54 protein-coding genes (1 of these 54 running past the window's edge) are annotated in these 57671 nt (G+C 61.2%); 20 read left to right on the top strand and 34 right to left on the bottom strand.

The window, feature by feature from the left end; translation table 11 throughout:
- Both cysQ and AAHA39_RS19085 read right to left on the bottom strand, forming a co-directional pair.
- Positions 1-624 carry the 5' portion of a 3'(2'),5'-bisphosphate nucleotidase CysQ gene (cysQ, locus tag AAHA39_RS19090; protein ID WP_208737758.1) on the bottom strand. The gene continues 132 nt to the left of window position 1, outside the view, so 624 of the gene's 756 nt are visible here — the first part of the coding sequence; it begins with the start codon at positions 622-624; the stop codon falls past the left edge of the window.
- A gap of 47 nt (positions 625-671) precedes the next feature.
- Positions 672-1532: a DeoR family transcriptional regulator gene (locus AAHA39_RS19085; protein WP_104016662.1), complete on the bottom strand. Its 861-nt coding sequence runs from the start codon at positions 1530-1532 to the stop codon at positions 672-674.
- Between the two features lie 274 nt (positions 1533-1806).
- Here AAHA39_RS19085 and kbaZ point away from each other — a divergent pair, with 274 nt between their 5' ends.
- From kbaZ to AAHA39_RS19035, 10 genes are all read left to right on the top strand, one after another.
- Complete coding sequence (gene kbaZ, locus AAHA39_RS19080) at positions 1807-3120, top strand: tagatose-bisphosphate aldolase subunit KbaZ (protein WP_320656319.1); 1314 nt, start codon at positions 1807-1809, stop codon at positions 3118-3120.
- Positions 3121-3132: 12 nt separating this feature from the next.
- Entirely contained in the window at positions 3133-4302 is a 1170-nt protein-coding gene (locus tag AAHA39_RS19075) for an SIS domain-containing protein (RefSeq protein WP_201968390.1), read from the top strand.
- Entirely contained in the window at positions 4302-4775 is a 474-nt protein-coding gene (gene agaV, locus AAHA39_RS19070) for a PTS N-acetylgalactosamine transporter subunit IIB (RefSeq protein WP_320656320.1), read from the top strand. Before AAHA39_RS19075 ends, agaV begins: the two co-directional genes overlap by 1 nt.
- A 15-nt stretch (positions 4776-4790) precedes the next feature.
- Positions 4791-5564 carry a PTS N-acetylgalactosamine transporter subunit IIC gene (gene agaW / locus AAHA39_RS19065; RefSeq protein ID WP_005354369.1) on the top strand — a complete coding sequence of 258 codons (774 nt, stop codon included), beginning with the start codon at positions 4791-4793 and terminating at the stop codon, positions 5562-5564.
- Positions 5554-6432: a PTS N-acetylgalactosamine transporter subunit IID gene (gene agaE / locus AAHA39_RS19060; RefSeq protein ID WP_005354370.1), complete on the top strand. Its 879-nt coding sequence runs from the start codon at positions 5554-5556 to the stop codon at positions 6430-6432. Before agaW ends, agaE begins: the two co-directional genes overlap by 11 nt.
- A gap of 47 nt (positions 6433-6479) precedes the next feature.
- Complete coding sequence (gene agaF / locus AAHA39_RS19055) at positions 6480-6920, top strand: PTS galactosamine/N-acetylgalactosamine transporter subunit IIA (RefSeq protein ID WP_320656321.1); 441 nt, start codon at positions 6480-6482, stop codon at positions 6918-6920.
- On the top strand, positions 6921-8120 hold the full coding sequence (gene nagA, locus AAHA39_RS19050) for an N-acetylglucosamine-6-phosphate deacetylase (RefSeq protein ID WP_320656322.1): 1200 nt from the start codon (positions 6921-6923) through the stop codon (positions 8118-8120).
- The gene (locus AAHA39_RS19045) at positions 8111-8965 is read left to right on the top strand and encodes a tagatose bisphosphate family class II aldolase (protein WP_320656323.1); all 855 of its coding nucleotides are present in this window, start codon (positions 8111-8113) and stop codon (positions 8963-8965) included. Before nagA ends, AAHA39_RS19045 begins: the two co-directional genes overlap by 10 nt.
- 104 nt (positions 8966-9069) lie before the next feature.
- Positions 9070-10539: a maltose/glucose-specific PTS transporter subunit IIBC gene (malX, locus tag AAHA39_RS19040; RefSeq protein ID WP_232354435.1), complete on the top strand. Its 1470-nt coding sequence runs from the start codon at positions 9070-9072 to the stop codon at positions 10537-10539.
- A 13-nt stretch (positions 10540-10552) separates the two neighbouring features.
- Complete coding sequence (locus AAHA39_RS19035) at positions 10553-11728, top strand: MalY/PatB family protein (protein ID WP_320656324.1); 1176 nt, start codon at positions 10553-10555, stop codon at positions 11726-11728.
- 139 nt (positions 11729-11867) lie between these two features.
- Here AAHA39_RS19035 and pdxJ read toward each other — a convergent pair whose 3' ends face one another.
- The 10 genes from pdxJ to rpoE all read right to left on the bottom strand — a co-directional run bounded on the left by pdxJ (position 11868) and on the right by rpoE (position 20735).
- Positions 11868-12605 carry a pyridoxine 5'-phosphate synthase gene (pdxJ, locus tag AAHA39_RS19030; RefSeq protein ID WP_005340919.1) on the bottom strand — a complete coding sequence of 246 codons (738 nt, stop codon included), beginning with the start codon at positions 12603-12605 and terminating at the stop codon, positions 11868-11870.
- Between the two features lie 84 nt (positions 12606-12689).
- Positions 12690-13400, bottom strand: coding sequence for a DNA repair protein RecO (gene recO / locus AAHA39_RS19025; RefSeq protein ID WP_005335391.1), 711 nt, complete (start codon positions 13398-13400; stop codon positions 12690-12692).
- Between the two features lie 158 nt (positions 13401-13558).
- Positions 13559-14458, bottom strand: coding sequence for a GTPase Era (era, locus tag AAHA39_RS19020; protein ID WP_033112795.1), 900 nt, complete (start codon positions 14456-14458; stop codon positions 13559-13561).
- Positions 14455-15126, bottom strand: coding sequence for a ribonuclease III (rnc, locus tag AAHA39_RS19015; protein WP_033112794.1), 672 nt, complete (start codon positions 15124-15126; stop codon positions 14455-14457). The genes era and rnc overlap by 4 nt, the downstream gene beginning before the upstream one ends.
- Positions 15127-16050, bottom strand: a complete 924-nt coding sequence (gene lepB / locus AAHA39_RS19010; RefSeq protein ID WP_033112793.1) for a signal peptidase I — start codon at positions 16048-16050, stop codon at positions 15127-15129.
- 3 nt (positions 16051-16053) lie between these two features.
- Entirely contained in the window at positions 16054-17847 is a 1794-nt protein-coding gene (gene lepA / locus AAHA39_RS19005) for a translation elongation factor 4 (protein WP_033112792.1), read from the bottom strand.
- A gap of 117 nt (positions 17848-17964) precedes the next feature.
- Positions 17965-18426 (bottom strand): SoxR reducing system RseC family protein, encoded by a 462-nt coding sequence (locus AAHA39_RS19000; RefSeq protein ID WP_201931364.1) that lies wholly within the window; start codon positions 18424-18426, stop codon positions 17965-17967.
- 100 nt (positions 18427-18526) lie between these two features.
- Positions 18527-19507, bottom strand: a complete 981-nt coding sequence (locus AAHA39_RS18995; RefSeq protein WP_033112790.1) for a MucB/RseB C-terminal domain-containing protein — start codon at positions 19505-19507, stop codon at positions 18527-18529.
- A gap of 21 nt (positions 19508-19528) precedes the next feature.
- A complete protein-coding gene (locus tag AAHA39_RS18990; protein WP_033112789.1) occupies positions 19529-20131 on the bottom strand; it encodes an RseA family anti-sigma factor in 603 nt (200 codons plus the stop codon).
- Positions 20132-20153: 22 nt separating this feature from the next.
- Entirely contained in the window at positions 20154-20735 is a 582-nt protein-coding gene (gene rpoE / locus AAHA39_RS18985; protein ID WP_033112788.1) for an RNA polymerase sigma factor RpoE, read from the bottom strand.
- 182 nt (positions 20736-20917) lie between these two features.
- Here rpoE and nadB point away from each other — a divergent pair, with 182 nt between their 5' ends.
- Positions 20918-22525, top strand: a complete 1608-nt coding sequence (gene nadB / locus AAHA39_RS18980) for an L-aspartate oxidase (protein WP_041210626.1) — start codon at positions 20918-20920, stop codon at positions 22523-22525.
- A 133-nt stretch (positions 22526-22658) separates the two neighbouring features.
- On the opposite strand, the gene AAHA39_RS18975 is transcribed toward nadB, so the two are convergent.
- Together AAHA39_RS18975 and AAHA39_RS18970 are read right to left on the bottom strand one after the other, a co-directional pair.
- Positions 22659-23036, bottom strand: a complete 378-nt coding sequence (locus AAHA39_RS18975) for a protein YgfX (protein ID WP_320656343.1) — start codon at positions 23034-23036, stop codon at positions 22659-22661.
- Between the two features lie 19 nt (positions 23037-23055).
- Positions 23056-23325 carry an FAD assembly factor SdhE gene (locus AAHA39_RS18970; RefSeq protein ID WP_033112786.1) on the bottom strand — a complete coding sequence of 90 codons (270 nt, stop codon included), beginning with the start codon at positions 23323-23325 and terminating at the stop codon, positions 23056-23058.
- A gap of 111 nt (positions 23326-23436) precedes the next feature.
- Here AAHA39_RS18970 and ygfZ point away from each other — a divergent pair, with 111 nt between their 5' ends.
- Entirely contained in the window at positions 23437-24345 is a 909-nt protein-coding gene (gene ygfZ, locus AAHA39_RS18965; protein WP_320656325.1) for a tRNA-modifying protein YgfZ, read from the top strand.
- Between the two features lie 6 nt (positions 24346-24351).
- On the opposite strand, the gene AAHA39_RS18960 is transcribed toward ygfZ, so the two are convergent.
- Complete coding sequence (locus AAHA39_RS18960; protein WP_182926131.1) at positions 24352-25233, bottom strand: LysR family transcriptional regulator; 882 nt, start codon at positions 25231-25233, stop codon at positions 24352-24354.
- A 135-nt stretch (positions 25234-25368) separates the two neighbouring features.
- On the opposite strand from AAHA39_RS18960, the gene AAHA39_RS18955 reads away from it, so the two are divergent.
- Positions 25369-25818, top strand: a complete 450-nt coding sequence (locus tag AAHA39_RS18955) for a PACE efflux transporter (RefSeq protein WP_320656326.1) — start codon at positions 25369-25371, stop codon at positions 25816-25818.
- Between the two features lie 106 nt (positions 25819-25924).
- Here AAHA39_RS18955 and AAHA39_RS18950 read toward each other — a convergent pair whose 3' ends face one another.
- Positions 25925-26275, bottom strand: coding sequence for a hypothetical protein (locus AAHA39_RS18950; RefSeq protein ID WP_041210630.1), 351 nt, complete (start codon positions 26273-26275; stop codon positions 25925-25927).
- Between the two features lie 218 nt (positions 26276-26493).
- On the opposite strand from AAHA39_RS18950, the gene cutA reads away from it, so the two are divergent.
- From cutA to AAHA39_RS18930, 4 genes are all read left to right on the top strand, one after another.
- Positions 26494-26811: a divalent-cation tolerance protein CutA gene (gene cutA / locus AAHA39_RS18945; protein ID WP_042029703.1), complete on the top strand. Its 318-nt coding sequence runs from the start codon at positions 26494-26496 to the stop codon at positions 26809-26811.
- The gene (locus AAHA39_RS18940) at positions 26808-28592 is read left to right on the top strand and encodes a protein-disulfide reductase DsbD (RefSeq protein ID WP_320656327.1); all 1785 of its coding nucleotides are present in this window, start codon (positions 26808-26810) and stop codon (positions 28590-28592) included. The genes cutA and AAHA39_RS18940 overlap by 4 nt, the downstream gene beginning before the upstream one ends.
- Entirely contained in the window at positions 28582-29073 is a 492-nt protein-coding gene (locus AAHA39_RS18935) for a GNAT family N-acetyltransferase (RefSeq protein WP_320656328.1), read from the top strand. The genes AAHA39_RS18940 and AAHA39_RS18935 overlap by 11 nt, the downstream gene beginning before the upstream one ends.
- Before the next feature lie 79 nt (positions 29074-29152).
- Positions 29153-29566: a hypothetical protein gene (locus tag AAHA39_RS18930; RefSeq protein WP_042029699.1), complete on the top strand. Its 414-nt coding sequence runs from the start codon at positions 29153-29155 to the stop codon at positions 29564-29566.
- A 63-nt stretch (positions 29567-29629) separates the two neighbouring features.
- Here AAHA39_RS18930 and AAHA39_RS18925 read toward each other — a convergent pair whose 3' ends face one another.
- The 11 genes from AAHA39_RS18925 to AAHA39_RS18875 form a co-directional block, all read right to left on the bottom strand.
- The gene (locus AAHA39_RS18925) at positions 29630-30220 is read right to left on the bottom strand and encodes a hypothetical protein (RefSeq protein ID WP_320656329.1); all 591 of its coding nucleotides are present in this window, start codon (positions 30218-30220) and stop codon (positions 29630-29632) included.
- Between the two features lie 194 nt (positions 30221-30414).
- Entirely contained in the window at positions 30415-31719 is a 1305-nt protein-coding gene (locus AAHA39_RS18920; RefSeq protein ID WP_320656330.1) for an NAD(P)/FAD-dependent oxidoreductase, read from the bottom strand.
- A gap of 158 nt (positions 31720-31877) precedes the next feature.
- Positions 31878-32957 (bottom strand): class II fructose-bisphosphate aldolase, encoded by a 1080-nt coding sequence (fbaA, locus tag AAHA39_RS18915; RefSeq protein ID WP_185228353.1) that lies wholly within the window; start codon positions 32955-32957, stop codon positions 31878-31880.
- Between the two features lie 115 nt (positions 32958-33072).
- The gene (locus AAHA39_RS18910; RefSeq protein WP_320656331.1) at positions 33073-34236 is read right to left on the bottom strand and encodes a phosphoglycerate kinase; all 1164 of its coding nucleotides are present in this window, start codon (positions 34234-34236) and stop codon (positions 33073-33075) included.
- 61 nt (positions 34237-34297) lie between these two features.
- Positions 34298-35308: an erythrose-4-phosphate dehydrogenase gene (gene epd / locus AAHA39_RS18905; RefSeq protein ID WP_042029692.1), complete on the bottom strand. Its 1011-nt coding sequence runs from the start codon at positions 35306-35308 to the stop codon at positions 34298-34300.
- Positions 35309-35388: 80 nt separating this feature from the next.
- Positions 35389-36318, bottom strand: coding sequence for an ROK family protein (locus tag AAHA39_RS18900; protein WP_320656332.1), 930 nt, complete (start codon positions 36316-36318; stop codon positions 35389-35391).
- 110 nt (positions 36319-36428) lie between these two features.
- Positions 36429-37496, bottom strand: a complete 1068-nt coding sequence (gene hemE, locus AAHA39_RS18895; protein WP_104016644.1) for a uroporphyrinogen decarboxylase — start codon at positions 37494-37496, stop codon at positions 36429-36431.
- A gap of 180 nt (positions 37497-37676) precedes the next feature.
- The gene (gene nudC / locus AAHA39_RS18890; protein ID WP_320656333.1) at positions 37677-38456 is read right to left on the bottom strand and encodes an NAD(+) diphosphatase; all 780 of its coding nucleotides are present in this window, start codon (positions 38454-38456) and stop codon (positions 37677-37679) included.
- A gap of 245 nt (positions 38457-38701) precedes the next feature.
- Positions 38702-41866: a bifunctional proline dehydrogenase/L-glutamate gamma-semialdehyde dehydrogenase PutA gene (gene putA / locus AAHA39_RS18885; RefSeq protein ID WP_320656334.1), complete on the bottom strand. Its 3165-nt coding sequence runs from the start codon at positions 41864-41866 to the stop codon at positions 38702-38704.
- Between the two features lie 329 nt (positions 41867-42195).
- Positions 42196-42801: a TIGR04211 family SH3 domain-containing protein gene (locus tag AAHA39_RS18880; protein WP_042029683.1), complete on the bottom strand. Its 606-nt coding sequence runs from the start codon at positions 42799-42801 to the stop codon at positions 42196-42198.
- Positions 42802-42953: 152 nt separating this feature from the next.
- On the bottom strand, positions 42954-43772 hold the full coding sequence (locus AAHA39_RS18875) for a potassium channel family protein (RefSeq protein ID WP_041210645.1): 819 nt from the start codon (positions 43770-43772) through the stop codon (positions 42954-42956).
- Positions 43773-43804: 32 nt separating this feature from the next.
- On the opposite strand from AAHA39_RS18875, the gene AAHA39_RS18870 reads away from it, so the two are divergent.
- From AAHA39_RS18870 to glnE, 3 genes are all read left to right on the top strand, one after another.
- Positions 43805-45055: a methyl-accepting chemotaxis protein gene (locus tag AAHA39_RS18870; protein WP_043849865.1), complete on the top strand. Its 1251-nt coding sequence runs from the start codon at positions 43805-43807 to the stop codon at positions 45053-45055.
- A 79-nt stretch (positions 45056-45134) separates the two neighbouring features.
- Positions 45135-45581, top strand: coding sequence for a GNAT family N-acetyltransferase (locus tag AAHA39_RS18865; RefSeq protein WP_041210647.1), 447 nt, complete (start codon positions 45135-45137; stop codon positions 45579-45581).
- A gap of 130 nt (positions 45582-45711) precedes the next feature.
- Positions 45712-48585 carry a bifunctional [glutamate--ammonia ligase]-adenylyl-L-tyrosine phosphorylase/[glutamate--ammonia-ligase] adenylyltransferase gene (glnE, locus tag AAHA39_RS18860; protein WP_320656335.1) on the top strand — a complete coding sequence of 958 codons (2874 nt, stop codon included), beginning with the start codon at positions 45712-45714 and terminating at the stop codon, positions 48583-48585.
- A gap of 76 nt (positions 48586-48661) precedes the next feature.
- On the opposite strand, the gene AAHA39_RS18855 is transcribed toward glnE, so the two are convergent.
- The 7 genes from AAHA39_RS18855 to AAHA39_RS18825 form a co-directional block, all read right to left on the bottom strand.
- Entirely contained in the window at positions 48662-49192 is a 531-nt protein-coding gene (locus AAHA39_RS18855) for a GNAT family N-acetyltransferase (RefSeq protein WP_320656336.1), read from the bottom strand.
- A 95-nt stretch (positions 49193-49287) separates the two neighbouring features.
- Positions 49288-51489, bottom strand: a complete 2202-nt coding sequence (locus AAHA39_RS18850) for a glycoside hydrolase (protein ID WP_320656337.1) — start codon at positions 51487-51489, stop codon at positions 49288-49290.
- A 238-nt stretch (positions 51490-51727) separates the two neighbouring features.
- The gene (locus AAHA39_RS18845) at positions 51728-52474 is read right to left on the bottom strand and encodes a DUF2861 family protein (protein ID WP_320656338.1); all 747 of its coding nucleotides are present in this window, start codon (positions 52472-52474) and stop codon (positions 51728-51730) included.
- A 50-nt stretch (positions 52475-52524) separates the two neighbouring features.
- On the bottom strand, positions 52525-53172 hold the full coding sequence (locus AAHA39_RS18840) for a response regulator transcription factor (protein WP_267519936.1): 648 nt from the start codon (positions 53170-53172) through the stop codon (positions 52525-52527).
- A complete protein-coding gene (locus AAHA39_RS18835) occupies positions 53169-54551 on the bottom strand; it encodes an ATP-binding protein (RefSeq protein WP_320656339.1) in 1383 nt (460 codons plus the stop codon). Before AAHA39_RS18835 ends, AAHA39_RS18840 begins: the two co-directional genes overlap by 4 nt.
- Positions 54552-54696: 145 nt before the next feature.
- The gene (locus tag AAHA39_RS18830; RefSeq protein ID WP_320656340.1) at positions 54697-56847 is read right to left on the bottom strand and encodes an AsmA family protein; all 2151 of its coding nucleotides are present in this window, start codon (positions 56845-56847) and stop codon (positions 54697-54699) included.
- A gap of 132 nt (positions 56848-56979) precedes the next feature.
- On the bottom strand, positions 56980-57486 hold the full coding sequence (locus AAHA39_RS18825) for an NUDIX domain-containing protein (RefSeq protein ID WP_320656341.1): 507 nt from the start codon (positions 57484-57486) through the stop codon (positions 56980-56982).
- Positions 57487-57671: the final 185 nt, after the last annotated feature.

Here is a 57671-nt window from a genome sequence, read left to right as displayed (position 1 = left end):
GGTGGGGGCGAGGCGCGGATAGAGCTCGGCGCCACCCTCGGCGATGATGCAGAACTTGAGCGAACTGCCCATGGAGACCAGTTCGATCTCACCAAAGGGAGCCAAGAAATCGAGGGTCTCCTGCGACAGGTGGTTGCGACTGCCCACCACTCGCCACACCTCTCCTTCACGATGAGGCTGGGTCTGGATGGACTCGCACTTACCATCGGCGATGCGCCAGGCCCCCGCGCCCTTGCCGCCATACCAAAGCTTGTCCAGCACAGGGGCATAGACCAATCCCCAGCGCGGCGTCCCCTCTTCAATCAGCGCGATATTGACGGTGAACTCGCCGTTGCGGGAGACAAACTCCTTGGTGCCATCGAGGGGATCCACCAGCCAGTAGCGTGACCAGCCGTGGCGCGCCGCCATCACCTCGGGCCCCGACTCCTCGGACAATACAGGGATGCCGGGTGTCAGCCGTGCCAACGCCTGAACGATCACCTCATGAGCCCCCTTGTCAGCCGCGGTCAGCGGACTCTCGTCGCTCTTGTACTCCACCGCGAAGGGCTGGCTGTAGATGGCCATGATGGCCGCCCCCGCCGCTCGGGCGACAGGTTCAAGTTCGGTGATATCGGGGTGGTACATAACAGGCTCGATCAGTGAGTGAGAAACCCAGTCTATCGCGTTTGTCATCAACCGCTTATAGCTGATTGCACTGGATTATATTGCCCCCGCTTCTCTTGTCCCGTGCTGCCATCGGCCGGTACCAGCAGCACTTCGATACCGGCATTGCGCAGGCCGGAAAGGATATCGGCAGGCACGGCATCGTCGGTGATCAGGGTGTGAATACGCAGGGTATCGATGATCTTGTGCAGGCTGCGCCGGCCAAACTTGCTGGAGTCGGTGACCACCACAATCCGCTCGGCCACCTGACACATGCAGCGGTTGAGGCGTGCCTCATCCTCATGATGGGTGCTGACGCCGCGCTCCAGATCGATGCCATCCACCCCGAGAAACAGCATGTCAAAGTGGTAGTTTTGCAGGGACTGCTCCGCTTGCGCACCGTAGAAGGAGAGCGACTTGCGGCGCAGATGTCCGCCTGTCATCAGCAGCTCCACCCCTTCTGCTTCGAGCAGTTCATTCGCCACGTTCATGCCGTTGGTCATCACCAGGATCTCCTGATGTCCCTTCAGATGTCGCGCCACCTCCAGTGTTGTCGTCCCCGAATCGAGGATAAGGCGGCAACCTGAGGGCACCAGGGTCGCCGCCAGCGCGCCGATCCGCTGTTTCACGGGAGTATTGAGCACACTCTTGTCGGCAATGGTGCGCTCCGGCACCGTCTGGCCCGGCTCGCACAACAGGGCGCCGCCGTAGGCGCGCACGGCCACCCCCTGCTTCTCCAGAAAGGCCAGATCGTTGCGGATAGTCACGGTAGAGACCTGATAGTGACTCGCCAGCTCGTTGACCTGAACGCTGCCATTGCTGCGCAGCTGCTGAATAATCCGCTCCCGCCGCTCGCTGGTTCCGAGCGCACCTTTTTCGCTTGTTTGCATAGTTCTTCTGCCGGAATGCTGTAGTGAAAGATCGCTTTCACTTCGTTACGTTTGCATATTAACGCTCAGCGAAGGTGCCAAATCAAGCCTTCATTACGCTTTACCACCACTCTCATCATCTTTCCCTACTATTCAAATACTTTCGATACCTTTCTTTTTGTGATCCCTTTCAAGATCTGACGACTCTTTTGTTTCGTTTTCTTTTCCTCCCCACTACCGTAAAGAAAAGAAATCGAAAGAGCATTTCCATCCGCAGCAACCAAGGGACATCAAAATGAAATCCATGCTGGCACTGGTCGAAAGACACAAACAGGGAGAACAGACCGGGATCTACGCCGTCTGCTCCGCTCACCCGCTGGTGCTGGAGGCCGCGCTGCGGCTGGCCGCCGAAGGGGATGAGCTGCTGCTGGTCGAGGCCACATCCAATCAGGTGGATCAGTTTGGCGGCTATACCGGCATGACCCCCGCTGACTTTCGCGATCGCCTCTACGAGCTGGCGGCACAGTGTCACTTTCCGGTGCAGCGCCTCATTCTGGGGGGCGACCATCTGGGCCCCAACCGCTGGCAGGGGGAACCGGCCGAGCAGGCCATGGCACATGCCGAAGATCTCATCGCCAGCTATGTCGCTGCCGGGTTCAAGAAGATCCACCTCGACTGCAGCATGTCCTGTCAGGGCGATCCCGTTCCCCTGACCGACGAGCTGGTCGCTGAAAGGGCGGCACGGCTGGCGCAGATCGCCGAGCAAACCTGTCTGGCCACTTTTGGCGAGAGCGATCTGGTCTATGTGATTGGCACCGAGGTGCCGGTGCCGGGCGGTGCCCATGAAGATCTTGCCGAGCTGGCGGTCACCACGCCGGAGGCGGCGCGCCACACCCTCGAGGCCCATCAAGAGGCCTTCAACAAGGCGGGGCTGGCCCATATCTGGCCGAGGGTGATCGGTCTGGTGGTGCAACCCGGCGTCGAGTTTGACCATACCCGCGTCATCGATTACCGGCCCGAAAAAGCGGCCCCTCTTAGCCGGATGATCGAAGCCTATCCCCACATGGTATTCGAGGCCCACTCCACCGATTACCAGACTCCCGAGGCTTACCGCCAGCTGGTACGCGACCACTTTGCCATTCTCAAGGTCGGCCCTGCCCTCACCTTCGCCCTGCGCGAAGCGCTGTTTGCCCTTGCCGCCATCGAGGAGGAACTGGTGGTTGCCAAGGCCTGTTCAGGTCTGCGCAAGGTGATGGAAGAGACCATGCTGGAGCGCCCCGACTTCTGGCGCAGCCACTATCAGGGCAGTGCCAACGAGTGCCGGCTGGCCCGTGGCTACAGCTACTCGGATCGCATTCGCTACTACTGGCCCGATAGCCGGGTCGATGAGTGCTACGCCAGATTGCTGACCAATCTGGCGGCGGAGCCCATCCCGCTCCCCCTGCTGAGCCAGCATCTGCCGCTGCAGTATCGCAAGGTGCGTCAGGGCACGCTCTCGGCCAATCCCCATGACCTCATTCTCGATCAGGTGCAGGAGGTGCTGCGGCACTACGCCAGCGCCTGCACTGCGGCCTCTCGCCGCCATTCCCAGCTCGACCCCGTTGTATAAGGAGTTGCAGACATGATCCTTGGTTATTCAGAAGAGATGTTGCGCAGTGCCAATGGCCTGGCGACTGCCCGTGAAATTCGCCAGCAACCCGCCACCTGGCGCGAGACCCTCGCCATGGTCGAGGAGTGCCGTCCTGCACTGACCCGTTTTCTGACCCCCCTGCTCGCCCGGCAAGAGCTGCGCATCATCCTGACCGGGGCTGGCACCTCCGCCTTTGCCGGTCGGGCGCTCGCCCCCTATCTCTCGGCCCACCTGCATGCCCGGGTCGAGGCGATCGCCACCACGGATATCGTCACCGACCCGGCCGAGTATCTGGCCGAAGATTGCCCGACCCTGCTTATCTCCTTTGCCCGCTCCGGCAACAGCCCCGAGAGCGTGGCGGCGGTCGAACTGGCCAGTCAGCTGCTCAGCCACTGCCACCATCTGGTGCTGACCTGCAACGGTGAAGGGGCGCTCTATCGCCGCTGCCAGCAAGATGCCCACTCTTTGGCCCTGCTGATGCCACCCCAGACCAATGATCGCAGCTTCGCCATGACCAGCAGCCTGACCAGCATGATGCTGAGCTGTCTGGCTCTCTTTCTGCCAGAGCGGTTTAACCGCCAGCGCTGCGAGCAGCTGGTCGCTACCAGTGACGCCATTCTGGAGCAGGTCGTACAGCGCGTACCGGCCTGGAACGAGCCGTTGCCCGAACGGGTCATCTATCTTGGCAGCGGCAGTCTGCAAGGGGTGGCGCAGGAGGCGGCACTCAAGCTGCTGGAGCTGACCGCCGGCCGTCTGGTCGCCATGTTCGACTCCCCCACCGGCTTTCGCCACGGCCCGAAATCGGTCGTCAACGAACAGACGCTCATCGTGCTGCTCATCTCCAACGACCCTTACACCCGGCAATACGATCTGGATCTGCTGCGCGAGCTGCGAAGCGATGGCAAGGCCGCCCGGGTGGTCGCCATCGCTGACCAGCGCCATCCCGCCATCGAGGAGGGGGAGCACATCTACCTGCCCCACACCCTGCATGGCGACGATGCCCAGCTCGCCTTCTGCTACCTGCTCTATGCCCAGTACTACGCCTTCCATACCTCGCTGGGACTGGGGATCAGCCCGGACAATCCCTGCCCCACCGGTCAGGTCAACCGGGTCGTACAGGGGGTCAATATCTATCCGTTCCACCAAGAAGGAGTGCTGTGATGCCCAATATCGTATTGAGCCGGATCGATGAGCGTCTGATCCACGGTCAGGTCGGTGTCCAGTGGGTCGGCTTTGCCGGTGCCAATCTGGTGCTGGTCGCCAACGACGAGGTGGCAGAGGACCCCATCCAGCAGAACCTGATGGAGATGGTGCTGGCCGAAGGCATTGCGGTGCGGTTCTGGCCGCTCCAGAAGGTGATCGACAACATCCACAAGGCGGCGGATCGCCAGAAGATCCTGCTGGTCTGCAAAAACCCTAACGATTTCAACATCTTGGTTCAGGGAGGTGTCCCCATCTCCCGGATCAACGTCGGCAACATGCATTACGCCGACGGCAAGCGTCAAATCCACAAGACCGTATCCGTGGACGAACAGGACATCACCGCATTTCGCGCCCTGCGGGACGCCTGTGTCGAGTGCTATGTCCAGGGCGTGCCGACCGAACCGGCACAGGACATTTTCAATTTGCTCTGATTAAGGACAATTGTGATGGAAATCAGTTTGTTACAAGGTCTGCTGCTTGGCATCCTGGCGTTTTTCGCCGGACTCGACCTGTTCAACGGTCTGACCCACTTCCACCGTCCCGTGGTGCTGGGGCCGCTGGTTGGCCTCATCCTCGGCGACCTGCCCACCGGTATTCTGGTGGGCGGTACCCTGGAGCTGGTCTGGATGGGACTGGCCCCGCTAGCGGGGGCGCAACCGCCCAACGTCATTATCGGCACCATAGTCGGCGCCACCTTCGCCATCACCACCGGGGTCAAGCCGGATGTGGCGGTCGGGGTTGCCGTTCCCTTCGCCGTGGCCGTGCAGATGGGGATCACCTTCCTCTTCTCGGTGATGTCGGGGGTGATGTCCCGCTGCGATCGCATGGCCGAAGCGGCTGACGTGCGCGGTATCGAGCGGGTCAACTACCTGGCGCTGCTGGCGCTGGGCACCTTCTACTTCCTCTGTGCCTTCCTGCCCACCTACTTCGGGGCCGAACATGCCAAGGCGGCCATCGACGTGCTGCCTGCCCGCCTCATCGACGGCCTCGGCGTTGCTGGCGGCATCATGCCCGCCATCGGTTTTGCCGTGCTGCTCAAGATCATGATGAAGAACGTCTATATCCCCTACTTCATCCTCGGTTTCGTCGCTGCCGCCTGGCTCCAGTTGCCGGTGCTGGCCATCGCCGCCGCCGCGCTGGCCATGGCCCTGATCGACTTCATGCGCACCACCACCCCGCAAGCTCGTCCTGTTCAGGAGGAAACCGAAGATGGCATCTAACAACACAGCTGCGCGGATCATCTCCAGCGCCGAACCGCACAATACTCGGCCACAATCCGACGACACCTATGAAGATCAGCAGCTTGGCGCCGAGCTGACCAAGCAGGATATCAACCGCTTTGCCTGGCGCTCCCTGCTGCTGCAGGCCTCCTTCAACTATGAACGGATGCAGGCCTCCGGCTGGCTCTATGGATTGCTGCCGGCACTGCAGAAGATCCACACCAATCCGCGGGATCTCTCCCGGGCCATGAAAGGGCACATGGGCTTCTTCAACACCCACCCCTTCCTGGTCACCTTCGTGATGGGGATCGTGCTGGCGATGGAGCGCTCCAAGCAGAACGTCAACAGCATCCAGAGCACCAAGATTGCCGTAGGCGCACCGCTCGGCGGGATCGGCGATGCCATGTTCTGGCTCACCCTGCTCCCCATCTGCGGCGGCATAGGGGCAGATCTGGCGCTGCAAGGTTCCATCATGGGTGCAGTGGTCTTCTTCCTGCTGTTCAACGTGGTCCACTTCGGCCTGCGTTTTGGTCTGGCGCACTACGCCTACCGCATGGGGGTGGCGGCCATTCCGGTCATCAAGGCCAATACCCGCAAGGTGGGCCATGCTGCCTCCATCGTCGGTATGACGGTGATCGGCGCACTGGTCGCCACCTATGTGCGTCTTGGCACCACGCTGGAGATCACTGCCGGTGATGCGGTCGTCAAACTGCAGGCGGATGTGCTCGACAAGCTGATGCCCGCCTTCCTGCCGCTGCTCTACACCCTGGCGATGTACGCCCTGATCCGCAAAGGCTGGAGCCCGCTGCGCCTCATCGTCATCACGGTGGTACTCGGTATCGTCGGCAAGTTCGCCGGTTTCCTCTAATCCGGAGCCGGCAGCAAGCCGGCCCCTTTGCAGTAAAGGAACAGACTATGTTGGGCATCATCATTTGTGGTCATGGCGGTTTCGCCAGCGGTCTGGAGCGCGCCATGCTGCAGATCCTCGGCGAACAGGACGCGGTTATCGCCATCGACTTTCCCGAGAGCTCCACCACCGCCCTGCTGCAGGCGCAGTGCGAAGCGGCACTGACTGAGGTCGACAAGGGGGATGGCGTGGTTTTCCTGACCGACCTGCTCGGCGGCACCCCGTTTCGGGTCGCCTCAACCCTCTCACTGCACCAGCCAGAGCGGGAGGTTATTACCGGTACCAACCTGCAACTGCTGCTGGAGATGGCGCTGGAACGCGATGGCCTCAGCGCCCGTGAATTCCGCCAGCAGGCCCTTGATTGCGGCCACCGGGGTCTCACCTCGCTGGCAGATGAGATGGGTAAAGAGCGTCAGGCAGATGCCGCTCTCGTCGAGGAGGGTATTTAAATGACCTCACGGATCCGTGCCCGTCGCCTGCTGACCGAACAGGGTTGGCTGGAACATCAGGAGCTCACCCATGAAGGCGGCATCATCACCGCCATCGCCCCCATCACGGATGGCGATCAGGCACGGGATGTCGAGCTGCTGGTGCCCGCGCTGATCGACGGTCATGTCCACGGCGGTGCCGGCGTCGATGTCATGGATAACGATGAGGGTGCGCTGGCAACCTTGTCGATGGCCAAGGCGGCAGAAGGGGTCGGCGCCTTTCTTGCCACCACGGTCACCGCCCCACTCCCCGAGATAGAGCAAGCCCTTGCCCGCATTGCCGATGGTGTTGCCCGCGGCATGCCGGGCGCCGAGCTGCTCGGCTGCTATCTGGAAGGGCCCTACTTCACGCCGGACAACAAGGGCGCCCACGATCAGGCGCTGTTTCGGGAGCTGGATATTGCCGAACTGAACCATCTGCAACAGCTGGCGCGTGGCAGCCTGAAGGTGGTCGCACTGGCACCGGAAAAGCCGAATGCCATCGCGGCCATTCACCATCTTGCCGCAAACGGCGTGCGGGTGATGCTGGGCCACTCGGCGGCGGATCACGACACCACCATGGCGGCGCTGGCAGCGGGCGCCTCCGGGCTGGTGCACTGCTTTAACGGCATGCGCGGCCTGCACCACCGCGAACCCGGCATGGTCGGTGCAGGTCTTGTCCATCCCGCAGCCTGGCTGGAGCTGATCGCCGATGGCCATCATCTCCACCCCAGCGTGCTCAAGCTCTGTCACTGCTGCGCCGGCCAGCGCCTGCTCTTGGTTACCGATGCGATGCGCGCCGCAGGCATGCCCGACGGTCACTATCTGCTTGGCAACTATCGGGTCGAGATGAAAAACGGCGTGGTACGCACCGACACCGGCGGCCTGGCGGGCAGCACCCTCACCCTGCTTGGCGCCGTACGCAACATGGTGCAGCTGGCGAATGTACCGCTTGATGCAGCAATCGCAATGGCCTCGCTGGCACCAGCAAAGATGCTCGGCATTGCCGATCGCCTCGGTTCACTGGCAGTTGGCAAACAGGCCAACCTGCTCGCCCTCACCACTGAACTCAATCAACAACACATCTGGGTGGCTGGCCGGGAGATAAACCCGACCCAGCTCTCCTCCCTTTTCTCAGGATCTCGCGTCAATCAGGACGCTCAGGAGTCACTATGTATCTGATCTCTTCCCATGAAATGCTCAAAGATGCCCAGCGCCGCGGTTATGCCGTACCGGCTTTCAACATCCACAACCTGGAAACCGTGCAGGTGGTGGCTCGCACCGCCGCTCGCATGCGCTCTCCGGTGATTTTGGCTGGCACCCCGGGCACCTATCGCCATGCAGGGGTCGAGTATCTGGTCTCCATCTGTCAGGCCGCCGCCCATGAGTACCGTATCCCGCTGGTGCTGCATCTGGATCACCACGAAGACGAGCAAGACATCCACTACAAGGTCGAAGCGGGTATTCGCTCCGCCATGATCGATGCCTCGCACTTTCCGTTTGAAGAGAACATCGAGAAGGTGCGCAGCGTGGTGACCTTCTGCCACCGCATGGGGGCCAGCGTCGAAGCCGAGCTGGGTCAGCTGGGCGGTCAGGAGGATGACCTCATCGTCGATGCCGCTCACGCCAAATTTACCGACCCGCTCAAGGCGGCCGAGTTTGTCCGCCGCACCGGCATCGACTCGCTGGCGGTGGCCATCGGCACCGCCCACGGCCTCTACAAGGAGGAGCCCCGCCTCGACTTCACCCGCCTCGCCGCCATTCGCGAGCAGGTGGATATTCCGCTGGTGCTGCACGGTGCCTCAGGCGTACCGGAAGCCGATGTGCGCCGCTGCATCGAACTCGGGATCTGCAAGGTCAACGTTGCGACCGAACTGAAGATAGCCTTCGCCGATGCGATGAAAGCCTTCCTTGGCTCTCATCCGGATGCCAGCGACCCGCGCCAGTATCTGGTGCCCGCCATGGCCGCCATGGAGGAAGTCGTCGAGGCGAAAATCCGTATGTGCATGAGTAATAACAAAATTTGATAACAATAAAATTACGATAACAGGTCTGGGAGATAATAATGATGGCTCGCGCATCCTTGCGAAATAAGGTATGGGAATTTGCCCAGAGTTTGGGGAAAACATTCATGTTTCCCGTCTCTCTGATGGCATTCATGGGATTACTGCTGGGGGTGGGATCATCCATAACCAGCCCCTCCACCATAGATAATTTTCCTTTTCTTGGTGGGGAATATACCCAGCTCGTCTTCAATCTGGTGGCAACCGTAGGCAGCTTCGGCTTTACCTATCTGCCCATCATGTTTGCCATCGGTATTCCGATGGGATTGACCGAAAAGAACAAGGGTGTCGCGGCCTATTCCGGTTTCGTCGGCTATATGGCGATGAATATCGGGATCAACTTCTATCTCGCCAGTACCAGCCAACTGGCTTCGCCGGAAAATATCAAACTGGCGGGGCAAGCCATGGTGATGGGGGTTCAGACCCTCTCCATGGGCGTGCTGGGTGGCATAGTGTCGGGGATCGTGACCTATTTCATCCATCGCCGTTTCTATAACCTCAAACTGCACGACGCCTTCTCGTTCTTCAGCGGCTTGCGCTCCGTGCCCATTATCACTGTGCTGGTCATGTCGCTGATCGGTCTCGCCATGCCGCTCTTCTGGCACTATGTGGCGCTCGGCATTACTGCGGTCGGCAACATGATCATCTCTGCCGGCTCTTTTGGTGCCTTCCTCTACGGCGTGGCCATCAACCTGCTCAAACCGCTAGGTCTGCACCACATCATGCTGGCCATGGTGCGCTTCACCCCGGCAGGCGGTACCGAGCTGGTCAATGGCGAAACCATTTCCGGCGCTCTCAATATCTTCTTCGCCCAGTTGAAAGCGGGTGAACCCATCAGCCCGGCAGCAACCGCCTTCCTGTCGCAAGGGTTTATGCCGACCTTTATATTCGGTCTGCCTGCTGCAGCGTTGGCCATGTATATGGCAGCCACGCCCGGCAATCGAACCAGAATCAAGAGCCTGATTATCTCCGGGGTACTGGTCTCTATCGTGACCGGTATTTCCGAGCCCATCGAATTCCTGTTCCTGTTTGTCGCGCCGGTACTCTACCTGTTCCATGTCTTTATGACCGGCGCCGCGCTCTTTGTGGTGGCCATGTGTGGCGTCACCATCGGCAATACCGATGGCAGTGCACTCGACCTGCTTATTTTCGGCATCATGCAGGGCTGGCAAACCAAGTGGTATCTGATAATTCCCATTGGCCTTATCTGGTCTGCCATCTATTTCACCGTCTTCTACTGGTACATCAAGAAATATGACATCAAGACCCCCGGCAGGGATGAGGTCGATGATATCCAGATTGCGAAACACGACCCGGCCGTGATCCTGAGTGCCCTCGGTGGCAAGGAGAATATCGTCAGCCTGGACAACTGCGTCACCCGGCTGAGACTGGTGGTACACGATATGGGCAAGCTGCAGGAGAAGATCCTGAAACAGGCTGGCGCACTCTCCGTCGTCAAGATCGACGAGCACAGCGTGCAGGTCATCATTGGCGCTCAGGTTCAAACCGTGAAGGATAATCTCGATGCTCTCCTGTAAAGATCGGGAGGCCATGCGCCTCCCAACCCCCTCTGCCGACTTGCAATCCTCCCGTTTCGACGAGCTGGCAGATCGCATCAGCGACAAATGCCGCAAGTGGGATATGAAAGTGATCGAGAGCCGCTTTGGCCCCGTTCCCGCCGACAGCATTCCCATGTGGATTGCCGATATGGATTTCAAATCACCGCCGGCTGTGGCTCGCAAGTTCAGCGAAATCATCAGCTGGGGCACCTTCAGCTACACCCACTGCATCGATGATTTCTACGAGGCGGTCATCAACTTCCAGGCCCGCCACCACAAGGTCGCGGTGGAGCGGGAGTGGATCACCCTCTCCTATGGCACCGTCTCTACCCTGCACTACACGGTGCAGGCATTCTGCCAGCCGGGTGACAGCATCATCATGAACACCCCTGTCTATGATCCCTTTGCCAAGGCGGCCGAAAGGCAGGGGGTCAAGGTTGTAGCCAACCCGTTAGCCCTGAGCAAGGGGCGATACCGGATCGATCTGGCGAAGCTGGAGGAGCAAATCATTGGCCACAAGCCCAAAATCTATTTTCTCTGCTCACCCCACAACCCGTCGGGCAGGATCTGGAGTCAGGCCGAACTGGAAGCCGTTGCCGACATCTGCCTGCGCCATCAGGTGTTGATGATGGTCGATGAAGTGCATGCCGAGCACATCATCCATGGCGAATTCATCTCATTTCTGGCGCTGGAGGAGCGTTACCGCAACAACATGATGCTGATGAGCTCGCCCAACAAGGCATTCAATCTGGGCGGATTGAAAACCTCCTACAGCATCATTCCAAATCCGCAGATCAGAAGTCGGTTCAGAGTTCGCCTTGAGCAGAACTCCATCACCTCTCCCAACGTATTCGGGCTCTGGGGAATTATCACCGCCTATAACGAGTGCGATGAATGGCTGGCCGACTTGAATCTCTATCTGAGAGAGAACTACGCCCTGCTGGCGTGCTACTTCAGGGAGAACCTGCCCGACTTCCAAGTCATGCCGATGGATGCCTCCTATCTGGTCTGGGTCAGCACCAAAGGGAGCGGTATGAGCGCAAGTGAGGTGACCCGCAGGTGGGCAGTCGAAGCGGGTGTCATCATCGAAGATGGCTCCCACTACGTCAGCGATGGCGAAGAGTATGTGCGGATCAACATAGGCACCTCCCGCCAGCTGCTTGGTTAGGCGCTGCAGCGTCTGGGAAAATGGACACAGCAGCAGGCCTGACGGCTGTCGATATTCCCATCGGCAGAAACAACAAAAGGGACGCCATGGCGTCCCTTTTGTTTCATATGGCCACTGTGCGTTGCCAGTGCCCGAAGCATCAGATCCCCTGACGGGCTTCCTGCATCAGCAGGCGCATATCGCTGACCGCCTTGGCCAGACCGTCGAAGGCGGCGCGGCCGATGATGGCGTGGCCGATGTTGAGCTCATAGAGCTCGGGGATGGCGGCGATGGCCTTGACGTTGTGGTAGTGCAGACCATGGCCGGCATTGACCTTGAGCCCCTTGCCAGCGGCATAGGAGGCACCGGCGGCGATGCGCTTGAACTCGGCGTTGCGCTCGGCATCTGTGGTGGCATCGGCATAACGGCCGGTGTGGATCTCGATAAAGGGGGCGCCACTCTCGGCCGCCGCATCGATCTGGATTGGGTCGGCATCGATAAAGAGGGATACCTGAGCCCCCACCGCGGAGAGACGGGCAACGGCATCAGTCACCTTGGCCAGCTGACCGGCCACGTCCAGACCGCCCTCGGTGGTCACCTCGGTGCGCTTCTCCGGCACCAGGCAGACGAAATGAGGCTTGATGCGGCAGGCGATGCCGATCATCTCTTCGGTCACCGCCATCTCCAGATTCATTCTGGTCTGAATGGTCTGGCGCAGGATCTCCACGTCGCGATCGGTGATGTGGCGGCGATCTTCACGCAGATGCACGGTAATGCCATCGGCCCCGGCCTGCTCGGCCACGAAGGCGGCCTGTACCGGATCCGGATACTGGGTGCCCCGGGCGTTGCGCAGGGTGGCGATATGGTCGATGTTCACACCCAGATAGATTTCACTCATTGAGAACTCCTTGAAAGGCTTCATCTGTTGACTGCGCGGTCAGCGAATCCCCCCGCGCCAATATCCGTATGTCTGTAATCTGTGTCAGCCTTGCATGCTGGCTTTGCGTTTTAAAAACAGCTCCCGGCTCTTTAGCTGGCGTTTGCCCAGATAGGGTTGCAGTGCCAGCCGGCTGAAACGTTTGGCCGCCTGCAGCAAGGGAGGGGTATCGAAACGTCCCTCGGCAAAGGCGAGCAGGTGGGCACCGAGAAACAGGGTACGGGGATCCGGCGCCCGCTCGCAAGCAACAAAGCCCAATTCACGCTCGAAGCCATAGAGCAGGGTCGGCTCGATAGGCGACTCGTCGTCCGCCGTGTACTCGAAATCGACCGCATAGCCGAGCGCCTGCAGCAGCAGGAACTCGAAGCGACGCAGCGGCAGCTCAGGCGTCTCGCCGTCGGCCAGCGCCATGATGGCACGGGCATAGGCATCGAACACCTCGGGGAACGGGGTGTGCGCTTCCAGCAGGTAGTAGACCAGCTCGTTGAGATAGAGGCCGTAGAAGAGGCGATCGCCACCGAGACGCAGGGAGTGGTCGGGACATTCGACCTGGGTGAGGTTCTTGAGATCCCCCTTGCCGCGCCAGGCGATGGTGAGCAGGGTAAAGGGTTGCAGCAGCCCCTTGAGAGGGGAGCGTGGCCCGCGAGAACCGCGAGCCACCAAGGTAAAGCGGCCACTATCCTGGGTGAATACCTCGACCAGCTGGCTGGTCTCCCGATAGGGCCGGCTATGGATGACGAAAGCCGGGGTCAGCAATCCGCCATTACCTCTCAAAACCTGTCCACGCACTGTCACGAGAGGCCGTCAGCAAGGTAAAGAGCAGCGCAGGAACCGGAGTGTATGTGAATACATGAGGATTCCGAGCAGCGCATGAGCCTTGATCATGGCCTCGCAGTAAGCGCGTGCACAGGTTCTTAATCATCGCCGTAACCGAGACTACGCAGGGCGCGCTCGTCATCGGCCCAGCCTGACTTGACCTTGACCCACAGCTCGAGGTGCACCTTGTTCTGGAACAGCCGTTCCATATCGAGGCGCGCTTCGGTACCGATGGTCTTGATCTTCTCGCCCTTGTTGCCGATGACCATCTTCTTCTGGCCATCGCGCTCGACCAGAATGAGGCCGTGGATGTGATAGATACCGCTCTCTTCCACCTTGAAGCGCTCGATCTCCACCGTCACCGAGTAGGGCAGCTCTTCACCGGTGAAGCGCATCAGCTTCTCGCGGATGATCTCGGAGGCCATGAAACGGGAGGAGCGATCGGTCACGTAATCTTCCGGGAAGAAGTGGACGTTCTCCGGCAGCAACGGCTTGGCCCACTCGCGGATCTTCTCCACGTTGGTGCCCTTCTGGGCACTGATGGGCAGGATATGGGCGAAGTTCATCTGCTGGCCCAGCCACTCGAGGTGGGGAAGCAGCTCCTCCTTCTCCTTGACGTTGTCGATCTTGTTGACCGCCAGCACCACCGGGCACTTGAGATTGCGCAACTTGCCCAGCACCATCTCGTCATCTTTGGTCCAGTGAGTGCCGTCCACCATGAATACCACCATGGCCACGTCGCCCAGCGAACTGGTGGCGGCGCGGTTCATCAGGCGGTTGATGGCCCGTTTCTCTTCAATGTGCAGACCCGGGGTATCGACATAGATGGTCTGGTAGTTATCCTCGGTGTCGATCCCCAGGATCCGGTGACGGGTGGTCTGGGGTTTTTTCGAGGTGATGCTGACCTTCTGGCCAAGCAGCTTGTTGAGCAGGGTGGACTTGCCCACGTTGGGGCGGCCCACGATGGCGACAAAGCCGCAGTAGGTTGTATCTGTCATGACAGTTTTTCCAATGCTTGCTGCGCCGCGGCCTGTTCAGCCTTGCGGCGGCTGGTGCCGACCCCTTTGATCGGACCATCCAGACCTTCCACGTCACACTGGACGGTGAACTCCTGATTGTGGGCTTCGCCCTTGACGTTGGTCACTGTATAGGTCGGCAGGGATTTGCGGCTTCCCTGCAGAATTTCTTGCAGACGGGTCTTGGGATCCTTCTGCTCGATGCCCGGCTTGATCTCCTCCAGACGGCTGGTGTACCAGCCCAGCAGCAGAGTGCGTACTGTCTCGAGATCACTGTCCAGATAGACGGCGCCAATCACCGCCTCGACCGTATCGGCCAGAATGGATTCGCGGCGAAAACCGCCGCTTTTCAGCTCGCCCGGCCCCAGGATCAGGTGATCCCCGAGGTCAAACTCGCGGCCCAGCTCGGCCAGGGTCTTCTCGCGCACCAGAGTGGCGCGCATCCGGCTGAGATCCCCTTCCGCCGCTTGCGGGAAGCGGTGGAAGAGATCGTCGGCAATCACCAGACTCAAAATCGAGTCACCCAAAAACTCCAGTCGCTCGTTGTGACGGGAACCGGCGCTGCGGTGAGTCAGCGCCCGGGTCAGCAGTTCCAGATCCTGAAAGACGTGTCCGAGACGGGACTGCAGTCTGTTCATCTTGATATTCATTTACTTGATTCCGCCAATGCGGTTGAAGCGCACCCCTGTCGGTACCCAGCTTGGCAGCAGGGAGCCCTCTTCGCGCTCGAATTCAAAACTTATCCAGATAGCGACCGCCTTGCCGACCAGGTTCTGCTCGGGCACAAAGCCCCAGAAACGGCTGTCGGTACTGTTGTCGCGGTTGTCGCCCATCACGAAATATTGCCCCTCCGGTACTACCCACTCGTCAGGGTAGGTGCCGGGCTGGCGATAGTAACGGCCAACCATATCGGGCATCAGCGGGTTGCGCAGGGTCTCGTGTGAGACATCGCCCAGCTGCTCGGTATAGCGGTCAAGGGGGATCCCCATCTGGGTAAATTCGCCTCTTTGTTCAAACTTGACATCGAGCTTCTGGAAGCCCGGACACGTTTTCCCCTCCTGCTCCTCGCACTTGGGCCGGATCATCAGCTCCTTGTTGCGATAGATGACCCGATCCCCCGGCATGCCGACCACCCGCTTGATGTAGTCCACCCGCGGTTCGAGCGGGTATTTGAACACCACCACATCGCCGCGCTTGGGCTCGCCAGTCTCGAGGAACTTGGTGTTGGTCACCGGGTCCCGCAGACCATAGGCAAACTTCTCCACCAGGATGAAATCGCCCACCAGCAGAGTGGGCATCATGGAGCCTGACGGGATCTGGAACGGTTCAAAGATGAACGAACGCAGGATCAGCACAAAGGTGATGACCGGGAAGACCCCGGCGGTCTGTTCAATCCAGACCGGAACGGGAGCCACCTTGGCCAGGGTTTTGTCATCCAGATGAGCGCCGCCATGGGCACGGGCCACGGCAATTTTGGCGGCTCGCTGTTTGGACCAGATCATCTTGTCCAGACACCAGATAACACCGGTGATCGCGCAGACCACCACCAGGATCAGGGAAAACGTGCTTGCCATCTATTAATCCTTTCCGACGTGGAGAATCGCGAGGAAGGCTTCCTGCGGCACGTCGACACGGCCGAGGGACTTCATCCGCTTCTTACCTTCTTTCTGCTTGTTCAGCAGCTTCTTCTTACGACTCACGTCACCACCGTAACACTTGGCAGTTACGTCCTTGCGCAGTGCCTTGACGGTGCTGCGAGCGATGATCTGGTTGCCGATGGCCGCCTGAATCGCAATATCAAACATCTGACGCGGGATCAGCTCGCGCATCTTCTCCACCACCTGACGACCGCGATACTGGGCGTTGTCCTTGTGGGTGATGATGGCCAGCGCGTCGACGCGTTCACCGTTGATCATGATGTCCAGACGCACCATGTCGGAGGTTTCGAAACGCTTGAAGCCGTAGTCCAGCGAGGCGTAGCCGCGGCTGGTTGACTTCAGACGGTCGAAGAAGTCGAGCACCACTTCCGCCATCGGGATTTCATAGGTCAGCGCCACCTGCTTGCCGTGATAGACCATGTTGGTCTGCACGCCACGCTTCTCGATACAGAGGGTGATTACGTTGCCCATGTACTCCTGCGGCAGCAGGATATGACACTCGGCGATCGGCTCGCGCATCTCCTTGATGCTGGTGATGGCGGGCATCTGGGCCGGGCTGTCGATGTGGATGGTGGAGCCGTCGGTCAGCTCGATCTCGTACACTACGGTCGGCGCCGTGGTGATCAGATCCAGATCGTATTCACGCTCCAGACGTTCCTGGATGATCTCCATGTGCAGCATACCGAGGAAGCCGCAACGGAAGCCGAAGCCCAGTGCAGTGGAGCTCTCCGGTTCGAAGAACAGGGAGGCATCGTTCAGGGAGAGCTTGTCGAGGGCGTCACGGAACGACTCGTAGTCATCGCTGGAGATGGGGAACAGACCCGCATACACCTGCGGCTTCACCTTCTTGAAACCGGCCAGAGCCTTGTCGGCACCGTTCTTGGCCTGAGTCAGGGTATCGCCCACCGGCGCGCCGTGGATGTCCTTGATACCGCAGACAACCCAACCTACCTCGCCGCAACCCAGCCCGTCGGTGTCCACCTGCTTGGGCGTGAAGATACCGATACGATCGACACCCCACACCTGACCGGTGCTCATCACCTTGATCTTGTCGTTCTTCTTCAAAGAACCGTTCTTAATCCGCACCAGAGAGACGACGCCCAGATAGGAGTCGAACCAGGAGTCGATGATCAGCGCCTGCAGCGGCGCGTCCGGATCACCTTCCGGTGCCGGGATCTTGGCCACGATCTCTTCCAGTACCAGATCGACACCGAGGCCGGTCTTGGCGGAGCAGCGTACCGCGTCCACGGCGTCGATACCGACGATGTCTTCGATCTCCTCGGCAACCCGCTCGGGTTCTGCAGCCGGCAGGTCAATCTTGTTCAGTACCGGCACCACTTCCAGATCCATCTCCATGGCGGTGTAGCAGTTGGCCAGAGTCTGTGCCTCAACCCCCTGGCCGGCATCTACCACCAGCAGCGCCCCTTCACAGGCCGCCAAAGAGCGGGAGACCTCGTAGGAGAAATCCACGTGGCCCGGGGTGTCGATAAAGTTCAGCTGGTAGGTGTTACCGTCTTGTGCCTGGTAGTTCAGGGTCACACTCTGCGCCTTGATGGTAATGCCGCGCTCGCGCTCCAGATCCATGGAGTCAAGCACCTGAGCCTGCATCTCGCGGTCGGACAAGCCACCGCAAGTCTGGATCAGACGGTCCGACAGGGTCGATTTACCGTGGTCGATGTGCGCAATAATCGAAAAGTTACGAATGTGTTTCATCGAGCAAGAGTCACTCAAAATTGGTTTAAGGTCGGTTATGGAGGCGCGATTTTACTGGATAACCCGGCTGACGGCCATTCTTTAGTCGCCAACGCCAGTGAAATAGCGCCTGTTCGGTCAGGAGAGGGTACGGACGGGAACCACAACGCCGAGCATGCGGGGGCCATAACGCCCCTCATCAAGCCGGCCGGAAAAGTAACGAACCAGTAAAAAGCCGCCAGCGCCACCCAGCAGAGAGGCAAGAATGGTAATCCCCTCCCCCCCCGAGAGCAGCGGCGCCAACCAGAGTTGCCCCAGCAGAGCACTCGCCAGCAGGCAGAACAGCGGCAGCACATAGACCAGCGCAGCCCCGCGCAGCAAGCTCTCTTGCGGGATGCCGAGCCTGATTTGCTGGCCAACGTTCACCTCGGCGGTAAGGCGAACCCGCAAGCGTGGGGCTTTCAGGGGAAATGCCTTGGCCACGGTGCCGGTACCGCAACCGGATTGCTGCTGGCAGCCGTTGCAGGCAGAGCGCCGTTCGCACTCCACCCAGGCATGATCTCCTTCGATGGCGACTACGGTCGCCAACTCTTCACTCATTTCGCTCACGGCAACACCTCGTGCTCATGCAATGGCAGGATCTGAACACGACTCACAGCCAACGGCAAGCAGCGCACCACTGTGAGCCCAGAGCATGGACTCACTGCACGGCCTCGTTGCGAGCCAGCGGCTGCACCGACTCGGCAATCCGTTTGGCTGTCTCGGCAGGCACTTCCCCGACCACGGTGATCTCGACGCCCACCTCGTTGACGAAGCTCACCAGCGAGGTGGCGCCCTGGCGGATCAGCTGCTGGCGCACCGCCTGCTTGGGATCGACCCGGGAGACGTAGACCGAGAGATCCACCAGCCCGTCGGAGAGCATCATGTAGTCGACCGGCATACTGGTGGTCACCAGCTGGTGCCTGTCCTGCGACAGCACCTTGAAACCATCTGGCAACCAGGTCACCTGCCAGTTAAGCTGCTGCTGCGGTGCCGGATAGGCATCTTCCAGCGCCAGCGCAGGGGGCAACTTGCTGTTGGCTAGGGTCACCAGCCAGGGGGCAGGCTTGTTCTGCAACTCCAGATCCACCCCCAGCAGCTGCTCGACCAGATTGCCTTCCCGCTCCACCATGTCGACACGCAGCAGCAGATGGCTCTGCTCGTCAACCCAGAGCATGAAGCCGTACTTGTCGGCCTCCTTGGGCACCAGCCTCACCACCTGAGCGACCACCCCCGCGACGCGGCTGCGGCCGGCCAGCACGGGATCATAGCTCTGCAATACCCGGGAGAGCGGCATGCTGACCAGACTCGACCAGATGCCGGGGAAACGGGCATCCTTCAGGGTGTAGGGGTCATGGCTGTTTTCAAAGAAGGTGTATTCATTCTCGCGCTGCAGATACTCGATCGCCTTGCCGTCGAGGTAGCTGAGATGAGCCACTTCTTTGCCATTGATCACGGCGTGGCTGATGCGGATCGGTTCAAGACGCCCCTGACGGGCCTTGACCATGGACAACTCGAAATTCTGTTGATGCACGGCACTCTGCATCTGCTGCAACAAGGCCTCGGCCGACTTGTCGTCGGCCGAGGCCTTGGCACTGATTAGCAGGAGAGAGGCCAGCAAAATACGGCTGGACTGGCGCACGTTTGTATCCCTGACAACTCGTTATTGTTGGATCTGTCTGTCTTGCAACAGGCGCTGCTGTAACTGGTGATCACGCAGGAAGGCGTTGATGCGTTCGCGCTGCTCCTGCATCTGCTGTTCGGTCATTCCCTGTTGCGGCCGAACGCGGTTGCCCTCTTGCGGATAGTGGACGCTCACTGGCGCGGCACTGCCACCGATCGGGATGGTATTGAGCACAGGATTGTTCGGCACGCCGTCCTGACCCTGATACTGCTGCACCCCAAAGATAACGGCTGCGGCCACAGACGCTGCGATGGCATATTGCCCCAGCTGCTGGCCAACCCGACGAAACAGGGGCACCACATTGGAATCTGTCTTGACCGGCGCAACGACCGGTTGCGCCACCGGAGCGGCCTCGACCGGCTTGGGTGCCAGTATGGTCGGCTCATCCTCCAGTGCAGCCATGATGCTGTCACTGAGATCCAGTTGCAGATTGACCGGCAGGTCACCCCGCATGGCATCGCCAATCAGGTGGTAACGACCCCAGGTATCTTGCAAGCCGGAGTCCATCTCCAGCTCGTTCAGTACCTCTGCGTCACTCAGCTCACCATCCATCAGGGCAGAGATTTGCTCTTTGTTTGCCATAAGTTAACCCGTCTTTCCCCAGTTAATTCTCGATCAGAGGTTGCAGCTTTTTGTCGATTGCTTCCCTCGCCCGGAAGATACGGGATCTGACCGTACCCACTGGGCAATCCATGATTTCGGCAATCTCTTCATAGCTCAGCCCTTCCAGTTCGCGAAGGGTGATCGCTGTCCTCAGGTCTTCCGGCAATGCCTCAATGGCTGAAAACACGGTGCGTTTGATCTCGTCAGTCAGCGCCAGGTTTTCCGGGGTTGAGACCTCTTGCAAGGCTTCACCACCGCCATAAGACTCCGCTTCGTCAGCCTCCACATCACTGCTCGGGGGCCTGCGCCCCTGGGAGGTCAGATAGTTCTTCGCCGTATTCACGGCAATTCGGTACAACCAGGTGTAAAAAGCACTCTCGCCACGGAATGTCGGCAATGCCCGGTAGGCTTTGATAAACGCCTCTTGCGCCACATCGGGCACGTCGCCGGGGTTGTTGACATACCGGGCAATCAGGTTGACCACCTTATGCTGGTATTTTTTTACCAACAGGTTGAAAGCTGCTTTGTCGCCGCGCTGGACCCGTTCAACCAGCTGTTCGTCCAGTAGATTCTGGTCGCTCATCAGAGCCGTAAAACCCCCATCAGGTTATCGTTCTTCTTTTCCGGCCCTTCCTAAGCGCACAAGTTCAGACAGGGAGAATCAGAGAAAGTTCGAATCTGTTTAAAAAAATGTGATGCAGGCTGCATCCTCGCCCCCGCTTGGGCTACCATGGTGCCAGTTCTTAATCCAGGCCAATGATACTTATGAAAGCAAGTGTTGAATACCTTTGCGACGTACTGATCATTGGCAGCGGTGCCGCTGGTCTGACTCTCGCATTGCGATTGGCAGACCAGGCCAAAGTCCTGGTTCTGAGCAAGGGGCCCATCAGTGAAGGGGCCACTTTCTATGCGCAAGGAGGCATCGCTGCCGTGTTCGACGAGACCGACAGCATCGAATCCCACGTGAGCGACACGCTCAACGCCGGGGCCGGGTTGTGTGACCCGGCCGTGGTCGAGTTCACCGCCCGCCACGCCCGCGAGTCAATCCAGTGGCTCATTCAGCAGGGGGTTCCCTTCGATCAGGAGGAGAACGCCGATGGTGAATCCCAGTACCACCTCACCCGCGAAGGAGGCCACAGCCATCGCCGCATCTTCCACGCGGCGGATGCCACCGGCAAGGCGGTGCAACTCACCCTGATTGATCAGGTTCGCGCTCACCCCAACATCCAGCTGATGGAGCGCTTCAACGCGGTCGACCTCATCACCACCCGCAAACTCGGGCTGCCGGGCAACAAGGTACTGGGCGCCTATGTCTGGAACCGCAATGCCGAACAGGTCGAGGTGGTTCGCGCCCGCTTTGTGGCACTGGCCACCGGCGGCGCCTCCAAGGTCTACCAGTACACCTCCAACCCCGATGTGAGCTCTGGCGATGGCATCGCCATGGCGTGGCGCGCTGGCTGCCGGGTGGCGAATCTGGAGTTCAACCAGTTCCACCCCACCAGCCTGTTCCACCCGGACGATCCCAACTTCCTGCTGACCGAAGCGCTGCGTGGCGAGGGGGCCTATCTGCGCCGCCCGGACGGCAGCCGCTTTATGCCGGAGTTTGACGAGCGGGCCGAGCTGGCACCGCGGGATATCGTCGCCCGCGCCATCGACCACGAGATGAAGCGACTCGGGGCGGATTGCATGTATCTGGACATCAGCCACAAACCGGCCGATTTCATCATCAAGCACTTCCCGACTATTTATGAGCGCTGCCTCGCGGTCGGCATCGACATCACCAGGGAGGCGATGCCCATCGTGCCGGCCGCCCACTACACCTGCGGTGGCGTGATGATCGACAACAATGGCCAGACCGACATCCCCGGCCTCTATGCCATCGGTGAAGTGACCTATACCGGTCTGCACGGTGCCAACCGGATGGCCTCCAACTCCCTGCTGGAATGTGTGGTCTACGCCCATCAGGCCGGGGCCGACATTCTGGCCAAGCTGCCGATGAGCGCCGAGCCGCCGCGCCTGCCTGCCTGGGACGAGAGCCAGGTGGAGGATTCCGACGAGCTGGTGGTCATTCAGCACAACTGGCACGAGCTGCGGCTGATGATGTGGGACTACGTGGGCATAGTGCGCACCAACAAGCGCCTGGCCCGGGCCAAGCGCCGCATCGATCTGCTCAAGCAGGAGGTGCAGGAGTACTACGCCCACTTCCGGGTCTCCAACAACCTGCTGGAGCTGCGCAACCTGTTGCAGGTGGCCGAGCTTATCGTCAACTGCGCCCTGCAGCGCAAGGAGTCGCGCGGCCTGCACTACAACCTCGATTATCCGGAGATGCTGCCGGACTCGAAACCGACCGTACTAACCCCGGAGCGGGATTGATCCCCGCTCCTGCCATACCAATGACCCCGCCTCGGCGGGGTCATTTTTTTAGGGCAATCCGGGGCAAACCGTCGAACAGACAGCCTCCCTCGTTGCTTGTACAAAGAGGTAACTCGGGAAGATGTGAGGTCATTCAGCGCCGGTCGGCGGGAAAGTTGATTGCCCGGGCCAGCAGGCGGTAGTGATCGGGAGCGAGAGCATCGGCGAAAAGCCAGAGCATGCAAGGGCGCCCCTGCTCCGGATGCAGCTCAAGGCGCAGCACGCCGGGTAGAATGCGGCTCTTGTTGCCAAGCCGATAAGATACGTTCTGCCAGCGCAGCCACTGGCCATCCCACTCCAGTTCGAACGGGGTATGGGGTAACGCCCGCCAGCTCAGGGCAAACGCCAGCAACCAGACGGGAACAAACAGCGCCCACTGCCAGCCGGTTACGAGGGCGCTGACCGACCAGAGCAGCAACAGAGCGAGGGCCACCAGCCAGTAGCGCTGATGGCGGGAGGGGTGAACAGGGATGATCACCCGCTCCACGGCATCAGGCCTGACGGTCGTGACGGGCCTGATTGCGCTCCAGGATCATCTTGATCATGGCGCTGAAGGCGGGATCGGCCGGCACAGCGTGCCCCATGGTCCAGCGGAACAGATCCGGGTCATCGCTCTCCAGCAGGCGGATAAAGGTCTGCTGATCGGCTTCGCTCAGGGAGTCGAACTCGTGTTCGAAAAAGGGCATAAAAACAACATCCAGCTCGAGCATGCCACGGCGGCAGGCCCACTTCAGGCGGGATTTTTCAACTGGGCTCAACATGGAACTCTCCTTACAAAGACCCGGGGATGGTACCAGCTGGATTTTCCGGCTGACAAACATTAGTTACGTCTTTACCATGCAGGTCACATACTTTCTCTCTGGAATACCATCGTGAGCCTGCAACCCCCTGTTTTTCCTGCCGAGCCGACCCGCTTCGCCCTGACCAAGATAGCCATCACCCGACTGAGTGGTCAGGATCGCGTCAAATATCTGCAAGGTCAGGTCACCTGCGACGTCAACGCCCTGCAACCGGGGCAGAGCACGCTGGGTGGTCACTGTGATCCCAAGGGCAAGCTGTGGAGCGATTTTCGCCTGCTCTGCCTTGAAGAGAGCCTGCTGCTGCTGACTACCCCCTCGGTACTGGAGCGCCAGCTGCCGGAGCTGAAAAAATTTGCCGTCTTCTCCAAGGTGGAGATTGCCGCCGACGAACGCCACGCCACCGGTCTGGCTGGCAAGGGTACCGATGCGTGGGTCGCTGCGCAGTTTGGTCTGGAGCAGAGCGGTTTGGTCGCTGGCGGCATGGCGGTGAAGATCGAACAGGATCGCTGGCTGCTGGTAAGCAGTGAGCAAGCCGATGCGCTGCCGGCGGGTGACGAATCCCTCTGGTGGGGGCTCGAGATCAAGGCCGGCCTGCCGCACATGGAGGCGGTGCATCAGGGCGAGTTCATCCCGCAGATGCTCAACCTGCAGGCGCTCGATGGCATCTGCTTCAACAAGGGTTGCTACATGGGGCAGGAGACGGTGGCTCGCGCCAAATATCGCGGCGCCAACAACCGCGCCCTGTTCCTGCTGGCGGGCAGTGCCAGTGAACCGGTCAATGCGGGCGATACCCTGGAGATCCAGCTCGGTGACAACTGGCGTCGCAGCGGCATGGTGCTCAACGCCTGGCAACATCAGGGTCAGGCGTGGCTCACCGCCGTACTGCCGAAAGACACCGAGGCTGACGCCCGTTTTCGCCTCAAGCAGGAGGAGAGCTCCCTGCTCACCCTGCAACCCCTCCCCTACGAACTGACCGAGTAAGGTCGGCTAGCGAGGCACCCGCGCCAGCAGGGCCTCCTTCAGCCAGCGCCCCGCCTGCCCCAGCGGGCGGGCGCGATGCCACTGCAGCTCCAGCGCCAACGCATGGCTGGCGATAAAGTCCGGCTCCAGCACCACCACCTCGCCCCGCTTCAGCGGCTGATGCAGCAGAAATTCCGGAATCGCGGACCAGCCAAGGCCCCGCTTGACCAGCTCCAGCACCCCGAGATCCCCCTCGACCCACCACACCTGAGCCGAGATGCGAAAACGCTGGCGCTCACTCCCTTCCCGTCTGCCGGTCACCATCAGCTGGCGTGCCCCCTGCAGATCGACCTCCCGCAACGGCTGCTTGCGCGCAAGCGGATGATCCGGCGACACCACCAGCGGCATGGTCACCTCCCCCAGCGAACGTGCGACGATCTCCCGCTGGGGATGTACCTTCTGATAGCTGATGCCGAGCTGGGCCCGGCCAGTCACCAGCATCTCGGTCACATCCTCCATCAGCGGGAAGAGCAGCTCCAGCTCCACCGTGGGGTAGCGGGTGGCAAACTCCTCCAGCAGGGTGCCGAGCCAGGGGAGGTGAGAGTCATCGTCGATGGCCAGAGTGAGGCGTGACTCTACCCCGGCCGCCAGTTCGCCGGCGATGGACTGCAACCGCTCGCTCTGCGCCAGCAGGATCCCCGCCTCCTGCACCATGCGCGTCCCCGCTTCCGTCAATTGCGGATAGCGACCGCTGCGGTCAAACAGGGTCAGCCCCAGATCGATCTCCAGATTCGAGATGGCGCTGCTCACCACCGACTGCGCCTTGCCCAGCTTGCGGGCAGCGGCGGAGAAGGAGCCGCTCTCGGCGGCGGCCAGCAAGATTTTCAGTTGTTCCAGCGATGGATTCACCCTTCTGCTCCTCTTTTTAGCCCCCGGCAGGCCTATCATCTATCTATTTTAGCGATAGATACTAACGTGAAACCATCGCAATTTAGCGATAGATTGCCCCCATGTTTTCAACGTGACTGTTCAAGAGAGTGATTTATGCGTACCCGTAACGACCGCATCCGCCAAGCCATCGGCTTTGAAGTGATTGGCCTGTTCATTGCCGCCCCGCTGGCCAGCTGGGCGACCGGCATTCACCTCAGCCACATGGGGCCGCTGGCGCTCTTCTTCTCGGTGATGGCGACCCTCTGGAACTACATCTACAACATCGGCGTCGACAAACTGCTGCTCAAATATCAGGGGCACACCTACAAGAATCTCTGGCAGCGGGTGGTGCACGCCATCGGCTTCGAAGGGGGTCTCCTGACCGTGGCCCTGCCGGCCATGGCCTGGTGGCTCAACGTCAGCATGCTGGAGGCGCTGGTGCTGGATCTGGGCTTCGTTGCCTTCTATCTGGTCTACGCCTTCGTCTACAACTGGGTTTACGACAAGGTATTCCCGATCCCGGGCGAGTCGATGCCGCACCTGCAGCAGAATGCACTGGGTTGAAGAGAGACCGGCAACAAACGGTAAAAACAGGGCACCATCATGAAACCTAATGATGGTGCCGGAGAGGAGGTCGGGACGCGCTGACCGGGCGGTCAGCGGCAGGGGATCAGGCCTGAGCCTTGGCGGCTTCGCTGCTCTCGGCCTCTTCGCTCTCCTGTTGGGCCTGGGCGGCCTGCAGGGCCTCCAGTTCGTTCTGGTAGTCGCTCAGGATCTGCTGGGCCACGGCCATGTCACCCTTGTGCTTGCGCTCGAACAGATGGTGCTGCACCACGCCGTTGAGATACTCCACCGTGATGGGCTGCTCAAGGGTTCCCATCAACTCCTCTTTCTCCAGCTCGGCATTGATTTCATCGGCGGTAGTGCGCAGCAGCCCGGCCAATTGAACCAACATGCGGCGCTCACCTTCGCGCAGCAGGCTCAACATGCGGTTTCTCTGCTGCTCATTCTGTTGGGTCATACATTTCCTTACGTCGATAGGGAACAATCCCGCTCATTCTGCCCTGTCCCCGAGACAGCGTCTATCTCATGCCCCCCACTAATTTCCGGCGCTCGCTCACAAATGGCGCCAGATGCTATTTGCTCCGGCTCTGGGGTATAGTAGCCGCTGATTTTCGGGATATTTCTGCAGCAAAAGGGTGTCCCGCCAGCTTATTCATCGAGGCGAACTTCTCCGTTATGACCGATGCCATTGTGGTGCTCTGCACCTGCCCCGACCAAACCAGTGCCGACCTCCTGTGCGAACAGCTGCTGAACCGCCAGCTGGCCGCCTGCATCAATCAGCTGCCGGGGGTCACCTCCGTCTACCGCTGGCAAGGCAAGGTGGAGCGGGCGACCGAGATCCAGCTCGTCATCAAATCCCGCCAGCCGCTCTTTGCCGAACTGCAGGCGTGCATTCTGGCCCATCACCCCTATGAGGTGCCCGAGCTGCTGGCGCTGCCGGTGAGCGCCGGCCTGCCCGCCTACCTCGACTGGCTCAAGGAGGAGACCCCATGATGCGCAGTCGCCTGTTGACCCTCCTGCTGGTGCTGCTGACGCTGGCCACGGCCGGACTCGTGCCAGCCCGGGCCAGCGGCACCGATATTCTCGGCTCCCTAGGCCTTGCGGCGAACGCCAAACCGACGTTCCTCAAGGTGGATGAGGCGTTTCGCCTCGAGAGCGAACAGCGGGGTGATCAGCTGCTGCTGACCCTCAACATCGCAGACGACTACTACCTCTATCGCCACAGCCTGCGCTTCAAGGGAACCAACCTCAGCTTCAGCGACCCGGCGCTGCCGGAGGGGAGCGAGCATGAGGATGACTTCTTCGGCAAGACCCGGGTCTACTACCAACAAGTGACCATAGCCGTGCCGCTGCGAGAGGTGGGGGAGCACGCCACCCTGCGCCTCACCTATCAGGGCTGTACCGATGGTCTCTGCTACCCGCCGACCGACAAGCTGATCGAGGTTGCCCCGCTCGCCGCGTCTGGCACGGATAACCTGCAGGCGGCCAACCCGTCGCTCAGTCAGCAGGATCAGCTGGCCGCCGCCCTCGGCAGCCAGGGCTTCTGGCTCAGCGTCGCCGCCTTCTTCGCACTGGGGCTGGGACTTGCCTTTACCCCCTGCGTCTTCCCCATGTACCCCATTCTGACCGGCATCATCGCCGGTGCCGGCCATCGCCTCTCCACCGGCCGCGCCTTCCTGCTCTCTCTGGTCTATGTGCAGGGGATGGCGGTGACCTACACCTTGCTCGGACTGGTGGTTGCCTCGGCAGGGCTGAAGTTCCAAGCTGCGCTGCAACACCCCTATGTGCTGATCGGCCTCTCGCTGATGTTTGTGCTGCTGGCCCTCTCCATGTTCGGGCTCTACACCCTGCAGCTGCCGAGCAACTTGCAAACCCGGCTCTCCGGCCTCTCCAACCGCCAGCAGGGCGGCTCGGTGGCCGGGGTCGCCATCATGGGGATGATCTCCGGGCTGGTCTGCTCACCCTGCACCACGGCCCCGCTTTCGGGAGCCCTTATCTATGTGGCCCAGAGCGGCGATCTCTGGCTTGGCGCTGCGGCGCTCTATGCCCTCTCGCTCGGGATGGGACTGCCGCTGCTGCTGCTAGGCACCTCGGGTGGCAAGCTGCTGCCCAAGGCGGGCGCCTGGATGGATGTGATCAAGCAGCTGTTTGGCTTCGCCCTGCTGGCGGTACCAATCCTGCTGCTCTCACGGCTCTGGAGTGATCAGGTCACCACCCTCGCCTGGCTTGGCTGGGGACTGCTGCTGTGTGGCTACCTCTATCACCACAACCAGCACCAGCCTCATTCGGTGGCCAAGAGCCTGCGCGGCTTCGTGCTGCTGCTGGCGATGATCAGCGCCGTGGTGGTGGGCAAGGACCTGCTGCAACCGCCCGCTACCGGCGCGGTCACAACGGGCACCCACCAGAGCGCCCCGCAGTTTGTCCGCATCAAGACCTTGGCTGACCTCAAGGTGCAGCTGGCTGCCGCCCGCGGCAAGCCGGTGCTGCTCGACCTCTATGCCGACTGGTGCGTCGCCTGCAAGGAGTTCGAACACAAGACCTTCAGCGACGCCGCAGTGCGCGAGCGTTTCGGTCAGATGGTGCTGCTGCAGGCGGATGTCACCGCCAACGACGATGCCGATGTCGAGCTGCTCAACACCCTCAATGTGCTGGGGCTGCCGACCCTCATCTTCTTCGACCGCGAGGGCAAGGAGCTGACAGGCCAGCGGGTCACCGGCTTTATGGGGCCGGCGGAGTTCCTCGATCACCTCGACAGGGTCAGCCATGCCAAGTGAGCTGCGCCGACTGCAGGCAAGCGATGCGCCTGCCTTGCAACGTCTGCTCGAGCTGGCCCCAGCCTATCAGGCGGCAGTGAGCGATGAGCCCCTCTCCCCGGATGCAGCAGAAGAGGAGCTGGTAGCGTGCCCACCCGACCTGCCGCTCTCTGCCAAGCATCTCATCGGTCGCTGGGAGGAGGGAGTGCTGACCGCGGTGGTGGATCTGCTGCGCGGTTATCCCGACCCGACCACCGCCTATCTGGGGTTGTTGCTGGTGGGGGAACCCTGGCAAGGGGCTGGCCGGGGGCAGGCGCTCTATCGCCACGCCTGCTCGCTGGCGCGCTCATGGGGAGCCACCCGGCTTCGTCTGTCGGTCATTGCCAGCAATGAATCCGCACTCTCTTTTTGGCAGCGCAGAGGATTCACCGAGTGCTATCGTCGCGAGCTGGCCGGCTATCGGGCCGAGGCCATCGTGCTGGAACGCGCACTGGAACCGTGAACCGAGGTTTGCCACCGCCCGTTCGCATGGCACAATCTGCCCTCCCGTTTTGCTCTTTTTGCACCTGTTCGGAGTTTTGATGAAAAAGTGGTTCATCCCCCTGCTGGCCCTCTGGCTGTTTGGTTGTAGTGCAGGGCCCGGAGAAGATGTTATCCGCCAGCAGGTTACCGCCAAGTTGCTGGCCGAAACGGATGCCAACCTGTTCGATATCAGCGACTTCACTATCCTCGGCAAGGAGGAGCGGATGGAAGGGGTCTATCTGGTCAAGGTGAGCTACCAGCTCCACTTCAAGCAGGGACTGGATCAGCTGCAGGTGCTGCACGACGAAGATCTGATTTATGACCGTGTCGGCCCCTTCCAGCAGGAGATGGGACTGATGGAGCTCGAGCGCAAATATGGCGAGTTCGAAGCGGGTCAGGTTCTGCCGCAAGAGGCAGAGGTGTGGATGATGAAGGGCGAACAGGGGTGGCGACTGGCTGAACCGGCGCAATAAAGGGCTGCCCGCCCCTTACTCTCTGCAAGCTCGGCAACGGCAGCTCTGCCGTTGTTGACCAGCTCAGAGCTGGGTATCGACCCGATACCCTTTTTGGTCTGCGGGTTCACCCGGCAGCTTGCTGGCCAACCCCGACAACACATCCTTGAGGGTGATCCCGCTATCTGCCGCACCGCTGCTCTCCAGCAGCTTGGTCAGCTGGCTCTGCAAGGGGTCAATCGCGTCGTTCTGCCCCCATTGGCTGCTCTCTTTGCCCTGCCCGCCCTGTTGATCCAGCGTCTCCAGCAGACGCGCCAGATCCCGTTTCAGCGGGCTCTCGCTGTTGTCGGCGAGCGCAATCTTTCGCTGTTCCTGTTCTTGCCGCTGTTGTTGCTGCAACGCCAGCTGTTGCTCCTGCTGCTGTTGCAGGGCTCCCATCATGGTATTGATGAACGCCTCCAGCGAGTCCTTGATTGACATATGGCTGCCGCCGCCCCCTTCTCCTTTCGACGACACTCCGAGATTATCGAGTACAGAGCCAAGGTCGCGCACCATCCGGCTGTCACTGCCAGCTGATGACGACAGCGTCGTCCTCGCCAATGGCTGTGCGGTAGAAGATCCCTGCCGTTGCACCAGCGGGCTGGGCCCGCCTGACGCGACCACATTCATCTCCATCTCGGCCCTCCTTCACATCTTTTTCGGCCAGCTAACCCGCTCTTGTTCGCCTGACCCGGCCTCACTCTCACACCTAAAAGATAGCGCCAACCGGAAGGGATTGGCGCTAACGCATTTTTTGGTCTATCAGGCTGTGCGCTAGTGCAGTGCCGCTATAAACAAGGGCTAGCGGGGCACAGTGCCCCGCCAGTGACTCAGAAGATATCCTTGAAACGGTGCCACAGCATCCCCAGCGCCAGCAGCGGAGAGCGCAGCGCCGGGCCACCCGGGAAAGTGATATGGGGCACGCTGGCGAAGAGATCGAAACCCCGGCTCTCGCCGCGGATCGCCTCGGCTACCAGCTTGCCCGCCATGTGGGTGGCGTTGAGACCGTGGCCCGAGTAGGCCTGGGCATAGAGCACGTTGGGGTGAGCCTTCAAGCGGCCAATCTGCGGCAGCCGGTTGGCGCCAATCCCGATCATCCCGCCCCACTGAAACTCGATGGCAGTGCCAGCCAGCTCGGGGAAAACTCGCAGCAGCTTGGGCAACATGAAGGCCTTGATGTCGCGGGGATCCCTTCCCGAGTAGTTGCAGGCCCCGCCAAACAGCAGACGACCATCGGCGGAGAGGCGGTAGTAGTCGAGCGCCACGTTCTGATCGCATACCGCCATGTTTTGCGGCAGCAAGCGCTGGCGCAAGCGGCGATCCAGCACTTCGGTGGCAAGGATGTAGGAGCCGGCCGGCAGCACCCGCCCGCCCAGCTCCGGATTGAGGTCATTGAGATAGGCGTTGCAGCCAATCACCAGATAGTCGGCAGTGACCCGGCCGTGGGCGGTGGTCACCTCTACCTGCTTGCCGTAATCGATATGGGTCACTCTGGAGTGTTCAAACAGGGAAACCCCGAGGCTGGCAGCGGCGCGCGCCTCGCCGAGCGCCAGATTGAGGGGATGGAGATGGCCGGAGCCCATGTCGATGAGGCCACCGATATAGCGATCCGACCCCACCACGCTATGGATATCTTCCCGCGGCACCAGTTTGAGTTCGTGCTCATAGCCCAGACTCGCCAGATGGTCGAGATCCTCCTCAAAACCTGCCAGATGGCGCTGACGGGTAGCCAGATCGCAGTAACCCCAGGTGAGGTCGCACTCGATATTGAAACGCTCGGCCCGCTCGCGCACCAGCTGCACCGCCTCCAGCCCCATCAGGTCGAGTTCGCGCACCCCATCCTCACCAATCCAGCGGGCAAACTGGCTGGTATCGTGGCCGATACCGCGAATAAGCTGGCCGCCGTTGCGCCCGGAGGCGCCCCAGCCGATGCGGTTGGCCTCCAGCAGCACCACCTTGTAGCCCGCATCAGCCAGGTTGATGGCGGTGTTGAGACCGGTAAAACCGCCGCCGATAATGCAGACATCCGCTTTCAGCTCGGCCTCGAGTTCCGGCCACTGCAGTGGATCGTTGCGGGTCGCGGCGTAGTAGGAGGCCGCGTGCTCCTGATATCCGATGTGCTTTCCTGCCTGCATGTTCAGCATCCTGCCTTGTTGCAAATTGTTTAATAAAATAAGCAAACTTGTTTCGATAATACCCAGCTACGGCACGGCAAACCAGCTACCACGGATCACAGAAATGCAAAAGGCGCCCCGAAGGGCGCCTTTTCATGCAATCAAAGTGCTGTAACGAATTACAGTACGTCGATGGCGTTCAGGTCGGAGAAAGCCTGTTCCAGACGCTTGATCATGGAAGTCTGACCTTCACGCAGCCATACGCGCGGGTCGTAATACTTCTTGTTCGGCTTGTCGGCACCTTCCGGGTTGCCCAGCTGACCTTGCAGGTAAGCTTCGTTCTTCTTGTAGAAGTTCAGCAGACCTTCCCAGGTAGCCCACTGGGTGTCGGTGTCGATGTTCATCTTCACTACGCCGTAGGAGATGGACTCGCGGATCTCTTCCAGAGTGGAACCTGAACCACCGTGGAATACGAAGTCCAGAGACTTGGCAGGGATGCCGAACTTCTCGGAAACGTACTTCTGGGAAGCGTCCAGGATGGACGGGGTCAGTTTGACGTTACCCGGCTTGTATACACCGTGTACGTTGCCGAAGGAGGCAGCGATGGTGAAACGCGGGCTGATCTTGGACAGACGCTCGTAAGCGTAGGCAACATCTTCCGGCTGGGTGTACAGAGCGGACTGATCCATGTGGCTGTTGTCGACGCCGTCTTCTTCGCCACCGGTGCAACCCAGTTCCAGCTCCAGAGTCATGTTCATCTTGGCCATGCGGGTCAGGTACTCGCAGCAGATGTCGATGTTCTCTTCCAGAGACTCTTCGGACAGATCCAGCATGTGGGAGGAGAACAGCGGCTTGCCGGTTTCAGCAAAGTGCTTCTCGCCCGCTTCCAGCAGACCGTCGATCCACGGCAGCAGCTTCTTGGCAGCGTGGTCGGTGTGCAGGATTACCGGCACGCCGTAGGCTTCGGCAACAGCGTGAACGTGCTTGGCACCGGAGATGGCACCCAGGATGGCAGCTTTCTGACCTTCCAGCTTCAGACCCTTACCGGCGGTGAACACGGCACCACCGTTGGAGAACTGAACGATAACCGGCGCTTTAACCTTGGCGGCAGCTTCCAGTACGGCGTTCACGGAGTCGGTACCAACGCAGTTTACGGCCGGCAGAGCGAAGCCGTTCTCTTTAGCGATGGCGAACACTTTCTGAACGTCATCACCAGTGATCACGCCGGGTTTTACGAAGTCGAAAATTTTCTTAGACATGTTTAATCGTCCTGTCTCGTATGCCGTTAATAAAAAATGGGGGGTTCATCATGAACCGGCACAGCGGGCACATGATAAACGAAACGGGAGGCTTTTGCCCCCCGTTCCGGGTCAATTAGGCTTTGGCGCGCTGTTCCAGAATCTCAACAGCCGGCAGAACCTTGCCTTCTACGAACTCCAGGAAGGCGCCGCCGCCAGTGGAGATGTAGGAGACTTTGTCAGCGATGCCGAACTTGTCGATGGCAGCCAGGGTGTCACCACCGCCAGCGATGGAGAAGGCCGGAGAAGCAGCGATGGCTTCGGCGATAATCTTGGTGCCTTCAGCGAACTGGTCGAACTCGAATACACCAACCGGGCCGTTCCACAGGATGGTCTTGGCGTTCATGATGATGTCAGCCAGAGCCTTGGCAGAATCCGGGCCGATGTCGAAGATCATGTCGCCGTCGGTCACATCGTTAACAGACTTGATGGTGGCCGGAGTGGACTCGGAGAACTCGGCACCTACAACCACGTCGGTGGTCACAGGAATGTTGGTCTCGGCGGCCAGTTTCTTGGCGGTGTCGATCAGGTCGTGCTCGCACAGGGACTTGCCGACGTTGTGACCGGCAGCAGCGATGAAGGTGTTGGCGATGCCACCACCGACAACCAGCTGGTCAGCGATTTTGGAGAGGGATTCCAGAACGGTCAGCTTGGTGGAGACCTTGGAGCCGCCAACGATGGCAACCATCGGGCGCTCGGGCTTCAGCATGGCTTTGCCCAACGCTTCCAGTTCACCAGCCAGCAGCGGGCCGGCACAAGCGACCGGAGCGAACTGAGCCACACCGTAGGTGGAGCCTTCGGCGCGGTGAGCAGTACCGAACGCGTCCATTACAAAGACGTCACACAGGGCGGCGTATTTTTTGGCCAGCTCTTCGGTGTTCTTCTTCTCGCCTTTGTTGAAACGGCAGTTTTCCAGTACAACCAGCTCACCGGCAGCGACTTCTACGCCATCCAGGTAATCCTTGGCCAGGCGAACCGGGCAGGACAGAGCGTCTTTCAGATAGTTGACAACCGGCAGCAGAGAGAACTCTTCGTTGTACTCGCCTTCGGTCGGACGACCCAGGTGGGAGGTGATCATCAGCTTGGCGCCCTTTTCCAGAGCCAGCTTGATGGTCGGCAGGGTAGCGACGATACGTGCATCGGAGGTGACCTTGCCGTCTTTTACCGGCACGTTCAGGTCAGCACGGATCAGAACGCGTTTGCCCGCCAGATCCAGGTCAGTCATCTTGATAACAGACATATTCAGTCCTCTATATTTTCCAGGTAATGTTAAAAACAGTAACCTTTCGCCCGGGGCAGGCTCAGCCTGCAACCATCATGGCCCGGGTGGTATCCAGCATCCGGTTTGCGAAGCCCCATTCGTTATCGCACCACATCAACATCTTGACGAGGTTGGCATCGCTCACTCGGGTCTGGGTACCATCAATGATGCATGAGTGCGCATCATGATTGAAGTCTACGGAGACCAGCGGTTCTTCCGTGTAATCCAGAATACCGTGTAATGTACCTCTGGATGCCCGTTGCAGGGCTTGATTTACGTCACTAACTGTCACTTTTTTACGAACAGTAATACTCAGATCCATCGCTGTTACATTGATGGTCGGCACCCGCACCGCGATCGCCTCGAACTTGCCGGCGAAGTGGGGCAGGATACGCTCCAGCCCCTTTGCCAGCTTGGTATCCACCGGAATGATGGACTGACTGGCAGCGCGGGTTCGGCGCAAGTCACTGTGGTAGGCATCGATGACTTGCTGATCATGCATGGCCGAATGAATTGTCGTAATAGTACCACAATTTATCTCGAATTCTCGATGCAATGTTTCAATCACCGGCACCACGCAGTTGGTGGTACAGGAGGCGTTGGAGACGATCCGCTCGCGCCCCGTCAGCACCTGATGATTGACCCCGTAGACGATGGTGGCGTCCACATCCGCTTCGGCCGGATGAGAGAACAATACCTTGCCCGCCCCCGCCGCCAGATGCAGCTCGGCATCGGCCCGCGAGCCGAATACCCCGGTGCAGTCGAGCACCACATCCACCCCCAGCGCCCGCCACGGCAAGTTCGACGGATCCCGCTCGGCAAACAGGGAGATGAGATCCTCCCCCACCAGCATGCTGTTGCCAGCCAGCTGCACCGGATAGTGAAAACGGCCGTGGCTGGTATCGAAGCGGGTCAGGTGCACCATGGCTTCGGGAGCCGCCAGCTCGTTGATGGCGACAATCTTGATGGTCTTGTCGCGCCCGCTCTCGTAGAGGGCTCGCAGTACATTGCGGCCGATCCGTCCGTAACCGTTGATGGCAATCTTGATCATCTGGCAGCCAGTTCCTTACCACAGATTTGCTAGCGCATGGGCTAGAGAAAAGAGCAGCCGACCGGCTGCCCGGGCCCGGCTCACGACAGCAGGGCATCCTTGAATTCACCGCGGGCCAGCAGTGCCGCCCCGAACACCCCGGCACTGTCACCAAGGGCTGGAGCAATAATGGGGGCACTGAAACGGGGATTAAAGAGGAAGGGCAAAATAGTCTGCCGTCCCACGCTGTAGAGGCTCTGCACGTTGCCGACCCCGCCGCCGATAACAATAACATCCGGGTCGAGAATGTTGACCACATTGGCCAGCGCCTGACCAAACAGCAGATGCAGGCGGTCGATGGTGAGCTTGGCGATGTGATCGTGGGCGGTGGCAGCCGCAATTTGAGCCAGTGAGAGGCGACGTTTGGCCTTGGCCTCGTACCACGCCTCCAGCGCCGGGCCGCTGATCAGGGTCTCGACGCAGCCGTGCTTGCCGCAGTAGCACTCGGGGCCATCGGGGGAGAGCACGTTGTGGCCCCACTCACCGGCGATACCGTGATGACCATTGAGAATACGGCCGTTGATGACGATGCCGGAGCCGACCCCGGTACCCATGATGATGCCGAACACCACTTTCGCATCGGGATGGTGCTGGCGCACCGCCCCCAGATGGGTTTCTGCCAGCGCAAAGCAGTTGGCGTCGTTGGCAATCAGCACCGGCACGCCGAGCTTGCACTCCAGATCCTCCTTGAACGGCTTGCCGTTAAGCTCGGTGGTGTTGCAGTTCTTCATCAGGCCGGTCTGCGGATCCCGCGCCCCCGGCGTGCCCATGCCAATGACGGTCGGGCGCTGGCCAATCTTCTCGGCGCACTCAGCTACCAGCTTGGCGATCTGGTCGATCATATGGTCATAACCGCCCGCCCGCTCGGTGGGGATGCGGTGGCGCAGCAGCACCTCGTCGCCATCCAGCACCACGCATTCACACTTGGTACCGCCAAGATCGATACCCCAATCCAGTGACTTGCTGCTCATCTTGCCTCCTGCACGGGCGCCACGCACTCGTCATCGCGACGCCTTTTAAAATGTAAAACGGGGCCTGACGGCCCCGGATTTCAATCAGTTTCTCTTCGCTCGCCCCGGCTTTAGCGGCCGTGGTACTGGGCAGAGAGCTCGTGTACCGCGTTGACGAACACGCCGGCGTGTTCCGGGTTCACATCCTGATGGATGCCGTGGCCGAGGTTGAAGACGTGGCCATTGCCGTGACCGAAACCGGCCAGAATGGAGGCGACCTCTTCACGGATGCGAGCCGGGGTGGCGTAGAGCATGGAGGGATCCATGTTGCCCTGCAGCGCCACCTTGTCGCCGACCCGACGCTTGGCGTCGGCAATGTCGGTGGTCCAGTCCAGACCCAGCGCATCGCAACCGGTGGCGGCAATCAGCTCCAACCACTGACCACCGTTCTTGGTAAACAGGGTGACCGGCACGCGGCGACCGTCGTGCTCGCGGATCAGGCCATCGACAATCTTGTGCATGTACTGCAGGGAGAAGTCGCGGTAATCGCGCGGGGTGAGCACGCCGCCCCAGGTGTCGAACACCATGACAGCCTGCGCACCCGCCTTGATCTGGGCGTTGAGGTAGGCAATCACGCTGTCGGCCAGCTTGTCGAGCAGCAGGTGCAGGGTTTGCGGCTCTGCGTACATCATCTGCTTGATCTTGGTGAACGCCTTGGAGCTGCCCCCCTCAACCATGTAGGTGGCCAGAGTCCATGGGCTGCCGGAGAAACCGATGAGCGGCACTTCGCCCTTCAGCTCGCGGCGGATGGTGCGCACCGCGTTCATCACGTAGCCCAGCTCATCTTCCGGATCCGGAATGGGCAGCGCCTGCACGTCGGCCATGGAGGTGATCGGGCGCTCGAAGCGCGGGCCTTCACCCTGCTCGAAGTAGAGACCCAGCCCCATGGCATCGGGCACGGTCAGGATGTCGGAGAAGAGGATGGCGGCATCGAGCGGGTAGCGGCGCAGCGGCTGCAGGGTGACTTCACAGGCCAGCTCGGCATTGCGACACAGGGACATGAAATCCCCCGCCTGGGCGCGAGTCGCCTTGTATTCCGGCAGATAGCGCCCTGCCTGGCGCATCATCCATACCGGCGTCATGTCTACATCCTGACGCAGCAAAGCGCGCAGGTATCGATCGTTCTTCAGCTCTTTCATCCCAGTTCCTGAATTCATATCACGCATAAAATGGCGGTCATAATACCACTTTGCCCGGTCAAGCGGACTGCCCAAAACGTGGCAAATGGGTGATCGGTTGCAAAGATGTGAAGGGGCGCAAACCAGAGCGTCCCGTTTTTAAAAAGAGGTGCAAAAAGGTTGGCGAAAAGATAAGCGCCGTTACCCCTCGCCAGCCAGTGACAACTCGATCAGCCGCCTGGCAATGGTGCCGTGGGGCGGCAAACGCGGCAGCCGGTCGGCGGCAAAGAAAGCGGCGGCAACCAGTTCGTCATCCTGCACCCTGATCTCGCCGCTCTCGTAGTCGGCGGTAAAGCCCATCATCAGGCTGTGAGGGAATGGCCAAGGCTGGCTCGCCACATAGCGCACATTGCGCACCCGGACGCCGCTCTCCTCGAACACCTCCCGTGCCACGCACTGCTCAAGGTTCTCTCCCGCCTCCACAAAGCCGGCCAGCACGGTATACATGGGATCGTCCGCCTGATAGTGACGGCGATGGGCTGCCAAGAGGATCTCCGGCCCCTTGCGCACCGCCACGATAATGCAGGGGGAAATGCGTGGATAGACGCTGTGGCCGTGGTGGCACACCTGCGCCCACTCCCCCGCCTTCGGGGTCATGGGGGCGCCGCACTCGCCGCAGAAACGGTGGGTGCGGCGGAAGGTAACGAGCTGCCAGGCACGGCCCGCGAGGCGAAAGCCCTCTTCATCCCCCGCCACCATCAACTGGCGCAGGGGGGCCATCATAGTCGTGTCGGCCTCAGCCCCCAGATCCAGCAGATAGCAGGGCAACCCCTGCCACTCATCGAAACGCTCGAAACGGGCACCGGCCAGCGCTGCGGGCAGGCACGCCTTCACGCCGCTGGGCACCTGACCCGCCTCATCGAGCAGGATTTGATGGTCACCCGCCACGACAAACCAGCGGGCTTGTTCAGTTAATGACATCGGATAAACACTCTCGTTAAGTCAGATTAAACAACGCCACGGTCACAGCAGGCTGCAGCAGGGGCAAAATAGCGCGAATGGGCCCCATCTTACGACTGGCAAGCGCCACTGACGACCCCGCCGCCACAACAAAATCGCCTCCGATCTTCGCCCCGCCGGGGCCAAAACCGGCGAGCAAGAGGAGCACACCAACAAAGAGGCCGCCCGAAGGCGGCCTGCAGTCAATCACTCTCTCGCTGCGCCGATCAGGCATCGCCCATCGCCAGCAGGGAGGCGTTGCCGCCCACCGCAGTGGTGTTGATGGTGCGGGTCTTCTCGGTAACGAAGCGGCTCAGGTAGTGAGGGCCGCCTGCCTTGGGGCCGGTGCCGGAGAGTCCCTGCCCGCCGAACGGCTGCACCCCGACCATGGCGCCGATCTGGTTGCGGTTGATGTAGACGTTGCCCACGTTGATGCGGCTTGCCAGCTCCTCCGCGTGGGATTCATTGCGGCTGTGGATCCCCAGCGTCAGGCCATAACCGGTGCCGTTGATGTCGCTGATCACCTTGTCCAGATCCCGGGTGGCGTAGCGCACCACGTGCAGGATGGGGCCAAACTGCTCCTTGGCCAGCTCGCGGATGGAGCCAATCTCCAGCGCGGTCGGCTGGACAAAGTGCCCTTCCATGGTCGCGGCCGGCATCGGCGCCTGCGCAATCAGGCGAGCGCGCGGCACCATGTAGGCGAGGTGAGCATCGAGACCGGCCTTGGCATCGGCATCGATCACCGGGCCGACGTCGGTGTTGTGCTCGGCCGGGTTGCCCACTTTCAGCTCCTGCATGGCGCCGGTGAGGATCTCCAGCACCCGCTCGGCAATCTCCTCCTGCAGATAGAGCACCCGCAGGGCCGAGCAGCGCTGACCGGCGCTCTGGAAAGCGGCGCTCACCACGTCGCGCACCACCTGCTCCGGCAGGGCGGTGGAGTCGACGATCATGGCGTTCTGGCCGCCGGTCTCGGCGATGAGCGGCAAAATTGCGCCATCGCGCTGGGCCAGGGTGATGTTGATCAGCTTGGCGGTCTCGGTGGAGCCGGTGAAGCAGACGCCGCCAATGCGCGGATCCGCCGTTAACTTGGCACCGACGGTGGCACCATCACCGGGCAGCAGCTGCAGCACGTCGCCCGGAATACCGGCCTGATGGGCCAGCGTCACCGCCAGATGGGCAATAAGGCCGGTCTGCTCGGCAGGCTTGGCGATGACGGTGTTGCCGGTGGCCAGCGCCGCGGCGATTTGGCCGAGGAAAATCGCCAGCGGGAAGTTCCACGGGCTGATGCAGACAAAGACACCGCGCCCCTGCAGGAACAGCTCGTTCTGCTCGCCGGTGTAACCGGGCAGCAGGGTCGCCTGCCCCATCAGGCTGCGCGCCTGTACCGCGTAGTAGCGGCAGAAATCGACCGCTTCACGCACCTCGTCGATGCCATCTTGCAGCAGCTTGCCCGCTTCGCGGGTACAGAGGGAGACGAACTGCTCGCGGTTCGCTTCCAGCAGATCCGCCAGCTTCTCCAGCGCGGCGGCCCGCTCGCTCACCGGGGTTTCACGCCAGCGCGGGAAGGCAGCGTGGGCAGATGCCAAGGCCTGCTCCACCGCCTGCTCGTCGGCCCAGTGGATCTTGCCGACGGTGAGGCTCACATCCTGCGGGCTCAGCACGGTGCGTGCCTCGCTGCGCTTGAGGGTCTCGCCATCGACGATGGGGCCTGCCAGCCACTGCTTGCTCTCCAGCTCTTTCAAGCGGGCGAAGAAGGGGCGCTGGATGGAGAGGATGTTCATGTTGACGCCGCTGGAGTTCTTGCGGTCGCTGAAGAGGTTCACCGGCTGCGGAATGCGGTCGTTGGCAAAGCCGGAGTAGCGCTTGAGGGTGCGCAGCGGGTGCTCGGCCAGCGAGTCCACCGGGGTATTGGGATCCACCAGCTTGTGGACGAAGGAGGTGTTGGCCCCGTTCTCCAGCAGGCGGCGCACCAGATAGGGCAGCAAGTCCTTGTGGGCGCCGACCGGCGCGTAGATGCGGCAGTGCAGACCGGGATTGTCGCTCAGCACGGCGTTGTGCAGCTCCTCGCCCATGCCGTGCAGGCGCTGGAATTCAAACTGGCGATCACCGGCCATCTCCAGAATGCTGACCACGGTATTGGCGTTGTGGGTGGCGAACTGGGGGGCGATAAAGCCGCGAGTCGGCTCGCTCAGCAGGTAGCGGGCGCAGGCGAGGTAGGAGATGTCGGTGCCCGCCTTGCGGGTAAAGAGCGGGTAGCCGGGCAGGCCAGCCTGCTGGGCATATTTCAGTTCGCTGTCCCAGTAGGCGCCTTTTACCAGTCGCACCGGAATGAGGTCACCCTGCTCGCGGGCCAGTGCGGTCAGCCAGCAGAGTACCGGCAGCGCACGCTTGGAGTAGGCCTGCACCACCATGCCGAGCTTGCCCCAGCCACGGTTGGCGTCGGAGCGGTAGAGCTGCTCGAACAGGTCCAGCGACAGCTCGAGGCGGTCCATCTCCTCGGCATCGATGCTGATGGCCACGTCCTTGTCGCGGGCCAGCCGTACCAGCCCCACCAGCCGCTCGCACATCTCGCCGAGCACCCGCTCGCGGTTGGCCACGTCATAGCGCGGATGGAGCGCCGACAGCTTGATGGAGATGGAGGGGGCCGGGCCGCCGTCGCTGATCCGCTCGTTGCCCACCGCCTCGATGGCGTTGCGGTAATCGGTCAGATACTTGTCGGCATCCTGCATGGTCAGTGCCGATTCACCCAGCATGTCGTAGGTGTGGGTGTAGCCCAGCTCGCGGGATTTGCGACTCGCCTTGAGCGCCTCTTTCATGTCGCGCCCCAGCACGAACTGCTTGCCCATGATCTTCATGGCGGCGTACATGGCGGAGCGCACCACCGGCTCGCCTAGCTTGTTGACCATGCGCCCCAGCAGGTTGGCTGGGTTGCCGTCGAGCTTCTTGTCCAGCTTGATGATCTTGCCGGTCAGCATCAGTCCCCAGGTGGAGGCGTTGACCAGAGTAGAGTCGCTCTTGCGGAAATGGGATGACCAGTTGGCGCCGGAGAGCTTGTCCTTGATCAGGGCGTCGGCGGTCTCGGCATCGGGAATCCGAAGCAGCGCCTCGGCCAGACACATCAGGATGATCCCCTCCTGAGTATCCAGGCTGTACTCCTGCAGGAAGGCGTCGATACCGTCACCGGAGCCGCTCTCCTTGCGCACCTTGGTCACCAGAGTACGGGCACGCAGGGTCACCTGCTCCAGCGAGGCGCCATCCCCCGGCAGCATGGCCGACAGTTCGGCCAGATAGGCATTTTCATCCACCACGTAGTTCTGGGTGATGGCTTCGCGCAGGGCGGCCAGATCAGAGGGGATATAGTCAGCGGCAAGCACTTGAGTAGCTTTGAACATATGGGGTCTTCCTGTACGCCCTAAGGCTGATATCGACAAAGGCGGTCGCGCCGCCGAAACGCCGACAATGTATACAATATCCTCCCCTATATGAAATGAATTTGTTGCCACTCTTTAACAAAAATCGCTAATTCACTCTATTCATTCCCTTTTGAAGCCAGCCTGCCAGTAAATATGAGGGTCATCTGACTTCATTTTGTATACGATCTGCTACCGCCCTGTCGCAAAGCAGCCACGCATCCCGCCCAATAGCGGATGTCCCCAATGCGCCCAAAAAAAGAAGGGCCGCCACGGCGACCCTTCTCATCAATTCAGTCAGCCAGAGGCTGTCAGTTCATCCAGCGATCGCCACGGCTGCGACGGCGGGGCAGCATGGGCAACAGAATGCCAAGCAGGATACCGGCTCCGACCATGGCACCACCACGGATGAACCAGTCCATCTGCATGTCGTGCTCTTGGTTGTCGTAGCTCTGGGTCAGGGCATCGTTCTGCTCTTTGAGATTGTTCATCTCTTCACCCTGGCTGGCCAGCTGAGCCTTGAGGGCAGCGATCTCCTTGCTCTGGGCAGCGATCTGGCCATCCTTCTCGGCGAAGCGTTTCTCGTTGTCGCCGTTGAGGTTTTGCAGACGGGCCTTGAGCTCGTCACGCTCCTTTTCTACCTGCGGCAGCTGCTCGCGCAGGCTGATCTGGCTCTGCAGTTCGCTGCTTTTGATCCATCCATCACGGCCGCGACCGTCCACCACCTGAGTGAAACCGGCCTCGCCGTTCACCGCCTTCACCTCCAGCGGTTCACCAGCCTTGACGCTACCGAGGATCCGGTACTGGGTACCCGGACCATTGTGGATAAAGGTAAAGATGTTGTCTGAAACATAACGGGTATCGGCCAATGCCTGTTGGGCACACAAGCAGATAAGAATCCCGAGAAGGGCGCGCATGGTTGATCGATTCTCTTTTTCAGGTTTGGACAAGAGGTTGAATGTTAAGCCGCCAGCAGGTTAAAGGACAAGCAAAGAAAAAGCACCTCCCCCGCTCTGCCACAACCGATAGCTGGGAGCTGGCTCGCAACTTGCGCTCCCGTGCGACAACCTTACTTCTTCTTGAGCTCGCGCACCTCGTCGCGCAGCGCCCGCAACTCGCGCAGCAGCTGCTCCTGCTGGTTGTTGTAGTGGTGACGCCACTTCTCGGTTTCGCTCTCCTTGGCCGGCTGCAAAAAGATGCTGGCCATGAAACCACTGATGGCACCAAACAGGCCAACCCCGAACAGGATCAGCAGGCTGGCGACAAAGCGTCCCTCCTCCGTCCGCGGCACCAGATCGCCGTAGCCCACGGTCGACAGGGTCACCAGCGTCCACCAGAACGCATCGTAGGGAGTCTGGATCTCGCTGCCGGGCTGGCCCGACTCAATCCAGTACATGACGCCGGACCCCACCCCCAGCAGCAGGAAGAAGAGGAACAGAATGCCGGAGAGAGTGGTCTCGTTGCGCTCGCGGCGGAACATGGACCAGAAATCCGGGTGCTCCTTAAACAGTTGATAGACCCGCCACAGCTGGAGCAGTCGGGCCCAGCGCAGCTGTTCCACCATCGGCAAGCTGCCCGGCAGATAGATCCAGTTGGCCTTGAAGAAGGCTTTGCGATCGGGGGCCCTGAGCCAGCCATAGGCAAAGTGGGCGATGAAGAAGTAGCAGATCAGGCTGTCGAGGTCATAGAAGAGCTGCAGGGTCTGGGGGGTCAGTGTCTGATGGCCCCACCAGCGGGCTGTTACCAGTAACACCGAGACTATCGACAGAAATGCCATCAGCAAATCCATCGCCCGCAAGTGAGTTAAGTGATGCCGCATACATTTTCCAACTTTAAACACGGTGCAAATTAATAAAAGAGAAGATAATGCCGATAGCCTTGAGGGCAAAGGAAAAAGCGATTTTCAAAGGAGATTTTACGATGCAGTTGAACCTGCTGGAGAAGCGGATGAGCAACATTCGGCTGGTGCCGAAAGTGGTGTTGCTGATGGTGATCAGTACCATTTTGCTACTGACCAAACTCTGGTTTGATGCCAACAATCTGGAGGCCACCCTGCTCACCGAGGGGCTGGATCCGGAGAAGGCCAACGCCATTGCCGACCGCCTGCTCTGGAGCGGCCTGATGGAGACCACCATCATGGGGCTGCTGTTCGTTATCCTGCTGATGACTGGCTCCCGTCTGATGGTCAAGCAGGTACACTATCTGGTGGATCTGCTGGAGCGTTTCGCCAAGCGGGACCTCAGCCACAAGGTACTGCTCCGCTCCCGCGACGAGTTCGGTGACATCGCCAAGGCGGTCTCCCACTCCCAGGAGAACCTCAAAGAGGTGTTTGGCAGCCAGCGCGCCGCCTGCAAGGAGCTCAACGACATCGCCTCCCAGGTGACCCTCTGCATGGAGGAGGCAAACGAGGCGATCAGCGAAGAGTTCGCCCAGATTGAGCAGCTGGCCAGCGCCATGAGCCAGATGGTCGGCGCCATTCGCGAGGTGGCTTCTCACGCCGATCAGGCCTCCCGGGCCACTGCCGAGACCAGCCAGCTGGCCGAAGAGGGGAGCCGCTGCGTGGCCGAGACCGTCAACACCATCGACACCCTCTCCGGCAACATCCAGCGCTCCGCCAACGTGGTCAACGAGGTGGAGCACGGGGTCGAGCGGATTGGCTCGGTGGTCGACACCATTCGCGGCATCTCGGAACAGACCAACCTGCTGGCGCTCAACGCCGCCATCGAGGCCGCCCGCGCCGGTGAAGCGGGCCGCGGCTTTGCCGTGGTGGCCTCCGAGGTGCGCGAGCTGGCCAACCGGGCTCAAGCTGCTACCGTCGAGATCCAGAAGATGATCGAGCAGCTGCAGGGCAATGCCCGTCAGGCTGGCGAGCTGATGGCCCAGAGCGTGCAGCAGGCCGACAAGGGGGTTGCCCAGGTGACCCAGGCGGGCGATCAGCTCGCCACCATAGTGGAGCGGGTACAGGGCGTGGCCGACATGAACCGCCACATCGCCGCCGCTTCCGATCAGCAGAGCTCGGTCGCCGAGGAGATGCGCGGCAATCTGGAGCAGGTCAAGCAGATCGCCGAAGGCTCCGTCGTGGTGCTGCGCGAACTGCAGGAGGCCTCGGTACTGGTGGAGCAGCACAGCCAGGAGCTGGATGGCCAGATCCAGTCCTTCAAGCTCGCCTGACTTTCCCGCTCCAATCCGATTAGACTGGAAGGCCCCGCGAGGGGCCTTTCTCATTTCTGACCCACGGCAAGGAGCCAACATGCAGCAGAGCACGACGCACTCACCCATCGAGATCAGTGACGACAAGGGGCGGCTCGATCTGCCGCTGATCCACCGTTTTCTCTCCGAAGAGGCCTATTGGTGTCGCGGTATTCCCCACAGCACTGTGGTGCGGGCCATCAACCACTCCCTCTGCGTTGGCGGCTATGTCGATGGTCAGCAGGTTGCCTTTGCCCGGGTCATCACCGACAAGGCTACCTTTGGCTATCTGGCCGATGTCTTCGTGCTGCCTGAGTATCGCGGCCGCGGTTACAGCAAGGCGCTGGTGGCCGCCATTGTCGACCATCCCGAGTTGCAGGGGTTGCGCCGCCTCTCCCTCGCCACCTCGGATGCCCACGGCCTCTACGCCGGTTTCGGCTTTGCCCCACCGGCCAACCCGGGCAGCCTGATGGAGATCTACGATCCCGCCATTTACCAGCGCACCTGAATGACTGGCTGCCGATAATTCCCGCCGGATCATGCTTCTCGCCCCTGCGCTGTGACGCGGGGGCCTGACAGTGCTAGATTGGCAGCCAGCTTTTTATCCGGCAGTTTCGTTAACCACAAGGACGGCAACCGTGGCCCAGCACTCTCCCTCTTTCTCCGCCTTCTCCCCCCTGCTGCAGGAGCTGGCCCAGCGCCAGTGGCAACGGCTGACTGAACTGGCCCCCGACTATGGCAATCAGCCCGAGCCGGTGCGCCAAACCCTGCTGACCCTGCTCGGTCTCTCCGATTTTGTCGCCGACTCTCTCTTCAAACAGCCGGAGTTGCTGACCGAGCAGCTCACCTCCGGGGATCTGGAGCGGGCCGAGCGCTGGCCCGCCTACCAGAGTGACCTCACCGCCCTGCTTGCCGAGGTAAGCGATGAAGAGGCGCTCAAGCGCATCCTGCGCCAGTTCCGCCGCAGCCGCATGCTGGTGATCGCCTGGCGCGAGCTGCTGGGCCACGCGACAGTAGAAGAGAGCTTTATCCACCTCACCAAGCTGGCGGATACGCTGATCTGCTCCGCCCGCGACTGGCTCTACGCCAAACAGTGCGGCGAGCTGGGCACCCCGATGGACGGCAACGGCAACCCACAGCCGCTGCTCATTCTTGGCATGGGCAAGCTCGGCGGTGGCGAGCTCAACTTCTCCTCGGATATCGACCTTATCTTCACCTTCCCCGAGAACGGCTACACGGTTGGCGGGCGACGCGAGCTCGCCAACCAGCAGTTCTTTATCAAGCTGGGTCAGCGCATCATCAACGCCCTCCACCAGCCCACTCAGGATGGTCAGGTGTTCCGGGTCGACATGCGACTGCGCCCCTTTGGCGATGCGGGGCCGCTCGCCATCTCCTTCGCCGCCATGGAGGATTACTACCAGCACCACGGCCGCAACTGGGAGCGCTACGCCATGGTCAAGGCGCGGGTACTGGGCCCCCAATGCGAGCACGCGGTCGAGCTGGCCGAGATGCTTCGCCCCTTTGTGTTTCGCCGCTATATCGACTTTGGCGTTATCGACGGCCTGCGCCAGATGAAGGCGATGATCGCCGCCGAGGTGCGCCGCAAGGGACTGGAGGGCAACATCAAGCTGGGGGCTGGCGGTATTCGCGAGGTGGAGTTTATCGCCCAGGCGCTGCAGCTTATTCGCGGCGGTCGTGAACCTGCGCTGCGGGTGCGTCACCTGCCCGAAGCGCTGGCCGCCATCGCCGGGTGCGGTGCCCTCGAATCTGCCCATTGCGATCGCTTGCTGGAGGCCTATCGCTTCCTGCGCCGGGTCGAGAACATATTGCAGGAGATCGGCGATCAACAGACCCAGACCCTGCCCACCGAAGAGCGGGATCGCCAGCGGCTGATCGCCGCCCTCGGTTTTGCCGACTGGGGCGCCTTTATGGCTCATCTCGATGAGGAGATGGCCGCCGTCCATCAGGAGTTCGCCGCCGTGGTGGGGGAAGAGAAGGAGGCCCCCGCCCATCTGGAGCAGCTTTGGCTCGATCTGTGGCGCACCGAGCTCGATGCCGCCGAGCTGGAAAAATTGCTGACCGCGCAAGGGGTGGCCGAGCCCGCCCCGCTCTGCGCCGCGCTGCTGCGTTTCAAGGAGGAGTACAAGCGCCGTCAGGTAGGGCCGCAGGGGCGCATCGCGCTGGACTGGCTGATGCCGGAGCTGCTGCGACTGGTGGTCGCCAGTGAGCAACCCGCCCGCCTGTTCGAACGGGTGTGTGAGCTGCTGACTCGCATCTTCACCCGCAGCGCCTATCTGCAGCTGCTGGCGGAAAATCCGGGCGCCCTGCGCCAGCTGGTGCGGCTGTGCGACGCCAGCCATCTGGTGAGCGAGCAGCTGGCCCGCTACCCCATTTTGCTGGACGAGCTGCTCGATCCCCAGCACCTCTATCACCCCACCCCGCTCGATCAGTACAAACCCCAGCTGCGCCAGTTCCTGCTGCGCATCCCCGAAGAGGATGTAGAGCAGCAGATGGAGGCACTGCGCCAGTTCAAGCAGGTGCAGCTGCTGCGCATCGTGGCGGCCGACATCGCCGGCGCACTACCGCTGATGAAGGTGAGCGACCACCTCACCTGGCTGGCGGAGGCGATCACCGAGGAGGTGGTCAATCAGGCATGGGCCCAGATGAGCGAGCGCTACGGGGTACCGCCCGAGGTGGCTGTGAGCGGTCAGCGCGGCTTTGCGGTGGTGGCCTATGGCAAGCTGGGTGGTATCGAGCTCGGTTACGGCTCGGATCTCGATCTGGTGTTCCTGCACGGCGGCGACCCCAACAGCTACACCGACGGGCGCAAACCCATCGACAGCCGCCAGTTCTACCTGCGTCTGGCACAGCGGATCCTGCACCTGTTCAGCACCCGCACCCCCTCCGGCATTCTCTACGAGATCGATATGCGGCTGCGCCCCTCCGGCGACTCCGGCCTGCTGGTCTCGTCCCTCTCGGCCTATGAGCAGTATCAGCAAAACGAGGCGTGGACCTGGGAACATCAGGCGCTGGTGCGGGCCCGCCCCATCTATGGCGATGACGCCATCGTTGCCGAGTTTGCCCGCATCCGCCGCGATGTGCTGGCCAGGGAGCGAGAGCTGCCGACTCTGGCCCGCGAGGTGCGCGAGATGCGCCACAAGATGCGGGATCACCTGCTCAAGGCCGGCGCCGGCGAGTTCGATCTCAAGCAGTCCCCCGGCGGCATGGTGGATATCGAGTTCATCGCCCAGTACCTGGTGCTGGCCCACGCCTGCGGCGAGCCGGACGCCCTCACCCGCTGGTCCGATAACGTGCGCATCTTCGACGAGTGCGTGATGGCGGGAGTGCTGACGCTGGAGCAGGCGGAGGGGCTGAAACAGGCCTATCTGGAGATCCGCAACCTCGGCCATCGCCTCAACCTTTCGGAGATCTCCCGCAAGGTGAGCGACGATCAGCTGCAGAGTGAACGCAGCCATGTCCTCGCCGTCTGGCAAACCCTGCTGGGGGAGTAATTCCCGCCAGCGGCAATGAAAAAGGGCCCGCCTGAATTGCTTCAGGCGGGCCCCTCTCTTATCTCCTTACGGCTGCTCAGCCGTGATCCATCACCGTCTCCACCAGCATCTGGTTGAAACGCTGATAGGCCTCTTCCTCAAGAGACTCCGGATAGCTCAACACCCGCAGCGCATGACCTTGATAGTCAGGGTGATAGGGCGGGTGAAGATGGGCATAGTCGTTGAGACAAAAGCCCAGCCCCTGATAGAAGCGCAGACGGCGAATGGCAATCTCATCCTCTGGCGGATCGATCTCGAGAATGACGGTTTTGCCTGCCCGCTCGCAAAATTCGGCCAGCAGGCGGCTGCCGTAGTTGCGGCCGCGCAGCGCCGGATTGATGGCCAGATGTTCGATATAGATCTGCTCGCCACACGCCCACCAGAAGATGAAACCGAGCAGCAGGCCGTCCTGATAAAAGATTTGGCAGTGATAGCGAGGATCCCGCATCTTCTGTGGCTGATGCTGTGACTGGCGCTGCTCGTAGCGGGGAAAACTCTCGCCATAGATCTGCCAGACCAGCGGCCACGCCGGATGGTTTACCTCTCTAATCACTTCACTCTCAATCATCAGAACTACCTCTCGTTTATTTTGCAGAACGTTCATCTATACATGAAAAGTTCTGCCACAGCATCCTCTGATGAAATAAAAGCCAGAACGCCAGATTAGCGGGCGCCATCCGGTTGCGAGACAAACTGCTGCTGGCTGCCATCGGGCAGCAGCGCCAGCACGCTTTGAGCGGCCAGTTTGATCCCTGCCAGCTCGGTAGCCGGGCCGAAGTTGGCAATCAGTCGCGTGCCATCGGCAAACTCGCTCTGCTGCACCACACCTCTTTTATCGAGCCAGTGAAAACCGGTGAGGGGCTGGTTGTAGAGCCGCTCATGCAGCGGGCGGAAGAAGGCATCGAGCCCCTTGAGATAGGGAATGCGCACGCTGGCACTATCCAGACTGAGGTTGAGCAGGGGCGGCACGTTGTAGAGCTGCTGCAACAGTTCGGTGAACTGACGGCTCTCCCTGAATTTGAGGCTATCCATCGTCCAGTGGTGGGTGGTCACTATGCTGTCGTGAAAGACGCTCTGGAACAGCGGCAACCGCAGCGCCGGATCGAAGTAGAGCCCCTGATACTCAGGTTTTAGGTGGCTCTGGCGAAAGAAGAACGCGGGCTGATAGTCGGGATACCAAGCCCCCAGATAGTAGGGAGAGCGCTTGTTGCGGCGCATATCGGGATCCTGCCAGCCAAAGCCGCTGGTCTGGGGGCCGTGGGCAAAGGCCGCGGTGCGGTTGGCTACCGCGCCGCCCTCCTCGGAGCCCACCAGCACCCCCTGACTCCTGGCAATCCACGCCATCCCGGCCATCCGGTTTTGCGCATCCTGCGCCTGACTGGTCGGCTTGGCCGGGTCGAAATCGTCAAACACCATGCCGGTCGCCGCCACATCGAGGAACCAGCTGTTGTAGTGGCTCGCCTGCTGCAATTTGGGAACTCGCTGTTCCATCACCGCGCGCACGCAGGCCTGATTGGTGTAGACGCCGCTATTTTGAAAGCCGCTCTTGCGCCGCCCATTCTCCTGCATGATGCCGCAGCGCAGATAGCTATCCTGCCCCATCTGGGCGGTGAGCCAGCTCTGTTGGCTATTCCCCTCCGGCAGCGCGGTATCGTAAGAGTCGTAAGGGGCGATGAGATAGCCCGCCGCTTTGGCAAGTTCAATCCCCTCTGGCGCAGCAAAACCGGCGGTCCACTGGGGCAGACCCAGCCAGAGTTTGGGTAGTCCAGACTGCTTGAGAGCGGCGATCATCTTGGCCGAGCTGCCATCACCCCAACTCTGCGGGTCGTTGAGCGCAGCCCCCAGTTGCGTGGCCGCCAGCGTGCGCCGGGCAGCGAAATCGGCCGGTTGCTGACCCGGATGGCGCAGCGCCAGCGCCTGCTCAACTCCGGTCAGCACCAGATTTTGCAGATAGCGGTTGCGCTCAAGATCGGGCGCTTGCAGCGCACTCTTACTCTCCCCCTTGAGCCAGTCGGCGGGGATCAGGCGGTGCAGCGCGGGCCAGCTCTTCACATCCTGTGGCACCAGCAGTCGCTCGCCCCAGAGGTAGAGATGAGAGGCACCGATCAGCCGCTTGCCATCCGGCACCGCCGCAAGCTTGCTCTCGAGCGAGACCAGCTCGCCCCGCTCCTGCAGCCAGTTGCGATAGGCCTTGCCCGCCGCCAGCCAGTCGTTGCCCGGCTGCAGCGTCACCGCCACCTCATAGGGATCGGTCAGATTGAGGCGATTGACGCTATGGGTCGCCGTGAGGGCAATGCCATCTTTCCTGGGCGCAAAGGTGAGCCGGTTGTTGAAGGGGTTGGCAAAGAGGAGCGCCAGCTGCTGATCACCGTAATCCAGCCCGACCAGCGGCAGGGTAAGATTTTCGGTGGTGTTGATCCCCTGATACTCCTGCGCCAGCGCCTGGCGCCACGCGGGATGAGTAGCGGGAATGCGAAAGCCCTCGTGGATCGGCAGCATCAACGCCTGTGCCCCTGCCGGCACCCGCGGCCACACCAGTTCGCCTGCACTCGCACGGTTCAGGGTGAGGATCAGACGGTTGCCCTCGAGACGGGCAGAGGCACGCACCTCGCCCTCGGCACGGGTCAGCCAGCTGACACGCTCCCCCTCCTGCTGCAAGGCGGTGACCGGCTGACGCGGGCCGGGAGAGGAGATGGCAAGGTGCTTGCCCGATGGCAGCACAGCCTCGGCCGCCAGGGTGGCGGGATCCAGCTCGATGCGCCACTGATCGTTGGTCAGAGTCAACGCCTCGGCAGGCAGGGAGAGCAGCGGCATTAACAGCAGCAGCGGGCGGATCCGGCTCGCCAGCACGGGGAAAGAAGTCATGGTCGGTGATTCCTGATAAAAAACGGGAGCCACCATTGCAGCAGATCGGCGGGCCTGGATTGTCAGGGCAATGTCAGGATTAAGCACAGATTGGCGGCGGAGGCTTCTCTCAGCCATGTCCCGTTTAATAGCCCCCACCATCCACCGGCCAATTGTTGCAAATAACATCAACAAAAAGTGACAGTCATTGCACCAGCGAAACAATCTTTGCCAGAAGCAGCAACCCAATCCCCCGGCATCACTCCACCGGCCCCGCCTGACTGTGACTTAGCTGCAACACCAGCTGACCGCGCTGGCTGGTCTGCACCAGCGAAAGGGTGCGCCAACTGTCGGGCGTAGCGGCAGGCCAGCTCACCTTGCCATCGAGAGGCAGACGGTTCCACCAGAGCAGGGAATATTGCGGGCGGGCCAGCACAGTCTGCTCAAGCCAGAGCGGAGTGCACGAAGCGGGATTGGCGGGGGGATTGGCCACCGCCAGCGGCGAGCGGGAGAGCCAGTCCAGATCCTGCACCGCAGGCAGCGGCAGCACTACCTGCCAATCCTTGCCCGCCACCGCCAGCCGCAGCTGATAGAGGCCAGCTGGCAAAGGCGTTGGTAGATCGGCCCCCACGACCCTGATTCCGAAGTTCTCTTCCGCCTCCCACTGGGCACCTTCCAACCGGTTGCGGCCAGCGGGATCGACAAGTTCCGCGGCGGTGATGGGCCCCTCTCCGGTCAACTGCACCCGATAGTCCCGCAACAGCGGCGCATCGCGCTGGATCAGCTCAAGGCGCAGCTCGCTCACCCCATCAGGCAGAGTGAGCGGGAAATCCTTGCCGCAGTGCTGGGCACTCAGCGCAGTCAGCATCCCCTGCCAGCTGCGGCGCTCGGCATCGCTGTTGAGGGCAGGCCAAGCCTGCTGCAAAGATTGCCAGGCATGCCGGTTATCTCCCTGCAACAGCGCCAAGGTAGCCGGTTGCAGCGGGTCGGTGCGATCAGTTGCCATAACGCAGCCAGCGCTTAGAGCCAACAGCAGCCCAGCCAGCGTTGCACGCTTCACGCTGGCACCTCCAGCCGGTAGCCGATGCCGCGCACCGTCTCGATAGCCAGTCCGGGCAGCTTCTGGCGCAGTTGCAGAATATGGGTATCGACGGTGCGGGTGGAGGGGAACGCCTGATAGCCCCACACCCGGTTGAGGATCTCCTCCCGGCTCAGCACCCGCCCCGCCATCCGTACCAGCAGGGTAAGCAGGGCAAACTCGGTGGGGGTAAAACTCACCTCCACATCCTGCCAGCTCGCCTGCATCCGGGCGGGATGAAGCTGCAAGCCGCCCACCGCCTGAGTGCCATCCCCCAGCTGGCGCAGCTGGGCCCGGATCCGCGCCAGCAGCTCGTCGTGGGAGAAGGGCTTGGTCAGGTAGTCGCGCGCCCCCGCATCTAGCCCGGCCACCCGATCGCTCACCTCCACCCTTGCGGTGAGCACGATCACCGGCAGCGCCTTGCGCGCCAGCCACTGGGGCAGCCAGTCGAGAGCATCCCCCTCCGGCATGGTGCGATCCAGCAGCACCAGATCCGCCGCCAGCCACTGCTGCTCCGCCGCTGTCAGGGTATCGCACCAGAGGCAGCGATACCCTTCGCGGGTCAGATAGCGTTGCAGGTTCTCCGCCAGCAGCGCCTCGTCTTCGACAAGCAGGATGGTCTTCATGATTCGGGGGCGCTCCAGAGTTGGCAGGGCAGCGTCAGGGTAAAGGTAGTGGGCGGGCCGGATAGGGTGAGGCGCCCGCCAAGACGGCGCAGCAGATGGCGCACGATGGCAAGCCCCAGCCCCAAACCCTCGGCACGGGCACCGCGGCGCAGCAGGGTGGTGAGCCGGTAACCCGACAGCTCGCCACCATCGCTGACCGCGAGGATCAAACGCCCCGCCTGCCAGCTGGCACAGATCCGAACCGGCGCGCGGCCATGCTGGCTGGCGTTGCGCAGCAGGTTGTCGAGGGCGAGATCGAGCCAGTAGAAGGGGAGCGCCAGAGTCATCTCCCGCTCAAGGCAGAAGGTGGCGTCATGCCGCTCGCAAGCCAGGGTGAGCCACTCGGTGAGACTGACCGCCACCCGCTCATCTTCGAGAGTCTCAGCCGCCAGATAGTGGCGACTGGCCTGCGCCAGTTGATGCAGACGGGCGACACTGCCCAGCAGCTGACCCACGCTCTGCTGGGCGGAAGGGGGCAGCCGGTCGAAATCGTGGCGCAGCTCCTCGCTGATGCCGGAGAGCGCCATGATGGGAGTGCGCAGCTCGTGTGTCAGCATCTGCAACGCGACGCGCCGCTCCCGCAGCAGGCGCCAGCGCTGCCAGCTGGCCCACCCCAGCAGCAGGATGAAACCAAGGGAACTGGCCAGCGCCAACCACTGCCAGCCAAGCGTGGGGCGAGTATTGAAGCAGATCGCTCCGACTCGCTCTTCACAAGTACCAGCAGTGCGGCTATCCAGCATCACACCAAGCCGCTCGGCCAGCGGTTGCCACTGCCCGGCGCCATAACGGCGCCACTGCCCATCGGCAAGCTGCCAGAGCTGACCCGATTGCAGCAGCCAGCGCTCACCCCGCAGCAGGGCATCGAGGTTGTCATCGCCGAGCTTCCCAAGCAGCCCCAACCGGTCGCGCCGCTCCCGCACATGGAGCAGAGCATCGAGCCCGGCCGCCGGATGACCTGCCAGCCAACGAGCCGCGCTGGAACCGCCCAGCGGATAGACGGGGTAAGCGGCAAACCAGCGGGTCGAGGGCGCAGCCCCTTGGCCGCAAAGCGCTCGCAGCAGTGGCAGCCACTCGGCGGGCAACTCATTCTCTGTCCCGCACTCCTGCTGATAGCGATAGATGGCCTGCAACTGGCGCAGCGGGTAACGCTGCCAGGCAGGATGAAGGGAGTCGGGAGCAATCAGGCGCCGATCGAGCCGCTGCACCTCGTCAAGAGGCAGCGCCTGTTCGGGAGCCAGTCTGGCCAGCTCATCCGCCAGGCTATCTGCCAGCGGCCCGGCCAGCACGGGAGATGCCATGCCGTAGCAGATCAGGGAGCAGAGCAGCAGGATCAGGCGCATGGGTTCAACTCGAGATGACTCTGGATCAAGGCGCAGCAGATCACTGCGCCATAAAAAATGTCAGCGCCATTTTTCAATGGTGCTGACATCCGGTCAACCGCTAACGGCATTGGCGCGGCTCCGGCCAGCCCATATGAACCGCCACCTATTTGAACAATCCCTTGAGCAACTGGTCAGCCACCCCTTTGACAGCCTCGTTGTCGGCCTTGTCCCCCAACAGCTTCTTGAGGCCGCGTTCGGCCTCCTTGCGGGCCTTATCCTCCAGCAACTTGTTGTTGCTGAGCAATGCCTTCACATCGAGCTGATAGCTGGGAGCTTGCCAGTGACCGCCGATCCGCACCGGAATGGTGATCTCCTTCAGCTCGTCCACATCCTTGCCTCCCTGCCCCTTGCTGCTCTCGACGATGGAGGTGAGGAACAGGAAGTTGAGGCTCTCCGGCACCAGCGCCGTCTGCCCCTCGCCCTTGACCCGCAGGGCTGGGGCAAAGAGCTGGATGTCGTTGCTGCGAGCAATGCCATCGGCAATCTGGAAGCTGGCGGTCAGGGCGCTGAAGTCGGTCTTGCGCGCCTCCTTCACCTGCTCGGCTCCCTTGCCGGTGAGGGTGGCCCGCGCCTCGCGGATCATCTCCGGCAGGTTGATGCCGTGCAGGGCGCCGTCACTCAGCTTCAAGGTAACCTTGCCCTGCATCCCGTTGCGCAGTGCCAACTCAGAGAGACCACGTCCTTGCACCTGCACATCGAGATCGCCTTTGCCCTCCAGCAGATCACTCTGAGCCTGAGTCTGCAACAAGGGACGAATGTTCACTCCGGCCACCTGTTTGTGCACCTTGTAGGTGGCGGGTTGCTGGCGCGCGTCGAGTACCCCGTTCGCGTTTACCTGACCACCTGCCACGGTCGCGCTGAACTGTTTGAGCGTCAGCAGCCCTTTGGCCAGAGCCACCTGAAGATCGACAGCACCGAGATCCAGCCCTTTCAGACGCAGGCTGCCGAGTTGCAGCCGACCATCCAGATCCACCCCTTTGAGCGCGCCCAGATCCGGTTCAACCACGGAGAGAGCTTCGCTCTTGCCGGTTGCCACTTTATTGCCATTTGCAGCGGTGTTGGCAACACCGATCGCCGGTTTGTCCTCTTTCGCCTGCGCAGGTGTGGTCGGTACCGATTTGGCGAGATCCAGCTTCTCCCCCTTGAGATCGAAAGTGATTGCGGGAACAGCGCCAAGCTGCACGGTTCCATCACCACTCAACAGCGCCTCATCGGCACTCATCACCAGCTTGCTCAGGGTAATCAATTGCTTGTCGAGCTCAGCACGGGCAAACCCGGCCAGTTTCAGCTTCATCTGCGGGCGTGGCAGCGCATCACCTTCCAGCGCTGCCGTCAGCAGCACATCGGAGAGTTCGGCCAGCTTCATCTCTTTATCGAGCCGTCCCTTGAGCGTTCCTTCCAGCGAGCCAGCCAGTGAAGCTTGCTGCCCCTCTAGCTTGGCCCCCTTCAGCGCCAACGTGAGGTTGCTCCACTCACCAAGGGCCAGTCGGTCTCCCTTGATGGAGAAACTGTCGAGTCGCAGGGACGGGTCACTCAGGCTGCCACTGAGGCTCAAGTCTTTCAGTTCACTGGCCATCACCTCCTGCGCCAGCTTGATCTGGGTCTGCCCTTTAACGTCGAAAGCGAGCTTGTCGGCACTCCCCTTGGCGGCAAGCGTCACGGGTACCCACTGCTCGGTGGCCAGCGGCCCCATATCGAGATCGAGGCGATCCAGTCGCAGCGAGGTGCCGCTGCGATCATCCTGTACCAGCGCGCTGGCCTGGGAGAGCGCGACACCCTGCAAGCTGATCTGCCAGGGTTTGCTATCAGCGGCTGGCGCAGGGGTTGCGGGGACGATCGGTTCGCTTGCATCAGCAGTGGCATCTTTGATCAGTCCGCTCAGATTGGAGCTGCCATCTGCCTTGGTCTGGATAAAGAGATGGGCGCCACTCAGGGTCACCTTGCCAATCTCCAGACGATGGGAGAGCAACGGCAACAGGGCCACCGAGGCCTCGCCCTGTTCGAAACGAACCAGATCCGGCTCGGCAAAACCGGCCGGATTGTGCAGAGCAACCTTCTCCAGCGAGAGGCCGAGACTCGGCCAGAAACGCCAGTCAATCTCCCCCGCCATCACCAGTTCCCGGCCCGTGCTCTTGCGCACCTGTTCAGCCAGTTGGGGCTTGAATTGATTGGGGTCGATAAGGCTTATCAGCGTCATTATGGCCAGCAAGGCCGCCACGGCGATGCCGAGCAAGATGAGAACTATCTTCTTCACGATATGCTCCTTGAATCCGGATCCACTGCAGACTATACCACTCACCGTCTGACGAATGGCGCCTGCGGGACAAAAGCGGACAAGGATGAGACAGGGATGGTCGCTACCAATCCCCATCGTCATCAGCAGGGATCAGGCTTGCAAAGGGGATTGCTGCAACTGCGCCATAGCTGTGCGCGTCGACTCGAAAGCAAAGCGGGGCAAGGGGATATCGCTGATCTTCAGCCACTGGCAGGCGGCCACATCGTCAGCCGGCTGGATGACCGGTTTTTCACTCAGCCTGATGGCAAAGAAGGTGTCACAGGTGTGATAGGTGATGCCATCGTAGGGATAGATATTGGGGAAGGAACCAAGATAAGTAAAAGGTTGAGCGCTGACATCGAGTCCCAGCTCCTCCTGCAACTCGCGCACCAGCGCCCCCTCCAGCGACTCGCCGGGATCGACAAATCCGCCCGGCAGATCCAGCAACCCCTTGCCCGGATTGCCGGCCCTCACCGCAACCAGCACCTCATCCTGCCAGCAAAGCGCCACCATCACAGCCGTCGCCACATTCTGGAAAAAATGAAAACCGCAGCCACAGCGAAACTCTTTGGGGCTGATGCTCTGCAAGGTTTGACCACCGCATTTTGGACAAAACATGGGCTATCTCCGACCAGATAAAGCACCATTTTACTCTGCCAAGGCCATTTTTTATGAGTTAAACCGACGGGGAAGACGAGGAATTCAAAGGGAGAGGAATAAAACGGAGCAATTATCAGGCGATTTGCTGATTTTCAGGCAATAAAAAACCCCGCTCGATGAGCGGGGTTCTTAAATTGGGTGCC

This window comes from Aeromonas sp. SE22, from assembly GCF_038739755.1.
Taxonomy (GTDB): domain Bacteria; phylum Pseudomonadota; class Gammaproteobacteria; order Enterobacterales; family Aeromonadaceae; genus Aeromonas; species Aeromonas jandaei.
This window is presented reverse-complemented; position numbering and strand designations above follow the sequence as displayed.

Coding starts and splice junctions, on each gene's coding strand:
- AAHA39_RS19085 (WP_104016662.1), bottom strand. CDS start 1,532: ATGCAAACAAGCGAAAAAGGTGCGCTCGGAACCAGCGAGCGGCGGGAG.
- kbaZ (WP_320656319.1), top strand. CDS start 1,807: ATGAAATCCATGCTGGCACTGGTCGAAAGACACAAACAGGGAGAACAG.
- AAHA39_RS19075 (WP_201968390.1), top strand. CDS start 3,133: ATGATCCTTGGTTATTCAGAAGAGATGTTGCGCAGTGCCAATGGCCTG.
- agaV (WP_320656320.1), top strand. CDS start 4,302: ATGCCCAATATCGTATTGAGCCGGATCGATGAGCGTCTGATCCACGGT.
- agaW (WP_005354369.1), top strand. CDS start 4,791: ATGGAAATCAGTTTGTTACAAGGTCTGCTGCTTGGCATCCTGGCGTTT.
- agaE (WP_005354370.1), top strand. CDS start 5,554: ATGGCATCTAACAACACAGCTGCGCGGATCATCTCCAGCGCCGAACCG.
- agaF (WP_320656321.1), top strand. CDS start 6,480: ATGTTGGGCATCATCATTTGTGGTCATGGCGGTTTCGCCAGCGGTCTG.
- nagA (WP_320656322.1), top strand. CDS start 6,921: ATGACCTCACGGATCCGTGCCCGTCGCCTGCTGACCGAACAGGGTTGG.
- AAHA39_RS19045 (WP_320656323.1), top strand. CDS start 8,111: ATGTATCTGATCTCTTCCCATGAAATGCTCAAAGATGCCCAGCGCCGC.
- malX (WP_232354435.1), top strand. CDS start 9,070: ATGTTTCCCGTCTCTCTGATGGCATTCATGGGATTACTGCTGGGGGTG.
- AAHA39_RS19035 (WP_320656324.1), top strand. CDS start 10,553: ATGCGCCTCCCAACCCCCTCTGCCGACTTGCAATCCTCCCGTTTCGAC.
- pdxJ (WP_005340919.1), bottom strand. CDS start 12,605: ATGAGTGAAATCTATCTGGGTGTGAACATCGACCATATCGCCACCCTG.
- era (WP_033112795.1), bottom strand. CDS start 14,458: ATGACAGATACAACCTACTGCGGCTTTGTCGCCATCGTGGGCCGCCCC.
- rnc (WP_033112794.1), bottom strand. CDS start 15,126: ATGAATATCAAGATGAACAGACTGCAGTCCCGTCTCGGACACGTCTTT.
- lepB (WP_033112793.1), bottom strand. CDS start 16,050: ATGGCAAGCACGTTTTCCCTGATCCTGGTGGTGGTCTGCGCGATCACC.
- lepA (WP_033112792.1), bottom strand. CDS start 17,847: ATGAAACACATTCGTAACTTTTCGATTATTGCGCACATCGACCACGGT.
- AAHA39_RS19000 (WP_201931364.1), bottom strand. CDS start 18,426: ATGAGTGAAGAGTTGGCGACCGTAGTCGCCATCGAAGGAGATCATGCC.
- AAHA39_RS18990 (WP_033112789.1), bottom strand. CDS start 20,131: ATGGCAAACAAAGAGCAAATCTCTGCCCTGATGGATGGTGAGCTGAGT.
- rpoE (WP_033112788.1), bottom strand. CDS start 20,735: ATGAGCGACCAGAATCTACTGGACGAACAGCTGGTTGAACGGGTCCAG.
- nadB (WP_041210626.1), top strand. CDS start 20,918: ATGAAAGCAAGTGTTGAATACCTTTGCGACGTACTGATCATTGGCAGC.
- AAHA39_RS18970 (WP_033112786.1), bottom strand. CDS start 23,325: ATGTTGAGCCCAGTTGAAAAATCCCGCCTGAAGTGGGCCTGCCGCCGT.
- AAHA39_RS18955 (WP_320656326.1), top strand. CDS start 25,369: ATGCGTACCCGTAACGACCGCATCCGCCAAGCCATCGGCTTTGAAGTG.
- AAHA39_RS18950 (WP_041210630.1), bottom strand. CDS start 26,275: ATGACCCAACAGAATGAGCAGCAGAGAAACCGCATGTTGAGCCTGCTG.
- cutA (WP_042029703.1), top strand. CDS start 26,494: ATGACCGATGCCATTGTGGTGCTCTGCACCTGCCCCGACCAAACCAGT.
- AAHA39_RS18940 (WP_320656327.1), top strand. CDS start 26,808: ATGATGCGCAGTCGCCTGTTGACCCTCCTGCTGGTGCTGCTGACGCTG.
- AAHA39_RS18935 (WP_320656328.1), top strand. CDS start 28,582: ATGCCAAGTGAGCTGCGCCGACTGCAGGCAAGCGATGCGCCTGCCTTG.
- AAHA39_RS18930 (WP_042029699.1), top strand. CDS start 29,153: ATGAAAAAGTGGTTCATCCCCCTGCTGGCCCTCTGGCTGTTTGGTTGT.
- AAHA39_RS18925 (WP_320656329.1), bottom strand. CDS start 30,220: ATGGAGATGAATGTGGTCGCGTCAGGCGGGCCCAGCCCGCTGGTGCAA.
- AAHA39_RS18920 (WP_320656330.1), bottom strand. CDS start 31,719: ATGCAGGCAGGAAAGCACATCGGATATCAGGAGCACGCGGCCTCCTAC.
- fbaA (WP_185228353.1), bottom strand. CDS start 32,957: ATGTCTAAGAAAATTTTCGACTTCGTAAAACCCGGCGTGATCACTGGT.
- AAHA39_RS18910 (WP_320656331.1), bottom strand. CDS start 34,236: ATGTCTGTTATCAAGATGACTGACCTGGATCTGGCGGGCAAACGCGTT.
- epd (WP_042029692.1), bottom strand. CDS start 35,308: ATGATCAAGATTGCCATCAACGGTTACGGACGGATCGGCCGCAATGTA.
- AAHA39_RS18900 (WP_320656332.1), bottom strand. CDS start 36,318: ATGAGCAGCAAGTCACTGGATTGGGGTATCGATCTTGGCGGTACCAAG.
- hemE (WP_104016644.1), bottom strand. CDS start 37,496: ATGAAAGAGCTGAAGAACGATCGATACCTGCGCGCTTTGCTGCGTCAG.
- nudC (WP_320656333.1), bottom strand. CDS start 38,456: ATGTCATTAACTGAACAAGCCCGCTGGTTTGTCGTGGCGGGTGACCAT.
- putA (WP_320656334.1), bottom strand. CDS start 41,866: ATGTTCAAAGCTACTCAAGTGCTTGCCGCTGACTATATCCCCTCTGAT.
- AAHA39_RS18880 (WP_042029683.1), bottom strand. CDS start 42,801: ATGCGCGCCCTTCTCGGGATTCTTATCTGCTTGTGTGCCCAACAGGCA.
- AAHA39_RS18870 (WP_043849865.1), top strand. CDS start 43,805: ATGCAGTTGAACCTGCTGGAGAAGCGGATGAGCAACATTCGGCTGGTG.
- AAHA39_RS18865 (WP_041210647.1), top strand. CDS start 45,135: ATGCAGCAGAGCACGACGCACTCACCCATCGAGATCAGTGACGACAAG.
- AAHA39_RS18855 (WP_320656336.1), bottom strand. CDS start 49,192: ATGATTGAGAGTGAAGTGATTAGAGAGGTAAACCATCCGGCGTGGCCG.
- AAHA39_RS18850 (WP_320656337.1), bottom strand. CDS start 51,489: ATGACTTCTTTCCCCGTGCTGGCGAGCCGGATCCGCCCGCTGCTGCTG.
- AAHA39_RS18845 (WP_320656338.1), bottom strand. CDS start 52,474: ATGGCAACTGATCGCACCGACCCGCTGCAACCGGCTACCTTGGCGCTG.
- AAHA39_RS18840 (WP_267519936.1), bottom strand. CDS start 53,172: ATGAAGACCATCCTGCTTGTCGAAGACGAGGCGCTGCTGGCGGAGAAC.
- AAHA39_RS18835 (WP_320656339.1), bottom strand. CDS start 54,551: ATGCGCCTGATCCTGCTGCTCTGCTCCCTGATCTGCTACGGCATGGCA.
- AAHA39_RS18825 (WP_320656341.1), bottom strand. CDS start 57,486: ATGTTTTGTCCAAAATGCGGTGGTCAAACCTTGCAGAGCATCAGCCCC.